Source organism: Mesorhizobium sp. LEGMi-168a (assembly GCF_058312955.1).
Window position 1 is genome coordinate 1 of the sequence record NZ_JBZEGV010000002.1, and the last position, 53,841, is coordinate 53,841.

Annotated in this window: 60 protein-coding genes and 1 riboswitch (1 of these 61 only partly in view); of the genes, 24 read left to right on the top strand and 36 right to left on the bottom strand. The window is 64.1% G+C overall.

The genetic code is table 11. The features are described from left to right. Both AC4FWB_RS03305 and crcB read right to left on the bottom strand, forming a co-directional pair. Positions 1–275 (bottom strand): CrcB family protein (locus AC4FWB_RS03305; protein WP_491024343.1); only part of this gene is annotated, 275 nt, incomplete at its 3' end. Between the two features lie 5 nt (positions 276–280). Beyond that, positions 281–673 (bottom strand): fluoride efflux transporter CrcB, encoded by a 393-nt coding sequence (gene crcB, locus AC4FWB_RS03310; protein WP_491024344.1) that lies wholly within the window; start codon positions 671–673, stop codon positions 281–283. Positions 674–772: 99 nt separating this feature from the next. Continuing rightward, a riboswitch (Fluoride riboswitch) is annotated at positions 773–835 on the bottom strand. Positions 836–1,492: 657 nt separating this feature from the next. Here crcB and AC4FWB_RS03315 point away from each other — a divergent pair. Next, positions 1,493–2,197 (top strand): helix-turn-helix transcriptional regulator, encoded by a 705-nt coding sequence (locus AC4FWB_RS03315; RefSeq protein ID WP_491024345.1) that lies wholly within the window; start codon positions 1,493–1,495, stop codon positions 2,195–2,197. Between the two features lie 172 nt (positions 2,198–2,369). Further along, positions 2,370–3,152: a DUF1194 domain-containing protein gene (locus AC4FWB_RS03320; protein ID WP_491024346.1), complete on the top strand. Its 783-nt coding sequence runs from the start codon at positions 2,370–2,372 to the stop codon at positions 3,150–3,152. 10 nt (positions 3,153–3,162) lie between these two features. Here AC4FWB_RS03320 and AC4FWB_RS03325 read toward each other — a convergent pair whose 3' ends face one another. Then, a complete protein-coding gene (locus AC4FWB_RS03325; RefSeq protein WP_491024347.1) occupies positions 3,163–3,579 on the bottom strand; it encodes a MarR family winged helix-turn-helix transcriptional regulator in 417 nt (138 codons plus the stop codon). 102 nt (positions 3,580–3,681) lie between these two features. Here AC4FWB_RS03325 and AC4FWB_RS03330 point away from each other — a divergent pair, with 102 nt between their 5' ends. Beyond that, positions 3,682–4,158, top strand: coding sequence for a cupin domain-containing protein (locus AC4FWB_RS03330; protein WP_491024348.1), 477 nt, complete (start codon positions 3,682–3,684; stop codon positions 4,156–4,158). Positions 4,159–4,221: 63 nt separating this feature from the next. Here AC4FWB_RS03330 and AC4FWB_RS03335 read toward each other — a convergent pair whose 3' ends face one another. The 7 genes from AC4FWB_RS03335 to AC4FWB_RS03365 form a co-directional block, all read right to left on the bottom strand. Then, the gene (locus tag AC4FWB_RS03335) at positions 4,222–4,491 is read right to left on the bottom strand and encodes a hypothetical protein (RefSeq protein ID WP_491024349.1); all 270 of its coding nucleotides are present in this window, start codon (positions 4,489–4,491) and stop codon (positions 4,222–4,224) included. A 234-nt stretch (positions 4,492–4,725) separates the two neighbouring features. Then, entirely contained in the window at positions 4,726–5,493 is a 768-nt protein-coding gene (locus AC4FWB_RS03340) for a YbaY family lipoprotein (protein ID WP_491024350.1), read from the bottom strand. An 80-nt stretch (positions 5,494–5,573) separates the two neighbouring features. After that, positions 5,574–6,053, bottom strand: a complete 480-nt coding sequence (locus AC4FWB_RS03345) for a molybdenum cofactor biosynthesis protein MoaE (protein ID WP_491024351.1) — start codon at positions 6,051–6,053, stop codon at positions 5,574–5,576. A gap of 1 nt (position 6,054) precedes the next feature. Continuing rightward, on the bottom strand, positions 6,055–6,312 hold the full coding sequence (moaD, locus tag AC4FWB_RS03350; protein WP_127861528.1) for a molybdopterin converting factor subunit 1: 258 nt from the start codon (positions 6,310–6,312) through the stop codon (positions 6,055–6,057). A 1-nt stretch (position 6,313) separates the two neighbouring features. Further along, positions 6,314–6,910, bottom strand: coding sequence for a CDP-diacylglycerol--glycerol-3-phosphate 3-phosphatidyltransferase (gene pgsA / locus AC4FWB_RS03355; RefSeq protein WP_059186210.1), 597 nt, complete (start codon positions 6,908–6,910; stop codon positions 6,314–6,316). Between the two features lie 104 nt (positions 6,911–7,014). After that, complete coding sequence (uvrC, locus tag AC4FWB_RS03360) at positions 7,015–9,105, bottom strand: excinuclease ABC subunit UvrC (RefSeq protein WP_491024352.1); 2,091 nt, start codon at positions 9,103–9,105, stop codon at positions 7,015–7,017. After that, on the bottom strand, positions 9,102–9,866 hold the full coding sequence (locus AC4FWB_RS03365; protein ID WP_491024353.1) for an SDR family oxidoreductase: 765 nt from the start codon (positions 9,864–9,866) through the stop codon (positions 9,102–9,104). The genes uvrC and AC4FWB_RS03365 overlap by 4 nt, the downstream gene beginning before the upstream one ends. A gap of 411 nt (positions 9,867–10,277) precedes the next feature. Here AC4FWB_RS03365 and AC4FWB_RS03370 point away from each other — a divergent pair, with 411 nt between their 5' ends. Further along, entirely contained in the window at positions 10,278–10,934 is a 657-nt protein-coding gene (locus AC4FWB_RS03370) for an outer membrane protein (RefSeq protein WP_491024354.1), read from the top strand. A 212-nt stretch (positions 10,935–11,146) separates the two neighbouring features. On the opposite strand, the gene AC4FWB_RS03375 is transcribed toward AC4FWB_RS03370, so the two are convergent. The 6 genes from AC4FWB_RS03375 to AC4FWB_RS03400 all read right to left on the bottom strand — a co-directional run bounded on the left by AC4FWB_RS03375 (position 11,147) and on the right by AC4FWB_RS03400 (position 14,884). Continuing rightward, on the bottom strand, positions 11,147–11,551 hold the full coding sequence (locus AC4FWB_RS03375; RefSeq protein ID WP_491024355.1) for a GFA family protein: 405 nt from the start codon (positions 11,549–11,551) through the stop codon (positions 11,147–11,149). A gap of 87 nt (positions 11,552–11,638) precedes the next feature. Further along, a complete protein-coding gene (locus AC4FWB_RS03380; RefSeq protein ID WP_491024356.1) occupies positions 11,639–12,019 on the bottom strand; it encodes a TfoX/Sxy family protein in 381 nt (126 codons plus the stop codon). Positions 12,020–12,136: 117 nt separating this feature from the next. Continuing rightward, on the bottom strand, positions 12,137–12,733 hold the full coding sequence (locus AC4FWB_RS03385) for a glutathione S-transferase family protein (protein WP_491024357.1): 597 nt from the start codon (positions 12,731–12,733) through the stop codon (positions 12,137–12,139). Positions 12,734–12,833: 100 nt separating this feature from the next. Further along, entirely contained in the window at positions 12,834–13,292 is a 459-nt protein-coding gene (locus AC4FWB_RS03390) for a GNAT family N-acetyltransferase (protein WP_491024358.1), read from the bottom strand. A gap of 262 nt (positions 13,293–13,554) precedes the next feature. Beyond that, the gene (locus tag AC4FWB_RS03395; RefSeq protein ID WP_491024359.1) at positions 13,555–13,929 is read right to left on the bottom strand and encodes a hypothetical protein; all 375 of its coding nucleotides are present in this window, start codon (positions 13,927–13,929) and stop codon (positions 13,555–13,557) included. A gap of 424 nt (positions 13,930–14,353) precedes the next feature. Continuing rightward, the gene (locus AC4FWB_RS03400; protein WP_491024360.1) at positions 14,354–14,884 is read right to left on the bottom strand and encodes a DinB family protein; all 531 of its coding nucleotides are present in this window, start codon (positions 14,882–14,884) and stop codon (positions 14,354–14,356) included. Positions 14,885–14,985: 101 nt separating this feature from the next. Between AC4FWB_RS03400 and AC4FWB_RS03405 the strand changes: the two genes are divergently transcribed. Next, the gene (locus AC4FWB_RS03405) at positions 14,986–15,579 is read left to right on the top strand and encodes a TetR/AcrR family transcriptional regulator (RefSeq protein WP_491024833.1); all 594 of its coding nucleotides are present in this window, start codon (positions 14,986–14,988) and stop codon (positions 15,577–15,579) included. A gap of 98 nt (positions 15,580–15,677) precedes the next feature. Here the strand turns inward: AC4FWB_RS03405 and AC4FWB_RS03410 are convergent, their stop codons facing one another. Beyond that, positions 15,678–16,292 (bottom strand): LysE family translocator, encoded by a 615-nt coding sequence (locus AC4FWB_RS03410; protein WP_491024361.1) that lies wholly within the window; start codon positions 16,290–16,292, stop codon positions 15,678–15,680. 334 nt (positions 16,293–16,626) lie between these two features. On the opposite strand from AC4FWB_RS03410, the gene AC4FWB_RS03415 reads away from it, so the two are divergent. Both AC4FWB_RS03415 and AC4FWB_RS03420 read left to right on the top strand, forming a co-directional pair. Next, complete coding sequence (locus tag AC4FWB_RS03415) at positions 16,627–17,031, top strand: YciI family protein (protein WP_491024362.1); 405 nt, start codon at positions 16,627–16,629, stop codon at positions 17,029–17,031. Then, positions 17,028–18,293 (top strand): RNA polymerase sigma factor, encoded by a 1,266-nt coding sequence (locus AC4FWB_RS03420; RefSeq protein WP_491024363.1) that lies wholly within the window; start codon positions 17,028–17,030, stop codon positions 18,291–18,293. Before AC4FWB_RS03415 ends, AC4FWB_RS03420 begins: the two co-directional genes overlap by 4 nt. 220 nt (positions 18,294–18,513) lie before the next feature. Here the strand turns inward: AC4FWB_RS03420 and AC4FWB_RS03425 are convergent, their stop codons facing one another. From AC4FWB_RS03425 to AC4FWB_RS03435, 3 genes are all read right to left on the bottom strand, one after another. Then, positions 18,514–18,966 carry a hypothetical protein gene (locus AC4FWB_RS03425; protein ID WP_491024364.1) on the bottom strand — a complete coding sequence of 151 codons (453 nt, stop codon included), beginning with the start codon at positions 18,964–18,966 and terminating at the stop codon, positions 18,514–18,516. Between the two features lie 110 nt (positions 18,967–19,076). Continuing rightward, a complete protein-coding gene (locus AC4FWB_RS03430) occupies positions 19,077–19,439 on the bottom strand; it encodes a DoxX family protein (protein ID WP_491024365.1) in 363 nt (120 codons plus the stop codon). Positions 19,440–19,462: 23 nt separating this feature from the next. Then, positions 19,463–19,885 (bottom strand): VOC family protein, encoded by a 423-nt coding sequence (locus tag AC4FWB_RS03435; protein WP_491024366.1) that lies wholly within the window; start codon positions 19,883–19,885, stop codon positions 19,463–19,465. Between the two features lie 196 nt (positions 19,886–20,081). Here AC4FWB_RS03435 and AC4FWB_RS03440 point away from each other — a divergent pair, with 196 nt between their 5' ends. Then, positions 20,082–20,837, top strand: a complete 756-nt coding sequence (locus AC4FWB_RS03440; protein ID WP_491024367.1) for an AraC family transcriptional regulator — start codon at positions 20,082–20,084, stop codon at positions 20,835–20,837. Between the two features lie 15 nt (positions 20,838–20,852). Here AC4FWB_RS03440 and AC4FWB_RS03445 read toward each other — a convergent pair whose 3' ends face one another. From AC4FWB_RS03445 to AC4FWB_RS03455, 3 genes are read right to left on the bottom strand one after another with little or no spacing between them, the layout of a single operon-like run. Continuing rightward, entirely contained in the window at positions 20,853–21,701 is an 849-nt protein-coding gene (locus AC4FWB_RS03445) for a 23S rRNA (adenine(2030)-N(6))-methyltransferase RlmJ (RefSeq protein WP_491024368.1), read from the bottom strand. A 7-nt stretch (positions 21,702–21,708) separates the two neighbouring features. Then, a complete protein-coding gene (locus AC4FWB_RS03450) occupies positions 21,709–22,332 on the bottom strand; it encodes a hypothetical protein (protein ID WP_491024369.1) in 624 nt (207 codons plus the stop codon). Positions 22,333–22,344: 12 nt separating this feature from the next. Then, entirely contained in the window at positions 22,345–22,992 is a 648-nt protein-coding gene (locus tag AC4FWB_RS03455) for a TetR/AcrR family transcriptional regulator (protein WP_491024370.1), read from the bottom strand. A gap of 137 nt (positions 22,993–23,129) precedes the next feature. Here AC4FWB_RS03455 and AC4FWB_RS03460 point away from each other — a divergent pair, with 137 nt between their 5' ends. The 4 genes from AC4FWB_RS03460 to galE all read left to right on the top strand — a co-directional run bounded on the left by AC4FWB_RS03460 (position 23,130) and on the right by galE (position 26,965). Next, the gene (locus AC4FWB_RS03460) at positions 23,130–23,600 is read left to right on the top strand and encodes a carboxymuconolactone decarboxylase family protein (RefSeq protein WP_491024371.1); all 471 of its coding nucleotides are present in this window, start codon (positions 23,130–23,132) and stop codon (positions 23,598–23,600) included. Positions 23,601–23,885: 285 nt separating this feature from the next. After that, a complete protein-coding gene (locus AC4FWB_RS03465) occupies positions 23,886–24,236 on the top strand; it encodes a hypothetical protein (RefSeq protein ID WP_491024372.1) in 351 nt (116 codons plus the stop codon). A gap of 534 nt (positions 24,237–24,770) precedes the next feature. Beyond that, positions 24,771–25,832, top strand: a complete 1,062-nt coding sequence (locus AC4FWB_RS03470; protein WP_491024373.1) for a UDP-glucuronic acid decarboxylase family protein — start codon at positions 24,771–24,773, stop codon at positions 25,830–25,832. Further along, positions 25,829–26,965, top strand: a complete 1,137-nt coding sequence (gene galE, locus AC4FWB_RS03475; RefSeq protein WP_491024374.1) for a UDP-glucose 4-epimerase GalE — start codon at positions 25,829–25,831, stop codon at positions 26,963–26,965. The genes AC4FWB_RS03470 and galE overlap by 4 nt, the downstream gene beginning before the upstream one ends. 151 nt (positions 26,966–27,116) lie before the next feature. On the opposite strand, the gene AC4FWB_RS03480 is transcribed toward galE, so the two are convergent. Beyond that, positions 27,117–27,659, bottom strand: a complete 543-nt coding sequence (locus tag AC4FWB_RS03480; protein WP_491024375.1) for a DUF995 domain-containing protein — start codon at positions 27,657–27,659, stop codon at positions 27,117–27,119. A 344-nt stretch (positions 27,660–28,003) separates the two neighbouring features. Here AC4FWB_RS03480 and AC4FWB_RS03485 point away from each other — a divergent pair, with 344 nt between their 5' ends. From AC4FWB_RS03485 to AC4FWB_RS03500, 4 genes are all read left to right on the top strand, one after another. Beyond that, a complete protein-coding gene (locus tag AC4FWB_RS03485; protein ID WP_491024376.1) occupies positions 28,004–29,617 on the top strand; it encodes an ArnT family glycosyltransferase in 1,614 nt (537 codons plus the stop codon). 127 nt (positions 29,618–29,744) lie between these two features. Further along, positions 29,745–30,662 (top strand): lysylphosphatidylglycerol synthase transmembrane domain-containing protein, encoded by a 918-nt coding sequence (locus AC4FWB_RS03490; RefSeq protein ID WP_491024377.1) that lies wholly within the window; start codon positions 29,745–29,747, stop codon positions 30,660–30,662. 5 nt (positions 30,663–30,667) lie between these two features. Next, a complete protein-coding gene (locus AC4FWB_RS03495) occupies positions 30,668–31,744 on the top strand; it encodes a glycosyltransferase family 2 protein (protein WP_491024378.1) in 1,077 nt (358 codons plus the stop codon). Positions 31,745–31,778: 34 nt separating this feature from the next. Then, positions 31,779–32,762: an NAD-dependent epimerase/dehydratase family protein gene (locus AC4FWB_RS03500; protein ID WP_491024379.1), complete on the top strand. Its 984-nt coding sequence runs from the start codon at positions 31,779–31,781 to the stop codon at positions 32,760–32,762. A 122-nt stretch (positions 32,763–32,884) separates the two neighbouring features. On the opposite strand, the gene AC4FWB_RS03505 is transcribed toward AC4FWB_RS03500, so the two are convergent. Beyond that, on the bottom strand, positions 32,885–33,292 hold the full coding sequence (locus AC4FWB_RS03505; RefSeq protein ID WP_491024380.1) for a hypothetical protein: 408 nt from the start codon (positions 33,290–33,292) through the stop codon (positions 32,885–32,887). A 264-nt stretch (positions 33,293–33,556) separates the two neighbouring features. After that, positions 33,557–35,437 (bottom strand): glycosyltransferase family 2 protein, encoded by a 1,881-nt coding sequence (locus tag AC4FWB_RS03510; protein ID WP_491024381.1) that lies wholly within the window; start codon positions 35,435–35,437, stop codon positions 33,557–33,559. Between the two features lie 560 nt (positions 35,438–35,997). Between AC4FWB_RS03510 and AC4FWB_RS03515 the strand changes: the two genes are divergently transcribed. Both AC4FWB_RS03515 and AC4FWB_RS03520 read left to right on the top strand, forming a co-directional pair. Continuing rightward, positions 35,998–36,909 carry a glycoside hydrolase family 26 protein gene (locus tag AC4FWB_RS03515; RefSeq protein WP_491024383.1) on the top strand — a complete coding sequence of 304 codons (912 nt, stop codon included), beginning with the start codon at positions 35,998–36,000 and terminating at the stop codon, positions 36,907–36,909. A gap of 129 nt (positions 36,910–37,038) precedes the next feature. Next, positions 37,039–37,542: a DUF995 domain-containing protein gene (locus AC4FWB_RS03520; RefSeq protein ID WP_491024384.1), complete on the top strand. Its 504-nt coding sequence runs from the start codon at positions 37,039–37,041 to the stop codon at positions 37,540–37,542. Between the two features lie 18 nt (positions 37,543–37,560). Here AC4FWB_RS03520 and AC4FWB_RS03525 read toward each other — a convergent pair whose 3' ends face one another. Next, a complete protein-coding gene (locus tag AC4FWB_RS03525; protein WP_491024385.1) occupies positions 37,561–38,388 on the bottom strand; it encodes an AraC family transcriptional regulator in 828 nt (275 codons plus the stop codon). 100 nt (positions 38,389–38,488) lie between these two features. Between AC4FWB_RS03525 and AC4FWB_RS03530 the strand changes: the two genes are divergently transcribed. The 3 genes from AC4FWB_RS03530 (at position 38,489) to AC4FWB_RS03540 (ending at position 41,363) form a co-directional block, all read left to right on the top strand. After that, positions 38,489–39,664 (top strand): amidohydrolase, encoded by a 1,176-nt coding sequence (locus AC4FWB_RS03530; protein ID WP_491024386.1) that lies wholly within the window; start codon positions 38,489–38,491, stop codon positions 39,662–39,664. A 99-nt stretch (positions 39,665–39,763) separates the two neighbouring features. Next, complete coding sequence (locus tag AC4FWB_RS03535) at positions 39,764–40,201, top strand: hypothetical protein (protein WP_491024387.1); 438 nt, start codon at positions 39,764–39,766, stop codon at positions 40,199–40,201. Between the two features lie 4 nt (positions 40,202–40,205). Beyond that, positions 40,206–41,363, top strand: coding sequence for an ATP-grasp domain-containing protein (locus AC4FWB_RS03540; RefSeq protein WP_491024388.1), 1,158 nt, complete (start codon positions 40,206–40,208; stop codon positions 41,361–41,363). Positions 41,364–41,451: 88 nt separating this feature from the next. Here AC4FWB_RS03540 and AC4FWB_RS03545 read toward each other — a convergent pair whose 3' ends face one another. From AC4FWB_RS03545 to AC4FWB_RS03575, 7 genes are all read right to left on the bottom strand, one after another. Further along, positions 41,452–42,453: a Rieske 2Fe-2S domain-containing protein gene (locus AC4FWB_RS03545; RefSeq protein WP_491024389.1), complete on the bottom strand. Its 1,002-nt coding sequence runs from the start codon at positions 42,451–42,453 to the stop codon at positions 41,452–41,454. Further along, a complete protein-coding gene (locus tag AC4FWB_RS03550) occupies positions 42,450–43,598 on the bottom strand; it encodes a GNAT family N-acetyltransferase (RefSeq protein ID WP_491024390.1) in 1,149 nt (382 codons plus the stop codon). The genes AC4FWB_RS03545 and AC4FWB_RS03550 overlap by 4 nt, the downstream gene beginning before the upstream one ends. Then, positions 43,595–44,851, bottom strand: a complete 1,257-nt coding sequence (locus tag AC4FWB_RS03555) for a F390 synthetase-related protein (protein WP_491024392.1) — start codon at positions 44,849–44,851, stop codon at positions 43,595–43,597. Before AC4FWB_RS03555 ends, AC4FWB_RS03550 begins: the two co-directional genes overlap by 4 nt. After that, positions 44,848–45,681: an MBL fold metallo-hydrolase gene (locus tag AC4FWB_RS03560; protein WP_491024393.1), complete on the bottom strand. Its 834-nt coding sequence runs from the start codon at positions 45,679–45,681 to the stop codon at positions 44,848–44,850. The genes AC4FWB_RS03555 and AC4FWB_RS03560 overlap by 4 nt, the downstream gene beginning before the upstream one ends. Continuing rightward, positions 45,678–46,661: an NAD-dependent epimerase/dehydratase family protein gene (locus AC4FWB_RS03565; protein ID WP_491024394.1), complete on the bottom strand. Its 984-nt coding sequence runs from the start codon at positions 46,659–46,661 to the stop codon at positions 45,678–45,680. The genes AC4FWB_RS03560 and AC4FWB_RS03565 overlap by 4 nt, the downstream gene beginning before the upstream one ends. Positions 46,662–46,663: 2 nt before the next feature. After that, positions 46,664–47,653 (bottom strand): 3-oxoacyl-ACP synthase III family protein, encoded by a 990-nt coding sequence (locus AC4FWB_RS03570; protein ID WP_491024395.1) that lies wholly within the window; start codon positions 47,651–47,653, stop codon positions 46,664–46,666. 84 nt (positions 47,654–47,737) lie between these two features. Beyond that, on the bottom strand, positions 47,738–48,541 hold the full coding sequence (locus AC4FWB_RS03575) for an alpha/beta fold hydrolase (RefSeq protein WP_491024396.1): 804 nt from the start codon (positions 48,539–48,541) through the stop codon (positions 47,738–47,740). Positions 48,542–48,661: 120 nt separating this feature from the next. Here AC4FWB_RS03575 and AC4FWB_RS03580 point away from each other — a divergent pair, with 120 nt between their 5' ends. After that, on the top strand, positions 48,662–49,558 hold the full coding sequence (locus tag AC4FWB_RS03580; RefSeq protein ID WP_491024397.1) for a LysR family transcriptional regulator: 897 nt from the start codon (positions 48,662–48,664) through the stop codon (positions 49,556–49,558). Between the two features lie 19 nt (positions 49,559–49,577). Here AC4FWB_RS03580 and AC4FWB_RS03585 read toward each other — a convergent pair whose 3' ends face one another. Both AC4FWB_RS03585 and AC4FWB_RS03590 read right to left on the bottom strand, forming a co-directional pair. After that, on the bottom strand, positions 49,578–50,027 hold the full coding sequence (locus AC4FWB_RS03585) for a DNA polymerase III subunit chi (RefSeq protein WP_491024398.1): 450 nt from the start codon (positions 50,025–50,027) through the stop codon (positions 49,578–49,580). 158 nt (positions 50,028–50,185) lie between these two features. Continuing rightward, on the bottom strand, positions 50,186–51,712 hold the full coding sequence (locus AC4FWB_RS03590; protein WP_491024399.1) for a leucyl aminopeptidase: 1,527 nt from the start codon (positions 51,710–51,712) through the stop codon (positions 50,186–50,188). Between the two features lie 350 nt (positions 51,713–52,062). Between AC4FWB_RS03590 and lptF the strand changes: the two genes are divergently transcribed. Both lptF and lptG read left to right on the top strand, forming a co-directional pair. Further along, positions 52,063–53,262, top strand: a complete 1,200-nt coding sequence (lptF, locus tag AC4FWB_RS03595) for an LPS export ABC transporter permease LptF (protein ID WP_491024400.1) — start codon at positions 52,063–52,065, stop codon at positions 53,260–53,262. Between the two features lie 2 nt (positions 53,263–53,264). Then, positions 53,265–53,841: the 5' portion of an LPS export ABC transporter permease LptG gene (gene lptG, locus AC4FWB_RS03600; RefSeq protein ID WP_491024401.1), read on the top strand. 506 nt of this gene lie beyond the right edge of the window; only the first 577 of its 1,083 coding nucleotides appear in the window; its start codon is at positions 53,265–53,267; its stop codon lies off the right edge, out of view.

Sequence of the window (53,841 nt, forward strand, 5' to 3'; positions counted from 1 at the left end):
GCGCGGGCGCGCCCCCCCCCCCCCCCCCCCCCCGCCCCCCGCGGGCCCCCGGCCGGGCCGACCATCAGGCGCCCGTCCGGCCGGGTCAGCGTAGCGAAGAACATGATGACCCAGGAGCCGACGATGTTGACGAAAGCGGTGGCGTAAAGCGCGCTCAGGCCCAGCAGCGACACGATGACATAGCCGGACAGGAAGCGCGCCAGCGAACCGATGGCCGCGCCGCAGCCGACTGCCAGATAAAGCCGCAGGGCCGTCTGTCTGTCGTTTCCGGACATGACGCCTACCCTACCATCCGCACGACGACCCAAAAGCCGAGCGCGACGGCAAGCACGCAGAGCGCCGCCGAGGCGACGGCGTTGAAGACGGCGAGCCGCCTTTCGCCATCCAGCGCCAGGTTCAGCGTCTGCAGGCAGAAGGACGAAACCGTGGTGTAGCCGCCGAACAGGCCGACCACGATCAGGTCACGCACGAGTTCGGCGGAAAAGACTCCGCCGACCGCGCGCGCGGCGCCGGCGAACGCGCCGATAGCCAGCGCGCCGGTGACGTTGACCACCAGCGTTCCCCACGGAAAGGTCTCGCCGACGCTGCGGCCGACGATGCCCGACAGGAAGAAGCGGGAAATGCCGCCGCAAAATCCGCCGATCAGGACCAGGGCGCAAGCCGCGAGGGTCATCGCTTCAATGCCTTTCCAAAGGCGACCCCGTCGCGGGAATCGCGTGATCAAAGGAGGCATGATGCGAGCGGAAAAAACAAATCCTGCCGCGCGAAAGCACGCCTGGCAGGAGTCATCAGCCCAAAAGAGCGGTTTCGGGGGAACCCCATCCCCATTTTGTACGGGTGAAACTAGGTGCTTCCGAGATTCGGGTCAATCGATCGGATGGAATTGCCAGGTCGATCAAAACCGTGACGGCACAAGGCCCGCTTCACAGCCCCTCTTGCAAAAAGCCTCGCGATTTGAATCCGGCCGCGGCCACGCATCCTGTTTGCTTCCATTTTTCGTGCCCGCAAGCCCGTGCTAATATGATCCATTGGTGGCCCGTCCACAACGAAGGGCAACTCGAATGGCTGCCAGCCGGGACGTCGCATGCGCGATTGATGATTGCTACGACGCCGCCTTCGAATTCGGGCGGTGGCCGCGGGCACTGCAGAACCTGGCCGATTCCCTGGGCGCCACGAGTTGCGTTATCCGAACCTGCGACAGCACGCATCCGTTCCGCACCGATCAAAGCAAGCGAACCAAACCGACGCCGGACTCGCTGGAACACGCTGAATTCACGGAGATCTGGGTCGCGAACGCCCAAGACGCGCCCGACCCGCATCCCGGGAGCCCCTGCTGCCGAAACCGGCGACCTGCTTCACGGTCGAAGACGAAATCTCCACGCCAGAGGAAAGAAGGCTCCTGCCCTACTACCAGGAGGTAGCCCGTCGAGGGCATCGCGAGTGGTGGGCCGTCGTGGCTTTCCTGGTCAAGCGACGCAGATGGGTCCTGTCAATGTACCGTGCTGCCTCAAAGGGACCGTTTGACACGTCCGAGGCCGATCATTTCCTGCGAGTGGCGCCGGACCTGGCCTGCATCGTGAGCCTGGCCGAAAAGATCTGGGAGGTCTCACTCGACCCCACCCTGGCTATGCTCGACCAGTTCAATTGCGCCGCAGTGCTGCTCGATAGCCGCGGCTGTCTGAGACGTTGCAACGAGCACGCGGACAGCTTGTTTGGTTCCGGCCTCGTGGTCCGGCATGGCCGCATCCACGCGACAGATCGCGAGAGCGATTCACGCCTTCAAAGAATTATTCACGCTGCCGTCGCGAGTGCGCGGGATGGAACTTTTCTGGCAGAACCGGAAGTCGTCGCACGGGACGGATCGTTCTGGCTTCTGGCCGAGGTCGTGCCGATGACGTCTTTCGTGCGCGATCTGTTCAATGGAGGCGATTTTCTGCTTTGCTTCACCGATCTTGTCAGCAAACAGTCGCCATCGGCGCGGCTGCTGCGCCAGGCTTTCCATCTGACGGCGGCCGAGGCGCGGCTGGCGTCCAGCCTTACCACCGGCGACGGCATCGAAGCAGCAAGCGTGCGACTGGAGATTGGCCGTGAAACGGCCCGAACCCAGCTCAGGGCGATCCTCGCCAAAACTGGAACGCACCGCCAAGCCGAGCTCGCGGCGTTGCTCGCGCGCTTGCGGGTGCCTTCAAGACTCTAACTGATGCCCTCACCCGTTCGGGTGAAGTGCGCATCCGTCTGTCAGCGCAGATTTCCTCACTGGATTGCCGAAACCGCAAGGCGCCGCGCCACGTCGGATGGCAGCAATGCTTGGCTGGAAGAATAGACCCGCCCCGCCCAAGAGATCGGGGCCGGCACGACCATCATGTCTCTTGGCACTGGCACTCCTCGCCAGCAGCCCCTGCTCGCCAATAGCGGCCGGTGGGCTCCGAAAGCCGGGCGTCGACCTCGAACTGGTCCTCGCCGTCGACGTCTCTTCCTCGATGAGTCTCGCCGAGCAGCGGGTTCAACGCGACGGTTATGTCAGCGCATTTCGCCATCCCGACATCGCAAGGGCGATTGGATCGGGCGCGAATGGTGCGATCGCGGTCTCTTATCTGGAGTGGGCCGGGCCGGGGCATCAGACCGTCCTCCTGCCATGGACAATCGTCGGCAGTCCGGAGGAAGCGAAGCACTTCGCTGACGCCCTCGCCACGAAGCCGATCGTCGCGGAGGCCGGCACGTCGATTTCCGGCGGGCTGCTGGCGGCGGCCGGCCTGTTGGCGCACAGCCGAGCGGCGGGAGGGCGCCGGGTGATCGATATATCCGGCGATGGCCCGAACAATGCCGGTCCGCCGGTCGGGCCGATGCGGGATATGCTGACAGGACTGGGTATCACCATCAACGGCCTGCCGGTATCGCTGCCGCACGGCGGCGCCAACGGCTTTCAATCCTTCACCGGGCAGTATCTCTCGCTCTATTACGAGCATTGCGTGATAGGCGGGCCGGACGCATTCGTGATCGCAATCAACGATCTCGCCATGTTCGAAGTCGCGATCCGCCGAAAGCTGCTTCTCGAGATCGCCGGCGCGCCCATACGATCCAGACTCGCTGCCTATGCCAGACCGGGGACCCTGACGTTCGACTGTTCGACGCCCGGAACGGCCCCGCGCTAGCGCTGCGGTTTCAGCGGATGAGCGGTGTGTCCCAAAGCGATCCGAGCAATGTCTTCAGGTCGTGAAAGCGCTTCTCGCCAAGCTCCTCGGCCCATTCGCGCTCGATGTCCAACAGGACGTCAGCCATCTTCTGATAAGCCGCGCGGCCGCGGTCGGTGAAATTGACGACCGTCCCGCCGCCGTCGTCGGGCGCGACGGACCGCGTAATGTAGCCCATGCCCTCCAGTGTCTTCAGCAGTTGGTTCATGGCCTGCTTGCTCATGGCGGCCCGCTCGGCAAGCGCGCTCGGCCGCATGCCGTCGGGGCCGGGGTACTGGATCACCGCCATATGCGGCGGGCTGAGGTCCTCGAAACCGGACGCCCTGAGTTCCCGGATCAGCTTGCGATGGATGGCCATGGCCGGCACACGCAGCAACGCGCCGATCAAAGGAGGCTTCTTTGGCGGTTCATCAGAGGATTGTGCCATTGACAGTTCGGTAAATTGAGTTTACTCAATCGGTAAATTGGATTTACCATATGGGAGGATGAAATGCTAGAGAAAGCCAGCCGGGTCCGTGTCAATCCAGCGGACGAGACGATCAGCCATGGCGGCCTCGCCGTGCGCTTCCTGCTCACCGGCGAGCAGTCCAACGGCAGCATCGCGGCGTTCGAGCTGACGGTACCCGGGTCGCAACGCCTGCTCGCCCCGGCGCACAGCCACGACCACTATGAGGAAACCATGTACGGGATCGAGGGCACACTCACGCTCACGGTTGACGGCCAAAAGCACGATGTCGGGCCGGGCCAAGCGCTCTGCATCCCGCGCGGCGCAGTCCATCGCTTCGACAACAATACCGCCGAAACCGCCAAGGTGCTCTGCATGGTGAGCCCGGCGGCGATCGGGCCGGAGTATTTTCGCGAGGCATTCGCCATCTTCAGCACCGGTGGTCCGCCCGACCGCGCCAGGATCATGGACCTGATGCGCCGTTTCGGCCTGACGCCGGCACCGCAGCCACCGCAGGGTTGATCGACCTGGGCGAAGCAGGTCCGACAAACAGGAAAACCCGCCGCCCCTTGCGGCGGGCCGACGTCACTTCGGCTGGCGATCCTTCACATTCGCATGATCGTTCGCCGTTTCGTTGTCGGTGGCCGGCGTCTGGGTGTCGGCACCTGTGAACGGGCTGCCCTGCCCCGCCGCGAGGTCGCCGCTATGGCCGGCCTTGTTGGTCTGGTAAGGCTGGCTGTCGAGGCTGAGGCCATGCTCGGTGGCATTGAACAGATGGTCGTCCGCCCTGGCAAAGCCGGCGAAGGCAATCAGCGATACGCCGGCGGCGGCAAGAATGAGCGCATGCTTTTTCATATCTGGTCTCCTTTGAGTGGCCAGATCGAGCCGCGCATTCGGTCTGGCGGCTTCAGTGAAGGGACATGTCCCTTTTGCCTGCCCGCCGTGTAGGAAGGTTAACGCTTCGCGCGCCCGGATTATTCCGGCGGTCGTGAGATATTGTCGTTGCATGCAAGGAAAAGACGCAGCATCGTGTTCCTTCGCGCCCCCTCCGTCCCCCAGGCATCAAAGATTTCTCCGCCAAAACTACGCTCAGCTCGCGGCGTTGAAGCGCAGGATCACGCGGTCGTCCTTGTCGGCGATGACGAGCTTGCCGGCGTCGACATGGTATGACGCAGCCTTGCCGAGCGCGTCGAACAGCGCCTTCTCCTGCGCCATCACGTCCGGCGCGCAGGCCATCTTGGTCGAACCGATGTCGCCGATGGCGATCTTCTCGCCATCGACCTTGGCGGTGGCAAAGTAACTGTTGCAAGGTCCCTTGCCGCCCGCCTTGCCGGCTTCGCTGACGCGGAACGTCGCCTGCGGGTCGGCGATGACGCCGATGCCGTCGATATATTCTATGAGCCAGCTCTGGCCATAGAACGCCTCTGCGTCCGGCGCGGTGGCCGGCGCCACCATCTTCAGCACGAGGATTTGCGGCTTGCCATCCAGCGGATCGACCTGGTGGCGGGTATCGGTAATGAACAGCAGCCGGCCGTCGACGGTGATGCGGGTCTCCAGCGCATAGGTCCTGCCGGGCAGAATCGCCTTGGGATCGAAGCTGATCTCGAATTTGATCGGCACCTGGCCGGCCGGCACGATCTTGCGCTGGCCGATGATCGTCGCCGGCGCGTCGGCCAGCGAGACGTCGGCGAGCTCGACCGAAAGCTCGGCATTGGGCGGCAGCGCGATGCGCTCGCGATAGGTCACCTCGCCCGTCAGCGTCTGTTCGGCGGCGCAGGTGAGCTCCGGCACGGCAAGCACGCCGACCACCAGCGGCACGAGACCGAAGATGAAGAATTCCGCAATCTTGTCCAGCATGACCCTGCTCCGCCAAGCAAATCAAACCGATTTGCAAGGTCGGGAAGGATTGCGGTCAATCAATGACCGCGGCCGGAATTTTACCGGTCTGACGCCTTCCAGCGGCCGGCGGCTTCGTCGTCGGCCTCCTTGGCCTCGACCCAGCCGCCTTCGGAGCCGTCGGCACGATGCTGCTTCTTCCAGAAGGGGGCGCGCGACTTCAGATAGTCCATCAGGAAATTCGCTGCCTCGAAGGCCGCCTGCCGGTGCGCGGAGGCCGCAACCACCAGCACGATGTTCTCGCCCGGCGCGATCTTGCCGTGACGGTGAATGACGGTGAGCCCCTGCAATGGCCAGCGCGCAATTGCCTCTGCGGCGATGCGGCCGATCTCGGCCTCGGCCATGCCGGGATAGTGCTCGAGCTCGAGCGCCGTGAGCGCGCCCTCTTCGTCGCGGCACAACCCTGAGAAGGTGACCACGGCGCCGATGTCGGCGCGGCCCTTCGTCAGGGCGGCGATCTCGGCGGCGACGTCGAAATCCTCGCGCTGGACGCGAATGGTCGGCACTATCGTGCTCGCCATCTCAGCCCCCGGTCATCGGCGGAAACAGCGCGATCTCGCGCGCGCCCGCGATTTTCTCGCGATGGCCGACATGTTCCTGGTTGATGGCGACGCGGATGACGTCCGGATATTGCAGCGCGTTTTCGTATTCCTCGCCGCGCGACTTCAGCCAGCGCAAAAGGTCAGCGACAGTCTCGATACCGGCCGGCAGCTCGACATCCTCCTCCGGCTTGCCGATCCGCTCGCGCACCCAGGCGAAATAGATGAGCTTCGTCGACATCTCACTCGTCCATGATGTGCTTGAGGCCGGCGCGGAAATAGTCGTAGCCGGTATAGAGGGTGACGAGCGCCGCGATCCACAGCAGCACCAGGCCGATCTGGGTGGTGAGCGGGAAGATCTTGTCGCCGGCAGGGCCGACGAGCAGGAAGGCGATGGCGACCATCTGGATGGTCGTCTTCCACTTGGCGAGCTGCGTCACCGGCACCGACACTTTCAGCGCCGCCAGATATTCGCGCAGGCCCGAGACCAGGATCTCGCGGCACAGGATGATGATCGCCGCCCATAGCGACCAGCCGGCGATGCCGGCATGACGGTCGGTGTCGGCGGCAAGCAGCAGCAGGCAGGTCGCGACCAGCAGCTTGTCGGCGATCGGGTCCAGCATCTTGCCGATGTTGGAGGTCTGCTGCCAGGCGCGCGCGAAGTAGCCGTCGAAATAGTCGGTGATGGAGGCGAGCAGGAAAATGACCAGCGCCGACCAGCGGGCGAAGTCGGAGGATTTCAGATGGCCTTCGAGGAAAAAGCACAGCACCACCAGCGGCACCGCGATGATGCGGGCGTAGGTGAGGATATTCGGCAGGTTGAAAGCGCGCTGGGCCATATCGATCGGGAACTCTTCTCCGCCTGCCTACTCAAATCAGAAGCCAATGTGGGGGGTCAACAGGCGAGATTCGATTGGTCAGCCGAAAATAGGCGCAAGAATGGTCAGCTGTCATGAAAATGGTTGTAGACCAGCTTCGCCACATGCTCGGAAATGCCGTCGACCTTGACCAGGTCCTCGACCGCGGCGCGGCTGACCGCCTTGGCGGTGCCGAAAGCAAGCAGCAGCGCCCGTTTGCGGCCAGGGCCGATGCCGGCGATCTCGTCAAGCGGGCTTTTGACCATCTCCTTCTTGCGGCGGGCGCGGTGCGAGCCGATGGCGAAGCGATGCACCTCGTCGCGCAGGCGCTGAACGAAATAGAGCACCGGGTCGCGCACCGGCAGCATGAAAGAGTCCCTGCCCTTGACGAAGAAGCGCTCGCGCCCGGCGTCGCGGTCCGGCCCCTTGGCGATGCCTATTGCCACGACACGGTCCTCGATGCCGAGATCGGACAGGATCTTGCGCACCGCCGTCATTTGGCCCTGGCCGCCGTCGATCAGGATGACGTCGGGCCAGGCCGGGAAGCTGCCGTTTCCGCCGACAAGGTCCTCGCCCGCTTCGTCCTCGGCTTCCGCGCCCGCCGCGTCCGAAGATTTGGCGTCGCCATGCTCCCTGAGCAGCCGCGAGAAGCGCCGTTCCATCACCTCGCGCATCATGCCGAAATCATCGCCCGGCGTGATCTCGGTCGAGCGGATGTTGAATTTCCGGTACTGGTTCTTCACGAAACCTTCCGGCCCGGCGACGACCATGGCGCCGACGGCATTGGTGCCCATGATGTGCGAGTTGTCGTAGACCTCGATGCGCACCGGCGGCTTTTGCAGGCCGAAGGTCTCTGCAAAACCCTGCAGCAGCCGCGCCTGCGTCGAGGTTTCGGCCAGCCTGCGGCCGAGCGCCTCGCGGGCGTTCTGCAGCGCATGGTCGGTCAGATCCTTCTTCTCGCCGCGTTGCGGCACCGAAATCGCTACCTTACGCCCGGCGCGGGTCGACAGCGCGTCGGCAAGCAGTTCCTGCTCCTGTACCGTCTGGGAAAGGAGGAGCGTCCGCGCGGGCAGCTTGTCGTCATAGAACTGCGCCAGGAACGAGCCCAGCACCTCGGCCGGCTCCAGCGCCGGATCCGCCTTGGGGAAATAGGCTCGGTTGCCCCAGTTTTGGCCGGTGCGGAAGAAGAAGACCTGGATGCAGGTCTGGCCGCCTTCCTGGTGGATGGCGAAGACATCCGCCTCCTCGACCGTCTGCGGGTTGATGCCCTGATGCGCCTGCACATGCGAGAGCGCCGCAAGGCGATCGCGATAGATGGCGGCGCGCTCGAAATCGAGTTCTTGGGAGGCCTGCTGCATGGCGGCCGAAATCTCGGTCTTCACCTTCTGGCTGCGGCCGGAGAGAAAATCCTTCGCCTCGGCGACCAGCTCGGCATAGCCCTGGTGCGAGATCTCGCCGGTGCAAGGGCCGGCGCAGCGCTTGATCTGGTAGAGCAGGCAGGGCCGCGTGCGGTTCTCGTAGAAGGAATCCGTGCAGCTCCGCAGCAGGAAGGCGCGCTGCAGCGAGTTGATGGTGCGCCCGACCGCGCCGGCCGACGCGAACGGGCCGAAATAGTCGCCCTTGCGCGAGCGCGCGCCGCGATGCTTGTAGATGCCGGGCGAAACGTGGTCGCCGGTGAGCAGGATGTAAGGGAACGACTTGTCGTCGCGCATCAAGACGTTGAAGCGAGGCCTCAGCCGCTTGATGAGGTTCGCCTCGAGCAGCAGCGCCTCGATCTCGGTGCGGGTGACGACGAACTCCATCGTCGCCGTCTCGCGCACCATGCGGCCGATGCGGGCGGTGTGGAAGCGCCCCTGCGCATAGTTGGTGACGCGCTTCTTCAGGCTGCGCGCCTTGCCGACATAGAGCACGTCGCCGGCAGCGTTCATCATGCGGTAGACGCCCGGCTGGTTGGGCAGCCGCTTGACGAAAGTCTGGATCACCTCGGCGCCGACCATGCCGTCCGCATCGCCGGCATGCGGCGTCCAGTCTATCGCGGTGAAGGCGACATCGGGACCGGCGGGAACCGCTTCCGGCTCGACGATCTCCTCCGCCGCCTCATCCTCAATGTCGATATCGGGGTCGACATCGGGCGGCAAATCGTCGGCGGCGCCGTTTCTTTTGGCTGTGGGACTCATTCCACCATGCCTGTCACATCGGGCGTCTGCCATGCAAGATGCTGGCCGCCATCAAGCGCGATCATCTGGCCGGTGACGGAGCGCGCTTCCCAGAGATAGCGGATGGTGGCGCCGAATTCCGGCAATTGCGGGCCGCGCTTGAGGATCAGGCCCTCGACCTGTTTGCCGAAATCATCTTCGTCCTGGCGTTTGTTCTTCAGCGTCGGGCCGGGGCCGATGGCGTTGACGCGGATGCGCGGCCCCAGCGCCTGCGCCAGCATCTGGGTTTGCGTCCACAGAGCCGACTTCGACAGCGCATAGGAGAAATAGCGCGGCGTCGGCCGCCAGACACGCTGGTCGATGATGTTGACGATCAGTCCGTCGGCACCTTCCGGCAAGGCGCGGGCAAAATTCTGCGCAAGCAGCGCCGGCGTCTTCACATGGATGGCGAAGTGACGGTCCCAGGCCTGCCAGTCGAAATCCTCGACACGGTCGTCGACAAATAAGGAGGCATTGTTGACGAGCAGCGTGACCGGGCCAAGGGCGGCCTCGGAACGGCCGACGAGATCGCCGACCGCGTCCATGTCGGTGAGGTCGGCAACAACCACGGCGGCGCGGCCGCCCTTCTCCCTGATGCGGCTGGCCAGGGTCTCGGCCTCGGCTCCGGAACGGTTGGCGTGGATGGCGACGGCAAAGCCATGCGCGGCCAGATCCTCGACGATCGCCTTGCCGATCCTTCTCGCCCCACCCGTCACCAGCGCCACGCCGGCGGCTTCATTCATGTTGTCAATCCTCAATCGGCTTCACGATTCCGGGAAGCCGGCACAATATGACGGGCCAAGCGTTAAATGCCATTTCCACCTGGGGCAGGAATGTGGCGAAGCGGCCCGCGCACACGCTTGCCGGCCCGGATTCGGGCGTTCTCATGGCGCAATATATGCCGCCGGACCCGTTGAACCAAGCGGTGTGCAGCGCAACATGATTAGCCTGCTGACATTCGCTGTTGCGAAGATGCAACGTCACCTTTCGGCCTCATTCGCGCCGGGGAATGACCCAAGTTCAGGTTCGGTTCAGCCGCATTTCAGCACGACATTTGGAACCGTTGAGCGCCAGGCCCGTTTATCCCCCCGGACGGGCCGGGGCATTCATGAACATAAAAGCCTAGTGTCTTGTGGCTTAAGGAGTAAACAAAAATGCAAGCCAATCTCAAGTTTGCGCGGCCGCTGGCGGTTGCGCTCGGGCTCTTCGCCCTCGGCGGTACCGCCTATGCCGCAGACGTCGTTTCCGAGGAGCCGCCGGCCCCCGCCCCGGTCGCCGAACTCCCCGTCGCTTCCTGGGCCGGCCCCTATGCCGGTATCAGCCTCGGCTACGGCTTCAGCGGCCATGCCGATGCACGCGACGCCGGCGTCAACGTGAAGACCAAGGGCTTCATCGGCGGCGTCTTCGGCGGCTATCAGTGGCAGCAGGAGAACTTCGTCTACGGCGCTGAAGCCGATCTCGGCTACAACGGCGTCAAGGGCGACAGCGCCGGCATCAACGCCAAGGGCGGCCTCGAAGGCTCGCTGCGCGCTCGTCTCGGCTATTCCGTGACCCCGGAAATCCTGCTCTATGGCACCGGCGGTCTCGCCGCCAAGAACCAGAAGATCACGGATAGCGTCACCGCCACCGACGAAAGCAAGGCGATGCTCGGCTGGACGGCCGGCGTCGGCACCGACATCAAGATCACGGACAACGTGTTCGGCCGCGTCGAGTACCGCTACACCGACTACGGCGACAAGGATTTTGGTGCCCTCGGCAACGTCAAGTCGAAGGACAACCGCGTCACCTTCGGCGTCGGTATGAAGTTCTAAGTCGTCCAAGCCACGACACGGAAAAGCCGGGCCTTGCACCCGGCTTTTTTTGTGTCCGGCGTCTGGACGACTACAGCTGGCGACCAGCCGGAGCCTCTCAACAGAGGGCCAATGGATGTCGCCCAAAAGTGTGCAGCGGTTTTGGGCGAACGACATGCATCAAAACAAAACTAAAAGCGCGTCGCCTGAATTCACTTCAGCGCGACGCGCTTTTAGTCCGCCGGATCCCGCTGGAAACCTTCATGGACCGGGATCGACTGTAACTGGTCGAGCCATTTCGCCCGGGAGCGCATGACGACCTGCGCGTGCGGCTGGTATTCGCCCGGGCCGATCAGCGTGGCCGCATGAACATGGACCTCGTCGCGCCATTTGTCCGAGCGGAAATAGAGGCGCGAGCCACAGGATGGGCAGAACCCACGGAACGTTCCAGGGCTGCTTTCATAGTGCCTGATGTCGCCGCTCCAGCTCAGCTGCTGCGGCCGCATTCCCAGGAAGGCTGTGAAGGGAGAGGACGTTGCGCGTTGGCAATCGGCGCAGTGGCAGACCAGATTGCGCGTGACACTGCCGGAGTATGTCCAGGTCACGGCCCCACACATGCAATGTCCGCTCAACGCCATCGCTCCCTCCCTTTGGTTGTGCGTTCCTCAAAGCCAGCTCAACAACACTGACACATCACAGTACAGAAGGTGGTGAGAGACAGCGGCTTACGTGCGCTTCTTTGCGACCTTTGCGGGTTTGACCTTCGGCGGCAAAGTTTCGACGAAGGCCAGCGCGCGGTCGAGCCAGCCCCGGAGATCGGCATCCGTCGCGGTGCCTTCCGGTGCGACATGGACATAGCCTTCCATCGAGCGCCCGCCCATTTCCATCGGCCGCGCGTGCGGACGGGCGGCGGCGGCCGCATGCGCGGCCTTGCCGACGCGGACCAGCAAGCCTCGCTTCGAGGTGCCGATCAGCATGTTGCCGTTGAGCATGAAGCAGGTGCCGCCGAACATTTTTTGTTCGGTGAAGGCGCGCGAGCCAAGCGCCGCGCGCAGGCGTTCCACCATGGGGTCGACGGCGCTGGTTTGGGTGACTGACTTCGCCATGCTCACCACCTCCGCTATTTGCGGCCTATGCAATCATGAATCCAGGCGACAATTCAATATGGGGGCGCTGCCGGCGAAGCTGCCGATCTCCCCCCTTGCGGGAGAGATTGGCTGTATTTACCCCGGCACGCATCCCTTCAGCCCCGGAAACTTCTCGTCGAAGCGGGCGGCCCAGCGCGTCAGCCGGCCGCGGCCCTTCTCCCACTGCCCGCCGAAGCGCAGCGCGAGATAGCCGAGGGCGGCGCGCAACGCCATCTGGCCGGCGGTGATCTTCTTCGGCAGTTTCGGCGGATTGGCGTTGAGAAGGTCGAGCGCGGCGATGATCTTCGCCCACTGACGGTCGAGCCAGGGCTGATAGACCATGGTGTCAGGACGCGTGCGCCGCTCATAGACCATCGACAGCGCGCAGTCGCAGATGCCGTCGGCCAGCGCCTCCAGCACTTCGGCCTCGAGCCGCTTGTCCGGATTGCGTGGGAAGAGCGCGTTCTTCGACAGCCGGTTGAGATGCTGGGTGATGGCGCGGCTGTCGTGGATCGAGCGGCCGTCCTCCAGCACCAGCACCGGGATCTTGCCCAGCGGATTGGCCGATATCAGCTCCGCCGGCTTGTCCTCGGTCCTGACCGGCACAAGGTCTATGACGATGCCGGCATAGGCGGCCGCCATGCGGACCTTCGAGCTGTAGGGTGACGTGGAGGCGTAGAGCAGCTTCGGCATGATAGGGTTCCTGATTGTCCGGGCGCACTGTTGACCGAGTGAACGCATCAGGGCAACGGCCAGCACCGCCAAATCCTGCCGCCCAGAGCTGTTGCTGATGCTATTTCACGGATCGCTCCATGATGATGGTTCGTTCGTCGCCGTGGAAACTGTCCCGGACCGAGCGGAAGCCAAGCTTCGAATAGAATGGCTCCGCCGTGACCGAGGAAGGCACCGTCAGCACCGTCACGCCGTTCTCCCGCGCCGCTTCCTCAATCTTCAACATCAGCAGCCTGCCGACGCCACGCCCCTGAAATTCAGGATCGACGAACACGGTTCGAACCATCGCTCCATCCAGACTTGCGGTTCCCACGATTCTGTCGCCGACGATGGCCACCAGTACCTCGCGCTTCTTGAAGAACTGCAGCATCGCCGACGGGCTGAAGCTTTGTTCCACACGGGCAATGATGTCCGGCGCGTAGTCCCTGGCGTTGGTTTCCCGCAGGGCGGCCACGATCACCCGGCTCACCGCGTCCGCCTCGTCGTCGCTGGCCCGACGAACGGTAAGCTCCAAAACCATGAGCAGTCGCCTCTTCCTTTGGTTGTCGCGGATTCGACGTGGCGCAGCGAAAACAGGAACCCTCGCCCGGCATATCGGAACGATCGTGTCGATCTGCTCTTGCCGCCGCAACAAAAAAGCTCCCGGAAGTTTGCCGGATGGCAAAATTCCAGGAGCTTCAGGAGCGTGCGCCCCAACCTCGCCCGCTATCACGCCGAACTGGCGAGAGGGGCACCTTAATGCGCCCGCCCTCACCTGTCGGTTCGCGCGCGAAGCTACGCGATTACTTCTTGGCAGGCGCCTTCTTTGCCGGCGCCTTCTTCACCGCTGCCGTCGACTTGGCGGCGGCGGCTTTCATCGGAGCCTTGGCGGCAGGCTTTGCCGCTGCCTTCGCGGCAGGCTTTGCCGCTGCCTTCGCGGCAGGCTTGGCGGCCGGCTTCTTGGCCGGAGCCTTGGCTGCTGCCTTGGCGGCGGGCTTCGCCGCGACCTTGGCGACCGGCTTCTTGGCGGCGGCGGGTTTCGCCGCGGCCTTGGCCGGAGCCTTGGCGGCTGCCTTCGGTGCTGCTGCCTTCTTCACTGCAGGTTTCGCGGCAGCCTTAGCTGCCGGCTTCTTTGCCGGCGCTTTCGCCGCCGGCGCCTTGGTTGTCGTCTTTGCCATGCGATGCCCCTTGCGTTTTGCCGACGGTCGTGAGTGACCCGGCGTGCTCATGCATATCTGACTCGCGGCTATCTAGCCAGCGAAGCAACACAATGATTTTCAGTTATTGAATTTTGGTTACGCAAGACGCGCTGACAAGGGTAATGACGCAAAAAACGACAGCGAATCTTTGTCTGTCGAAGTGAAACTGCATCTGCGAGCATTCCCGACGCTCTCTATCTCACGATTATCCAGACATGTTCGCGCCGGGCAGAGAGCTGAATGTGAGCGCATTGCTCATAATGTAGAAGAAGCTGCGCGAGGACGGCTTCATCTTGTCCAGCACAAAGATCTACAGGTCAGGTTGCAACAGAACCGAGCCAGAGCCGCGACAAATTTTGTCGGCTCGAAAATGAGCTTATTGCTCGCATTCTTGTAACCACCATCAGGCATCGAGCGGCTCTGGCTCGCCGTGCAGGCGACGCGACGGCTCAGCCCGGTGCAGATGGACGGCATAGGTGTCCCAGGGCGGCGAGACCGCGATAGAGGCCAGCATGCGGCCGATCTCACCGCGATGATAGCTGCCGTGCAGGACGACATGGGTCAGCATCTCCTGCCTGGTCATGCAGCCCTTGTCGCCGTCGGTGAAGGCGAAGGCAACGGGTTCCGCAAGCTGCTGCTCCGAAACGGTTTCGAGATAGTCGAGATACCAGCGGTCGCTTTCCGCCATGACGGCGCGCAGTTCCACGGGCTCCGGTGTTTGCTCAGTGTTGTCGCTCGCATAGCCGTGGGCGACGCCGGTGAGATGCGCGGCAAAGATCCCCGACACGACATGGATATGGTTCATCAGCCTCAACGCGGCGCGGCGTTCCACTCCATTGCGACGCGGCTCGAGACCGGCGAGTTTTTCCAAGAGCTCGCCATTGGCCCAGGCCTGGTAGGCGAGCAGGCTGCGCAGCAGCGTCGCGGCACTCATCTTTGGGCTCCGTTTGCAGTCGAGATAAATGTGAGTATCTTGCTTATATTCTCGGGAGACCTGGCAGGATGTCTACTCGCATTGCAAAGCCAGCTCAGCGCATGCGCAAGGAGCCGCGCCAGGCGCGCTCGGTCGCCACCGTCGAGGCGATCATTGAAGCAGGTGCTCGCGTTCTGAGCGAGATCGGCTGGGCGGGCTTCAGCACCAACAAGGTCGCCGAGGCCGCGGGCGTGAGCATCGGCTCGCTCTATCAGTACTTTCCCGACAAGCTCGCTCTGGTCGATGCGATCCGGCGTCGCCACTTCGACCATGTGCTGTCGGTCATCCGCGAAGCCGCGGCCGAAGAGAAGCCGCTCAGGCAGTTCGCGCGCGAGCTGGTGCGCGGCATGATCGCCGCGCACAGCATCCATCCGACGCTGCATCAGGTGCTGCTCGACGAGGCGCCGGGTGACCGCGGTTCGCGCGCCGCGCATGCCTCGTTCCAGGCCCGCTACCTCGAGCACTATGCGGCGGCCGTGGCGCAATACCGCCGGCGCAGGAAAGATACCGCGACGATGGCGCGCGTGCTCTCCTCCGCCGTCGAGGGCGTGATCCACAATGCGGCGCGCCGCAACATGCTCGATGCGCCGGAGCTGCAGAAGCAGCTCGGCGAGCTGATCTGCGCCTATCTTTCCGGCCAGGGCGCGCGGACTTGATGATGGCGCGATCCCGCAGCCGACGCCGTCACGGCTGATAGCCGAGGCAAATCGCGCCGACGATAGCTCAGAATTTGGTCAAGGCGGGATCGCCGGCGTCAGCGGACGGCGACGACCGCGACGCCGGCGCCGATCATCACGCCGCCCGCCGCGCGGTTCACCCGGCGTACGATCTTCGGTGTGCGCAGCAGTCTGCGGGCGCGGCCGGCCAACACGACGTGACCGCCGATCACCACGACCTCGACAGCCACGATCACGGCCATCAGCACGCCGACGCGACCAGCGTCGAGCGAGGCGCCGACGACATTCGGCAGCAAAGCCAGGTAGAACAGCGGCATCTTCGGATTGCCCAGATTGAGCGCGACCCCCGTAGCGAAAATCGCAAGCAACCCGCGCCGCTCGGATACGGGCTTCAGTTCCGGCACGACGGGCGCGGCACTCCATAGCCTGATGCCCATCCAGATCAGGTAGGCTGCGCCGGCATAGCGAAGCGCCGTCATGAGGATCGTCATTTTGGCGGCGACAATAGACAGGCCGAAGGCCGCGAGGATCAGGAAGATGAGGATGCCGAACACCGTGCCGATCCCGTAGGCGATGCCCGATGCGGGGCCGTTGGAGATCGTGCGGGCGACGATCGTCATATTGTCGGGCCCTGGGCTGGCCGCGAACACGAAGAAGGTTGCCGCGAAGGCAAGTATGGTCGCAAAATCCATGAAAACCCCCGAAAGTGATTTGTGCTCTCGGGCGATCAGATTAGCCGATTTGCCTTGCCGCGATAGCCGGCAGGCTCACAATATTCGCGACCGGGCGAAGAGCGGGCCCCAGTTGCCACGGATACGGTCGGGCTTCTGAAAGGGCCGAACTTACCTGCGTGGCAGCGAGAGGTCGGGCGATCCTGCCCTTGGCAATTGGCAGGCGTGCGGACTGAGGAGCAAACCAGACAGAAGCGCGCTTAGCGTCGGCGCCTTAATTTTTCGCGCCGCCGTCGATTCCGCCCGGCCTCGTTCGTCATAGGATCGAAGCAACCCAACCGAAAGGAAGACATCCATGCGCTTCATGATGCTGATGATCCCCGGCGGCTATGCAACCGCGGCGCCCGACGTAAGGCCAGATGCCAAGGCGGTGGAGGAGATGATGAAATACAATGAGGAGCTGAAGCGGGCCGGCGTGCTGCTGGCGCTCGACGGGCTGCATCCACCGTCGGTGGGCGCGCGGGTCTCCTTCAAGGGCGGCAAGCCGACCGTCACCGACGGTCCCTTCGCGGAGGTCAAGGAAGTGCTTGGCGGCTACTGGGTGATCGACGTGCGCTCGCGCGAGGAGGCTATCGAATGGGCCCGCCGCTGCCCTGCTGGAGACAATGACGTCATCGAGGTCCGCCGCGTCCTGGAGATGAGCGATTTTCCCGAGGACGTGCAGAAGGCGGCCGAAGGCTTCAGCGGGCTGAAAGGTTGACCGCAACCGTCGAAGCGGTCTGGCGGATCGAGCAGCCGAAGCTCGCCGCCAGGCTAACCCGCTATCTGCGCGATGTCGGGCTGGCCGAGGAGGTCGTGCAGGATGCCTTCCTGCAAGCGCTGGAGCGCTGGCCCCGGGACGGCATCCCGCGCAACCCGGCCGCCTGGCTGACGCGGGTCGCCACCAACCGGGCGCTCGACCGGCTGCGCCGCACCGTGATGCTCGACGGCAAGCACCGCGAGCTCGCGATCGACCTCGCCGAGCTGGAGCGCGAGATGCCCGACATCGAGGCGGCGCTCGACGAGGACATCGACGACGACCTGTTGCGGCTGATCTTCACCGCCTGCCATCCGGTGCTGCCGGCCGAGCAGCGGGCGGCGCTCGCCCTGCGGATGTTGGGCGGGCTGTCGACGCCGGAGATCGCCCGCGCCTTCCTGGTGCCCGAGACCACCGTCGCCCAGCGCATCGTGCGCGCCAAGCGGGCGCTGCGCGATGCCGGCATTGCGTTCGAGACACCGCGCGGAGAAGACCGGCGCGAGCGTCTCGCCGCCGTACTGGAGGTGGTCTACCTGATCTTCAACGAAGGCTATGTGGCCTCGGCGGGCTCGGACTGGCTGCGAGCCGATCTCTGCGGCGAGGCGTTGCGCCTCGGCCGATCGCTGGCGGCGTTGATGCCGGAAGAGCCGGAGGCGCTCGGGCTGGTCGCCTTGATGGAGTTCAACGCCTCGCGCTTTGCCGCCCGCACCGACAGAGCGGGCAATCCGATCCTTTTGCTCGACCAGGACCGCAGCCGCTGGGACTGGTCGGCGATCCGACACGGTCTTGAAGGCCTCAATCGAGCGATGGCGCTCACGCCGACGCCGGGCCCCTATCTGCTGCAGGCGATGATCGCCGCCTGCCATGCCCGCGCGCTGCGCGCCGCCGACACCGACTGGATCGCCATCGCCGCCTATTACCAGGCGCTTGCACTTGCGGCGCCTTCGCCCATCGTCGAAGTCAACCGCGCGGTGGCGGTCGGCATGGCGTTCGGAGCGGCCCAGGGCCTTGCGATCGCCGTCACGCTGCAAGACGAGCCGCGGCTCAAGGACTCGCATCTATTGCCCACGGTGCGCGGCGATCTCTTGGAAAAGCTCGGACGAACAGAGGAAGCGCGCGCCGAATTCCGTCGCGCCGCCGAACTGACAGGCAATGAGAGGGAACGCGCCCTGCTGCTCGGCCGGGCCGATGCGTGCGGCGTCCGGGAGGATATCAAGAGCAGGTAAAGGACGATAGGCTGGAGGGACAGCGCCCCCCTCTGTCCTGCCGGACATCTCCCCCACAAGGGGGGAGATCGGATGTCGTGTCGGCTTTCGCCAATCTCCAACGCTGCAGAAATGAGCAAGGCGGCAAAGCTGCCAATCTCCCCCTTGTGGGGGAGATGTCCGACAGGACAGAGGGGGGCGCCGTGGAGCGCCGACCTCAGCGACTAGTAACTAGTGGGCTTTACCGCAGCACGCGGCAGCGGCCGTTATAGACCATCCAGCGGTCGAAGCCCGAGACGCAGAACTCGACATTGTCACCGATCGAGGCAAAGCCCTGGCCTTCCTCAATCAGGTACCAGATGGTGCGGTCGCGGCCATCCGACAGGCTGACGGTGGCGCCGCAATAGCGGCGGCCGATCGGCCATTCGTCGCTCGCCGGCAGGTAGCGGTGCTGGTGGATGTTGTGAAAATCGGTGATCGCGACATCGGGAAGGTGCGGAACGTGATGCACCTGGTAGGTGAAGCGGTCCGTGATCTTGCTCAGCACCCAGCTTTCGCCGCAGACGCTGCCGTCATCCTCGGTATAGACCGAAAGGTCGGCGGCGTGCGCTGCCTGGCTGAAACCAAACGACGTGCCAAGCGGCGTCAGAAGCGAAATCAGCGCGGCAAGGGCGGAATGAGCGAAGCGAGTCATGACAGCCTCTCGAGGTCGGTTGCGCGCACTGTGCGGATTCGCCCGGCGGCGGTCAAGCGGTTGTGAGGACAATGGTTTCCCAAAAGATCGCTGCAGATGCCGCCTGGTTGTCAGACCGTTCCAGACACCAGAAGTCCGCCGATGACGGCCAGGTTGATCAGGAAGGCATTGCGCAGCACCTGCCGCTCCGGCTCCTCGGAGGCCCAGAAGCGCAGCAGCATGACGTTCGCCGCCAGCGTGAAGACGACGAGCGCGCCGGCGGCGAAAGGCACCGCGAAGCCGAGCGCCAGCATCAGGCCGGCGACGATCTCGAGCGCCGAGCCGGCGGCCAGCATAGGCGCGGGAGCCGGGAATTTCCGGCTCGCCAGATAGTCGCGCATCGCGTTGAATTTCAGGAAGTGCTCAATGCCGGCGAAGACGAACACGCCGCCGATGAGAAGCGTGCCTATCGCCTGGATGGCATCAATGGGCATGTCGCCCTCCTGTGAGCTTTTGCTCAATCCTTGGGGACAAAAGCGGGGTTGTAGACGACCTCCCAGAGGTGATCGTCCGGGTCCTGGAAATAGCCGGCATAGCCGCCCCAGAAGGTTTTTTGCGCCGGCTTGACCACGCGCGCGCCGGCCTTGACGGCCTCAGCCATCGCCGCGTCGACCTCGGCTTCGCTCGCCACATTGTGGCCGATGGTGAATTCGGTCGGGCTGCGCCCGCTCTGCGGCACCGTGGCGTCGTGGGCGATGCTCGAGCGTTCGAAGATGGCGAACTTCAAACCGCCGGCGAGCTCGAAGAAGGCGACGGCGCCATGCTCGAACTCGCGGCCGATGATGCCTTCGGTCGGCAGGCCGAGACCGTCGCGATAGAATTTGAGCGATGCTTCGAGATCGTCGACGCCAAGGGTGAAGACGGTGATGCGAGCTTTCATTTCTCTCACTCCTTTCTATATTCGTGACCACGTCCGGGGAACGAATGCGGTCTGATGGAAGCGCCTGAAGCGCCGTGACGTTGCACTCGTTTTGCCATGGATGAAGCGGCCGGCATTGAAGATTTCGGCCAAAATGGCCCCCAAAACGACCAGTGTGTCGATCCGCCGGGGAATGCCGGACCAGATCGGAGAAGACATGGAAGCGGTATTGGCCCAGTCCACCGGCTTCTTTCGGGAACGGCCCGCCGCCGCGGGCCTGACCAGCGCCTTTTCCGCCGTCTGGGTCCATCGCATGCAGGATGAGGACGTTCCGCCGATCGTCATCACGCCGGACGCGACCATCGACCTGCAGTGGATCGACGGCCGGTTCCGCATCGCCGGGCCGGACAAGGAACCGCAGATCGAGCGACCGCTGGCCGGGTCGGTGATCGTCGGCTTCCGCTTCCGGCCGGGAGCCGCCGCCGGCTGGCTCGGCGTGCCGGCCGGCGAGATCGTCGGCGGGCGGCTCGACCTCCGCGAACTCTGGGGCACGCGCTCCCGTGAGTTGTCAGACCGTATCAAGGCCGCGCCGGACCTCGCCGCCATGGTGCGGCAATTGGAAGAGGCGATCGGCATGCGTACGGAAGGGCGCGATGCGCTCGACCCGCTGATGGGCAGAGCCTTCGACGTCATCGATGGGGGCTTGCCGCCGGAAACGCCGCTGGTTCCGTTCCTGCAACGCCACCTGCATTTGAGCGAACGGACGCTGCGGCGCCGCTTCGAGGACGCTTTCGGCTACGGCCCGAAAACGCTCGACCGCATCCTGCGCTTCCATCGCTTCCGGCGCCTGCGCGACAAAACGGGAGAGGCCTCGACCGCCCTGCTCGCCGTCGAGGCCGGCTATGCCGACCAGGCGCATCTGATCCGCGAGAGCCGGCGGTTGACCGGTGTGACGCCGTCCGCGCTGGCGTAAGAGAACGCGGGCGCTCTACTCGCCAGCCAGCCAATCAGTCGTCCAACGCGACGGCTGCTCCACCGCGAGCAGCCGGTGCAGAGCCGGGAGCATGATCCGCAATTCGCCCTCGAGCGCATAGGGGGGATTGACCACCACCAGGCCACTGCCGTCGAGGCTGGGTTCGTTCGAGGCCGGCCGGATCTCGAAGCCGATGTCGAGCAGTTTTGGAATGCCCGTCTCCTGCAGCGCCGCGCGGAAGGCGGCGACCGCCTTGCGGTCCTTGATCGGGTACCAGAGCGCGTAGATGCCACCCGGCCAACGCCGGTGCGCCCGGAGCAGGTTCTCGACGAGACGCGGGAACTCGCCTTCTTCCTCGAAGGGCGGGTCGACGAGCACCAGGCCGCGCTTTTCCTTCGGCGGCAGATGGGCACCAAGCGCCAGCCAGCCGTCGAGCTCGATCACCCGCGTCTGGAAATCGCCGGCGAAGACGGCTTTTAGCCGAGCCGCGTCCTCGGGATGCAATTCGATCGCCGTGAGTCGGTCCTGCTTGCGCAGGAGGTGGCGCACGATCAGCGGCGAGCCGGGATAGCAGCGAAGGCTGCCGTCGGGATTTTCGGCACGCACCGCTTGCAGATAGGGCTCAAGGAGCGTCGCCGCCTTCGGCTCGAGCGTGGCCTCGAACAGCCGGCCGACGCCGCCCTGCCATTCTCCGGTCTTGCCGGCCTCGACCGAGGCGAGATCGTAGCGGCCGATACCGGCGTGGGTATCGATGACGCGGAAGGCCTTGTCCTTCTGCTTGAGATAGTCGACCAGTCGGCTGAGCACGGCGTGCTTGACGACGTCGGCGAAATTGCCGGCGTGATAGGCGTGGCGATAATTCATGCCGCCCTCACCTTTGCGAACCGCCGCGGCCCCAGCGCGGCGGAGGCGGCTGCGAGTTGGGATTCTGCGGCGGCTTGCCATCACGCCCGAAGACCAGCGAGAGCACCAGCCCGACCAGGCCGATGCCCATCAGCGCATAGCCGGCCGGCCGCGCCCGTTCGTCGATCGAACCGGTTCCGGCGCGCAAGACCAGATCGACGGCGCGCATGTCGATGCCGTCGGCATCGCCCGGACCGACGGTGAAGACGTAAGGTCCCGGCGTGACCTTCTCGATCACGCCCGCCTCGTCGCGAAACATCTTGTCGGGCAGTTGCGGGCTCACCTGGCGCGGGTTGTCGGTGTGGTTGAAGGACAGCGTCGAGGCGAGCGCGGTGCGGCCGCCGCTTGCCGCGGTCAGCGTCAGCACCGTGCGCTGCTGCGAGGCGACGCGCTCGGCCCGCGCGGTGAGGTCGACCAGCACACGGACAGGCGCATCGCTGGCCGCGAGCTGAATAGTGGCCGGCCGGAAGCGGCCGCCCTCATAAACGCGGTATGTGCCGATCGCGTGGCCGGAGAAGTTGCTCATCGCCCAAGGGTAGAAGACGCCGATGGCGGCACCGGCGATGAGAACAAGAACCGAGAGGAAGCGCATCGAAAGTCCTGGTTATTTCTTCATCCGGCCGCGATCGCCGCTACCTTGCGCGGATTCGCTTCGGGCAACTTCGCGAACCCGCTCCATCTCGTCCAGAAGCATCTCCAGGCCAAGCTCGAAGGTTTTGTCGAAGCCGGCTGCGCCAAAATAGGCGCCGGCGGCCATGACGCTGGGATAGTCGCGCGCAACTTCCTCGTCGCTGACCGTGGTGACCGCCGACGGGCCTTTGGCGTAGCCAGCGGTCTCATCGAGGATCGCGCCCATCAGATAGTAACCGGCGGCGCGGAACAGGCGGGCGCTGAGCTCGGGCCCGAAACCGCCATCCTCGAACAGGCCGATGATGGCATTCAGCTTGGCAAGGCAGGGCGGCGAGTTCATCCGGTAGACCACGATGAACGGCGCGAATGCCGGATGCTCGGTCGCCACACGCCGGAACTCCTGCATGCCGATGCGCGCACGGTCGCGCCAGGGCAGACTGTTGTCGGGGATCACGAGCCCGCTCATCTGGCGGTCGACCAGCGCCTCGAAGAGATGCGCCTGCGAGGGGAAGTGATGGTAGATGCTCATCGCCTCGCAGCCGAGCGCGGCGGCTAGCTTGCGCATCGAAAAGCCGGATAGCCCTTCCCTTTCGATCACCTCGAAGGCGGCGTCCTCAATCATCTCGCGGGACAGTTTTCCGCGGGTTCGTATTTTTTTGCTTGGTGAGTCCATTGGCGCCGCTTGACAACTTACACTGTAAGGTTCATTTTCCACTCCACCTTACATCGTAAGGCTAGCAAAAACCAGAGGAGAACATCGTGTCAGTCATTCGCATCCTCGCAAATGTGCATTCCTGCCTACGTTCCGCATCGCTGCTCGCCGCTATCGCGCTCACCGCGACCTTGACCGCAGTGCCGGCCAGAGCCGACGACTACGACGCCGCCGTCAAGGACATCCAATCGACCATGGGCGGCGTGCCCGGCTTCCTGAAACAGTTCCCGAAAGCCGGTCTGCCCGGCGCGTGGGCGGAGGTCAAGGCCATCGAGCTCAGCGACAAGACGGCGCTGTCGCCTAAGGTGAAGTCGCTGATCTCGCTCGCTGTCGCAGCGCAAATCCCCTGCAGCTACTGCATCTGGTCGGACACCGAGAACGCCAAACGCGCCGGCGCCACCGACGAGGAGATCCAGGAGGCCGTCGCCATGGCCGCCTTAACCCGCCACTGGAGCACCATATTCAACGGCATGCAGGTCGATCTCGCCCAGTTCAAGAAAGAGATGGGCGGGGAGTGAACTCCGCCGCCGCATATGCCTGAAAGCAAACGCATGGCCTGCTGCTTCGCAGGCCATGCGTTTATCGCGAGCGCGACAATCTTCAGCCATTCGTCCTGACAACCGGCGGATGTGAAGGGCCCACCCGCGCCCCTTCGGCACTCCGGCCGAGCAATTAAGATCCAGCCACACGTCAAACAGCTATCGCTAAATTAACCAAGTTTGCCATAATGTGCACGGGGTGGGTTGCTAGCCAATGATTCGGGTACAGGGGGCCCCATACGCCTAAGAGGATTTTTGATACTCATGGCTCACGATAAACAAAACGCGCAATCACCTGGAAAATTTTTTTTCGTTCCAAGCAAAATTTTTTATAGTTCCTTGATTTTCAGCACAGTTCTAGCGGTTTCTGGCTGCCAATATTTCAATTTCGGACAACCGACCGCATTCAGCGCGTCGCAGAGCGGCAGCGCCGCCTTGGTCAACTTGAAACCAAGTCGAGTTGCGCAGACAAGAACAGTTCCTGCCTCGATTACCAGCGTGAGCGTCAATCCCTATTTTGGAAATGCCGCGCATATCTGCAGCCCGAGCGGCTTCGGACAGCAGTCCCATTGCTTCGCCAGAGGCCCGGTACCGCTTTCAGCACAAAATATCTAATATCCGATCCGCTGTCACAATAAAGACAAACGCGCCGAGCGCCGGCGTGTAATCCTATTTTCGTGCATCTCTTTCAATATTCTTGGCCGCACGGCAGGCTTTTTCGCGCGCAAGCTCCGGTGAGCTAGGCTGGCACAGTAAGCTTTTGCCGACACACGAGCAGCATGGCCGCGATACTTTCTGCTACCGACTCATCCAATCCGTACCAGTTATGATTAACCGCTCACAAACAAGCAAGGTTAACGAAACGCTAATTTAGTTGACTACGCTGTCCACAGGTATATTTTTATATGCGTTGGGTGTGCAATTTGGGCGAGCAGTCCGCGGTGGTGGCAACCATATTCGTGGATCGCGACTTAGGGGCGAAGGGACGCTGAGCGGCAGCAAATAAGCCGCACGGCAAGAGCTCCGCGAACTCAGACAAACACTTCGGTCGATGGCGGTTCCGCGCATGCGGAACGCCGCCATGGTTTCACCTGGTCGGGCAACGCTGTTGTCCTGGCCGGAGCGATAGTGTGTGTGCGTGAGGGAGCCATGAGTAAGGTTGCCAAGGTCTTGAAGCTGAAAGGCGGACCAGGTCGCAGGGGTTTCGATCGTGGTCGCGCTCTGGTCGCCGGCGGAGCGGGTTTCCTGGGCTCGCATTTGTGCGAAAGGCTGCTCGCCGACGGCTATGAAGTTATCGCGCTGGACAATTTCCACACCGGCAAGAGATACAATCTCGCCAGTATAGCCCACGATGCCTCGTTCACCTGCATCAAGCACGACATCATCGACGACCTGCCGGCGGACTTCACTGTCGACGAGATCTACAACCTCGCCTGCCCCGCCTCTCCGCCTCACTACCAGGCCGATCCGATCCACACCTTCAAGACGAGCGTGTTCGGCTCCATCAATCTTCTGGAGCTCGCCAGGCGCCATAACGCCGAGATCTTCCAGGCCTCGACCTCGGAGGTCTATGGCGATCCGCTGGTGCATCCGCAGCCGGAAGGCTACTTCGGCAACGTCAACACGCACGGCCCGCGCTCGTGCTACGACGAGGGCAAGCGCTCGGCCGAGACGCTGTTCTTCGATTACTCGCGGACATACGGCATCGATGTCCGCGTCGCGCGCATCTTCAACACCTATGGTCCGCGCATGCAGCCCGACGACGGCCGCGTGGTGTCGAACTTCATCGTCCAGGCACTGCGCGGCGACGACATCACCGTTTATGGCAGCGGCACGCAGACGCGCTCCTTCTGCTTCGTCAATGACCTGATCGAAGGCTTCGTGCGGCTGATGAACGCCGCGGCGGTGCCGCAGCACCCGGTCAATCTCGGCAACCCCGTCGAGTTCACCATCATGGAACTGGCCGAACTGGTCATCGACTATACGAATTCACGCTCGCGCATCGTGCACCGGCCGCTACCGGTCGATGACCCCAGGCAGCGCAGGCCCGATATCTCCTTTGCCAGGCAGCATCTCGGCTGGGAACCGAAGGTTGCGCTGAGCGAAGGGCTCGCCCATACCACGGCCTATTTCGACGCGTTGCTGGGCTGCCGCCGGTTCGTCGTCCCGCAAGCCGTCCAGGCGTCCTCTGTCAGGGAGGCAACGGCATGACGACCCGCCGCCCCGTTCTGGTGACGGGTGGCGCCGGCTTCATCGGCAGCCATACTTGCAAGCTGCTCGCGGCGGCGGGCTACCTGCCCGTGGTCTACGACAATTTGAGCCGCGGCAACCAGAAGGCCGTCGCCTGGGGTCCGCTGGCCGTCGGCGACATCCGCGACCGCGAAGCATTGCAGCGGGCGATCGACACCTACAAGCCGCTGGCGGTCATCCATTTCGCCGCCCTTGCCTATGTCGGCGAGTCGGTCAGCGAGCCGGCGGACTATTACGCGACCAATGTCGGCGGCACGATCGCGGTGCTGGATGCCGCGCGGACAAACGGCATCGACAAGGTGATCTTTTCCTCGAGCTGCGCAACCTACGGCGTGCCGGAGGCGCTGCCGGTCAGCGAGACTTCGCCGCAGAGGCCGATCAGCCCCTATGGCCGCAGCAAGCTGATGGGCGAAGAGATCATCAGGGACTATGCCGCAGCCTATGGCATGAAATATGCGATCCTCCGCTACTTCAACGCCTGTGGCGCCGATCCCGAAGGCGAGCTTGGCGAGTGGCATACGCCCGAAACCCATCTCATTCCGCGTGTGCTGATGGCGGCGTCCGGCATGATCGAGGCGATAGAGGTCTTCGGCACCGACTACGAAACGGCGGACGGCACCTGCGTTCGCGACTACATCCATGTCAGCGACCTTGCCCGCGCGCATCTCAAGGCGCTGATGCATCTCGAGGCCGGCGGCGACAGCCTGTCCGTCAATCTCGGCACCGGCAAAGGCATCTCGATCAAGGAAATCCTCGAGGCGGTCGGGCGCATCACGTCGCGCCCGGTGCCGGTTGCCTACAAGCCGCGCCGGCCCGGCGACCCGGCTGGGCTTTTTGCCGATCCCAGCCTGGCGCGCGAGCGACTGGGCTTCATAGCGGAGAATTCCGACATCGACACCATCGTCAGGACGGCAGCGCCCTTTTTCGGGCTTGCTCCGATCCCGGCGCCAAAAGCTTTCAATGGGTCCGCCGCCGTTTCGCGCGCGAAACGCGCGCCGCACGGCGCGGGCGCAACGAAAAAACGCCAGCCCGCAAGGCTGGCAGTCGTCCCTGTGAGTACTGTGTCGGGGCGCGGGCTCGCTGAGCTGGGTTGAGGGCTTGTCTCAGCGAGCCTCTTCATTTCGGGCGGGGGACTGCTGGAGCGGTTCAGCTTTCAACGGAATGGCTGACCCGCTCCAGCTATCTGTCTCTAGGCAGAGAAACGTCACAGGGCTTTCCGTCCGGAATTGCCCAAGCCCGTCCAGCCTAGCTCTTGCTGTCGACCAGCTTGCGGGTCTCGTCGAACTGCGTGCCCTTGGTGTTGCCGGCCTCGAATTTCTTATGCTCGTCGGCGGGATCATCCTTGGCGTGCTTGAAATCGTACCACTCGCCGTCAGGATCCTTGCGCTGCTCGATGTTGCCGCTCTCGATGCGGTGGCTGTAGCAGGTGCGGTGCGGCTTGGTGGTGTAGGTCTTGGACCTCCAGGCAAGCTCCATGCACATCTTGCCGGTGTCGGTCACCAGCCACCGCCCCTCGGCGACGGCGGGCTTGTCCTGTCCGGCCGTCCAGGCCTGCAGGCGCCTGTCCAGTCCGAAATAGGCGGCGCCGTTCTTCCAGTTCCAGGTGCGGTCGGCATAGAGAAGCTGCAGCTCGAACGCCGTCGGCGCGGCTTCGGGCTTGGCAGCGGCCTCGACAGCCGCGCTGTTTTTCGCGGCGGCGGCATCGGCGGCGCCTGCAAACGCGAGCTGGCCGCAGGCAATGAGGAGCGGCACCAGCCAGCCGCGCGCCGCAAGCCGGCGGACGCTCATGCCCGGTTTAGATGGAAAAGCAGTTTGTCCTGTCGTGTCGATGAGCAAGCGCATGTCGATAGCCCCCACCTCGACCCTGTCACGGTCGGGTCGAGTAACCATGGTTTGGAAGATTTTCTTCAGGGCTTTTCGCGTTTCGTCGCAAGCCCGGGCCCGTCAGCCCGGGGCGGCGCGATCAGCGCCCTTGAAACCATTAACAGCCGCGCGAGGCGCCATGTCAACCGAGTCCAAGTCTAAGCATCGCTACAAGCTGTTATTTAACCACGGGTATTACAATCTTGTGATACTCTGATGGTGTTTTGCGATCATACTACGCTAGCTTGGGTGGGATGGGGCGGCTCCAGATGACGGGCAACACGGAAACGGCCGACGTCCAGGGCGTGGCGTTGCCCGGCCGGCGGGCCGGGGCTCGCATCCGTATCGATTTCAATACTCTGATCTTGCTGGCCATCCTGCTGGTGGCGGCAATCGTCCGGTTTCACAACATCACCCAGCCGCTTGTCGACGCTTTCAGCTGGCGCGAGACAAGCACTGCCATGATGGCCGACAATTTCCAGCAGCGCAGCTGGAACATCTTCTTTCCCGAAGTGAGCTGGACCGGCCCCGGGCCGAGCTATCAGGGGCGGGAATTCCAGATCGTCAGCTATCTCACCGCCCTGCTCTATCAGCTCTTCGGCTGGCACGACTGGTTCGGCCGGATGATCGCGGCAGCGTTCGGCATGGTGACGGTATTTTCCCTGCATCGGTTGACCGCGCTCTGCTGGGACGAGGCGCATGCCCACGCGGCGGCGCTCGCCTATGCGCTGATGCCCGGCCCGGCGATGATCGACAGCTCGTTCCTGCCCGACCCCTCGATGCTGGCACTGGTGACGCTTGGCGTGTGGCTGTTCGCGAAATACTGGGCCGGCGGGAAGGCATGGCTGCTGCCGCTGGCGACGCTCAGCTTCACGCTGGGCGCGCTCGCGAAGCCGCCCGGACTCGCCGCCGGCGCGGTCATCTTCTACCTGATGGTTTGCTGGATCGTTGCCGGGAAAAGAAGGCACGCGGCCGGGGTGTTCGCGGCCGGGCTGCTGAGCCTCGTCATCATCGCCGCCTATTTCAGCTGGGCGATCTATCTCGGCCGCTCCTACCCGCCGTATCATGTGGCGGGCAGCGGCTATATCTGGGATTCCGGCTTCTCGACATTCTTCAAGAACAGTTTTTACCTGAAATCCGTCTGGAACACGTCGGTCTGGTGGTTCTACGGCTATCCGTTCATGGCGCTGATCGCCGTCGGATTCTGGATGCCGCCAAAACCTGCCGAGACCAGCGAGCGAGCCCTTTCGGCCATTCCGTATGTATGGCTTGCGGCGGCAGCGGTCGTCTATGTCGCCGCGGCGCGCGAGATCACCAGCAATCCATGGAACTACCACATCTTCAATGTGCCGCTGGCGATGTTCTGCGGCCGCGGCGCGCTGGTGCTGGCGACGCTCGGCACCGGAACAGCACTCACCCCCGCCGTCATGTTGCGCTCGGCCTTCATCGCGGCGCTGGCCCTGGCGCTGTCGACCGTTCCTCTGCTCAAGACGATGAAGGCGCCGATCGCCATGAACGGCAAGCTGCTCGGCGAGGAGCTGGCGCGCCTCGTCCAGCCCGGCGAGCTTGTCGTGGCCATCGCGCCGGAGGCCGGTGACCCCGTCGCGATCTACTACAGCCGGGTCCGCGGCTGGGTATTCCCGCCCGGCGGCGGCGATGTCGAATGGTCGAAATTCGCCGAGGACGACGCCACCGCGATCGCCCAGCTCGAGGATCTGCGCACCCAAGGCGCGGATTATTTCGGCACCGCCAAGAACGCCGCCGACAAACGGGACCGTCTGTTCGTAGAACATCATGACGGGGTGGTCGACTACCTCAACAAGACCGCAACCAAGCTTGTGGATTCGGACAAGCTGCTGGTCTATAGGATCACCCGCCCGTGAGGGAGCGGCGCCTGTTGAGGCCGGGCCATGGCCTTTCGGCGGCAAACGGCTGTCGGCGGACGGCCGCGTACCGATGAACGTTGCGCCGCAGCCGCTGACGCGGCAACGGAAGCCGGCGGAGAACTGGTTGAAAAAAGCATTCTCGATAATCGTCACCCTGGCGCTGCTGGCATGGCTTGCCAGCGACTCGCGCTGGAAGATGGTGGGCGACGCCTTCGCCAGCATCAGGCCGGGCGCCTTCGCGGCGGTGACCCTGGCTCTGTTCGTCACCTATGTGCTGCGCGCGCTGCGCGTCTGCGACGAGTTCCGCGACGAGGTGAACGGCCGCTTCGGCGCCTGCCTGCGCGTCATCCTGATCCACAACGCCATGATCAACGTGGTGCCGTTCCGCGGCGGCGAGACCGCCTTCCCGCTGCTTTTGCGCCAAGTGTTCGGCATTTCGATCGTGCGCGCCAGCGCTTCGCTTTTGTGGTTCAGGCTGCAGGACGCCTTCGTCGTCGGCGTGCTTGCCTGCCTGGTGTGGCCGGGCCTGCATCCGGCGCTCAGGGCCGCGGGCATCGCGGCGCTGATTGCCGTCGCCTGGTATCTGCCGCGCTGGGCGCGCGCGCCGCACGACTGGGCCGGACGCGGCAAGATCGTTTCGAAGCTCGGCAAGCTGCGCGACATCTTCACCGAGGCGACCGGGCGCTCCCGCTACGGCTGGTGGTGGACGGTCGCCAACTGGACGCTGAAGCTTGCCGTGCAAGGATGGCTGCTCGCCATGCTGCTCGGCACCACCTTCCAGACCGCCTTTCCCGGCGCTGTCGGCGCGGAAGCCGCCGCGATCCTGCCGGTGCAGGGCGTCGCCGGTTTCGGCACCTATGAGGCGGGCGCCGCCGCGGCGCTGCTCTATTCCGGCATCGCCGTGAAGGACGGCCTGCAGGCGGCGCTGGCGCTTCATCTCTTCATCCTCTGCTCGGCCGTCGCCACCGGTGCGATCGCCTGGCTGTTTCCCTCGAAATCGAAGCTGCCGGAGACCCCGGCCGCGGGGCCCGCAAGGAAATGACCGCCATGGATCTGCTTCCCATCCCCCAAACGGGACTGCCCGCCGGCGCCGTCATGCCCGAGCACAAGCTGTCCATCGTCATTCCGATGTACAACGAGGCCGACAATGTCGAGCCGCTGGTTGTGCGCATCCACCAGGCGATGGAGAACTACAGCCAGCCCTGGGAAGTCGTGCTTGTGGACGACGGCAGCACCGACGCCACGCCGAACGAAATCCGCAGGCTCGCGGCCGAATATGGTCCGCATGTGCATGGCGTGGAGCTGGTGCGCAACTTCAAGCAGACCGCGGCCATGCAGGCCGGCCTCGATGCCGCCCGCGGCGACGTCATCGCGACGCTCGACGGCGACCTGCAGAACGATCCGTTCGACATTCCGCGTATGGTCTATCGCCTGCTGACCGAGGACCTCGACCTCGTCGCCGGCTGGCGCAAGAACCGCCAGGAAGGTTTCTGGATGCGCCGGCTGCCGTCACGCATCGCCAACTCGCTGATCGCGCGTGTCACCGGCGTCAAGCTGAAGGACTATGGCTGTAGCCTGAAAGTCTTCCGCGGCAGCGTCATCCGCAGCGTCCGGCTATACGGCGAAATGCACCGCTTCATCCCGGCCTGGCTGGCGACGGTGACGACGCCGCGCCGCATCGCCCAGGAAGTGGTGACGCACCACGCCCGCATCCACGGCCAGTCCAAATACGGCATCTCCCGCACCTTCCGCGTGGTGCTCGACCTCGTCTTCATGTTCTTCTTCATGCGCTATCGCACGAGGCCCGGCCATTTCTTCGGCGGCATCGGCATCGTGCTCGGCGTGCTGGGCTCGCTGGTGCTCACCTATCTGTTCAGCCTGAAGGTGTTTTTCGGACAGGACATCGGAACGCGCCCGATGCTGTTCACCGGCTTCTTCCTGGTGATCGCCGGCCTGCAGATGGTGACGTCGGGCGTGCTCGCAGAGATGCTGTCGCGCGTCTATCTCGAGGCAAATGTCTCCCTCGCCTATGTGGCACGGCCGCAGCCCGCGCATGGCGAAGGCGATGGCTGGCACTTACCGAGCCCGCCGCCGGGCAACAAGACCAGGTCACGCCGGAAATGATCCAGAACGCCCTGTTTTCGCTCGAGGTCCGCGCATGACCATCCTGGTGACCGGAGCCGCAGGCTTCATCGGCAGCCATGTCTGCCAGCGCCTGCTCGCGCGCGGCGACGACGTTGTCGGCGTCGACAGCATGAACGCCTATTACGATCCGGCGCTGAAGGCGGCGCGGCTCGCCAGGCTTTCCGGCAACAAGCGATTTTCGTTCCATCAGCTCGACATCGCCGAGCCCGGCGCGCTGGCAGCGAAGCTGAAGGGCCAAAAGGTGAGCGGCATCGCTCATCTCGGCGCCCAGGCGGGCGTGCGCTACTCGCTCGAAAATCCGCGCGCTTATATCCACGCCAACATCGCCGGTCATCTGGAGGTGCTGGAGCTGTGCCGCGCGTCGCCCGAGATCAAGCATCTCGTCTATGCCTCGTCGAGCTCGGTCTATGGCGGCAACACCAAGGTGCCGTTCGCGGAAACCGACCGCGTCGACAATCCGGTGTCGATCTACGCGGCGACCAAGAAGGCCGACGAGCTGATCAGCTCGACCTATTCGCATCTCTACGGCCTGCCGCAGACCGGCCTGCGCTTCTTCACCGTTTATGGTCCCTGGGGGCGCCCGGACATGGCCGCCTGGATCTTCACCGAGGCGATGCTGGCCGGCAAGCCGATCCGCGTCTTCAACCATGGCGAGATGTGGCGCGATTTCACCTATGTCGACGACATCGTCGACGGCGTGCTTGCGGTGCTCGATCGGCCGCCGCCAGCCGACGGCCCCAGGCATCTGATCTACAACATCGGCAACAGCCAGCCGGTGCATCTCGGCCGCTTTATCGAGACGCTGGAAAAGCTGCTCGGCGTCAAGGCGATCCGCGACAACCTGCCCATGCAGCCCGGCGAGGTCGAGAAGACCTATGCCGACACCAGCGCGCTGGAGCGCGACTTCGGCTTCAAGCCGAAAGTGTCGATCGAGGAAGGGCTGGCGAAATTCGTCGACTGGTACCGGCAGGAATGGCGGCCGGAGGGCAAGAGGTAGCGCGCGGTCCGGCGCAATCCTCTCGCCCCCGGCTCTCGCCCCCCCGGCGACGGTTCAGCGCGCGGCAGGCCGAGCGCAGATGTTGGTTCAACGCGCCCGGCAAGCCGAGCGCAGATGTTGGTTCAACGCGCCCGGCAAGCCGAGCGCTGGCCAAAGCCGCTCGGGCCGCAAATCCAGGGCGAATGGCCAAGCAGCGGGCCCGCGCTGCCCAAGCTGTAGGAAACCCTGGTCGGCGCCGGCGTGCGGATGCGCTGCGGCCGCACGAAGGCGGCATAGGCTTCTTCCCTCACACGCGTCACGCTGGTCATCTGCGTCAGCGGCTGGCGATGGACCCGATAGAGTTGCTTCTTCTTGACGTAATGGATCTTGTTGCCGAGCGCGTTCACTGCGGGCTTGTTGCCGCCGATCGAGCTGGTCTTGGCCGTATCCATGGTCTGGCAACCAGATACCATCGATACCAATGCAATAGCGGCAAAGGCCTGGGCATATTTTCTGCCGACCGCCGCCGCGCTTTCCATGAATTTCTTCATTGCCGTCCCCTGCCGTGAAATATAGTTCACCAAGGCGCGAAGATATATTTCGCACTGCTTTCTTTCGCGCCCGGCGTGAGCGGCCTTTCGCAGCTCACATCATGGCTTAATATTAGAGGAGACTTATTAAAATTTGCGCAAACGACATGATGAGCGCCATCTTTCGGCGCTCGATCGACTCTTATTAAAATTTGAGCTTTTGATGGAGGACGACAATCCAAGGGAACCGGTCAGCCGAGCAATCCCAACGCGGTAGCCAAGGCGTCAGCGCGACGAATCCCAACCGGGGTCGAAGAAGAAAGTCTGAGTTCCGGAACCGCCTTGCCCCGCGCCAGAAATGGAAGAGGCGATCTTGACGATGTGCAAACCGCCGGCTCCCTGCTGGAGCCCGTACACGGCTTCCAATCCTCGATGATAGAAGCCGGCAATAGGGAAAGACAACGCGATGCTGGCAAGGCACGCTTGCATAGTTATTTTGGCGAGATTGGTCCGAAGCGATACTTTGTTCTCGGAAAGATGCTTACCAACAATAACAACGACGAGCAGCCCATAGATGGCCGCGCTAAGCGAAGCGAACCAATAAAAGCCCGTGGCGCTTTGCGGCTGATCCACAAACAGAACCGGCATGGAAGCGACGGCGGACAACAGCACGTATGGAACGATGACGCGGCCTGGCAAAGGTGTTTTTGGGCTGCTTCCCTTTGGCGTCACACGAAAATCGACGAACGATTTGGTCATATGATCGCGAACCGCAGCCAGAGTTCCGGCCAGTATCCACGGCCAGCGTGCGAAAAGGTGGAAGAGCGTTCCTTCCCAGCTGATCGCCTTAGCGCCCATCGGGCGTGACAGGCCAAACTTCTTCAGCAAAATCACCAGAGCGACCGGGGTAACCGCACTCGGCGTATAAAAAAGAAGGAACTCTGGATAAGTAACGTTGGCAAAATTTTGCGCCGACAGCAGAGCATATATCGGCATTAAGTAGACAGTTAGAGCATATATGGCAAACAGGGGATACCAGAGCTGGCAAAAAATAAACTGAACCCTCAATCTTGGATTGAGCTTGGACATATATGCTGGCGAATATTGCAGCAAGATGGTCATCAAGCTTCGCGACCACTGAAATTCCTGGGTGATAAGATCGGCAAAGGTCTGGGGACCATCTCCACTGGCTATGGCGTCGATGGCGTGAACACCTCGCCAGCCGGCCGCGTTGATCATCATCGAGGTAGAATGGTCCTCGGCGAGTTCCGGTCCGAGCCCTCCGGCCTGACGCAACGCTTTTGTCCTCACGGCATAGTGCGATCCTATGCAGAGGGGCGCACCGCTCCTCGTGTAGCCGGATTGCAGCGGTCCGTGAAGCATTCCTTCGACAAACAGCCGGCCTCGCGCCGCCCAGCTGTCGCCGGCGTTGTTGTCGCATATGCTGGGCGCAGACACATAGCCGACGGAAGGATCGGCGAAGGGATAGAGGATCTCCCTGAGATAGGTCGGCGACGGCACGTGGTCGGCATCCATCTGAGCGACGAAGTCGTAGCGCTCATAGCCGTAGTGGTCATAGAAGAAGGCGAGGTTGCCTTCCTTGCAACGCGTCCTGCGCGGCCAGGTCTTGCGGTGATAGTCCTCGCGGCCGCGCCGTGTCGAAATCAGAACGCCATGCGCATCGCACCAGCGGACCGTCTCTTCCGACGGATCCTCGTCGGCCAGCCAGGTGTCGTGCGGATAATCCTGCGCCAGCATCGCCTCCAGCGTGCGCTGCACGACGGCGAACGGCTCGGACGGCGCCTTGGTGACCACCATGGCGACGCGCGAGCGCTTGGCGACGACATGCAGCTTCGAGGATTTCCGCGAGGCGTGGACGTTGAGCAGGAAGTACATCGGCATCAGCGTCAGCCAGGCCAGCACGATGGTGGCGAAGGCATATGGCCCGATATGCTCGATGTGTTCCGGCCGCAACCACCAGGACCAGAAGAAGACGAGCGTGACAAACCAGAAGGCGAGGCCAAGCCGAAGGATCAATTGCTGCCGGGACGACAGAACCGGCACGAGATAAGGGCCCTTGGGGCCAAGGCCGGCACGAGCCCTGCCGCGCCGGCTCGCACGCACCTCTTTGCCGCCGACAACGCCGGCATCCAACGAAACGCTCATACTACCCGCCGCCACTTCCGCCCTCGCCCTTGCGGCCGAAAGCGTTCACATCCCCAAGGTAGAATCAGCATCTCCTAATGGAGAGTCAACAGAATTAAGCTTGCGTTGACCAAGCTTCTTGAGAACTGGTTAACCTCATCTCTTGGCCGGACAGCTCTCTGCGGCCGTGGCGCGCCGGTCCGAGGGATTTCCGACGAACACGACGTCCGGCCGACCGCCTTTTTTGCAACCGTCGCGTTAACCATGCCGGCCCGATATGGTTAAGTAACGGTTAATTGCGCTTGACTCCGGCCAAGCATAGGCTCTTATATCAGGAAGGGTTAATATCGTAATGTTGACGCGAATTTGTGAGTATCGCGGCGACAGTCTCCCGGGGATTCCAAGGTATAGGCACCCGAGGGATTACTCTGATGGACGGCCTCGCGCCAAAGCTGTGCCCGTCCCAGTCGCTCAGAAAACCCGCAGTTCACGTCGGCGGACCGATTGGGTTTGCGTGCCGATCCTTATCGGCACGCTGTGGCGAGCTTCAACATCCTCTGTTGAGGCTATGGAGGTTGGGCATGAAATACCCCACAGCAACGGCACTTGTGTCGGCGTTTATCGTCGGCCTTGTCCTGCCGGCATCGGCGGGATCACCTTTAGGGACGGATCCGGTGCAGACGAGTTCGGCGGCGTCGGCATTCGGCTCCTATGATCCCTATGGCGACTTCAGCAATGACAAATCGGCCACCATCGAGGAGCTCTTCCTGCCTTGGGAAGACGTCGATCTCTCGACGCTGCCGCTGGCTGACGCCTACGCTCTGCAGCGCGGCCGCTCGCTGCTGATCACCATCGAGCCCTGGACCTGGTCGAAGGACTGGCGCATCACGCCGCCGGAGCTGCGCAACGGCATCCTGAGCGGCAAATACGACGCCAACATGCAGGCGATCTGCAACCTGGTCGGACAGATGAAAAGCCCGGTTACGATCCGCTGGGCACAGGAAATGGAAGACACCAACGGCCGGTTCACCTGGGCCAACTGGGCGCCGAAGGACTGGATCGCCGCCTACAAGCGCGAGGTCGATGTCTGCCGCAAGGCGGCGCCCGCGACCAAATACATGTGGTCTCCCAAAGGATTGGACGGCCTCGAGAAATACTATCCGGGCGACGACTATGTCGATGTCATCGGCCTGTCGGTGTTCGGCCTGCAAAAGAAGGACAATGACGAAACCGGTCGCGACCGGACATTCGCCGAGACGCTGAAGCCCGGCTATGACCGTGTCGCGAAATTCAACAAGCCGGTGGTCGTGGCCGAGCTCGGCTATGTCGGAACGCAGGACTATGTGACGAAATGGGCGGAAGAAACCCGCAAGTCCTATGCGGAGTTTCCGGCCCTGACCTCGGTGGTCTACTTCAACCAGAAGGAAACCTGGCCGTGGCTGAACGGCTATGGGCTGCCCGACTGGCGGGTGACCCAGCACGTGCTGCCGTAAGACCGCAGAGACTAGCCCGTCCCGCAACCGGGACGGGCTCCAGCTTCAAGTTCGAAAGTGACAAGCTCCAAAGCCCGGCTTTGGAGATGGGTGTAGGCGTGGCGTAAATCAGTAGGGGGGAATAAAATCGTGAAAAGAGCGTTGGGGAATTTTGTTGGAGCAGCGCTTGCCTGCTCCGTTTTTGTTGTCGGCTCGCAGGCCACTGCGACAGCCAAGGCCGCGAACAAGGTCGACAACCAGGCGTCAAGGGCCGCGCTCGTCTCCGACGAGGGCGTCTACCAGCTTTACCAAAACCATTCGTGGCTGTGGGGCAAGAACGGTACCGCCTTCTTCGCGGTGAAGCAGCGGCAGTTCGACGCCTGGACCTCGGACAAGGGCAAGCCCGGCTACGGCGACGGCATGTGGTTCATTCCCGGCGGCGGCAAGCTCTGCTACCGGGCGACATGGCACGGCGGCTGGGGGTCAAAGAAGTCCATGACCTGCTTTGAGCACCGTCAGGCGGGCCAGGTCGTCTACCAACGCAAATTGCCGGATGGCGAGTGGTACGCATTCAAGGACCGGCACGGCAAGTCGAAGCTGCGCTATGGCGACTATGCCAACAGCAAGATGAAGCGCATCAAGGCGAAGCTGTAGTCCACAAACGGGCAGCCTTCACGCCGCGGCGCGCCAAGCGCCGGGCGACAGGCCTTTGATCGTCTTGAACACCCGGGTGAGATGGCTCTGGTCGGCGAAGCCGGTCGCAACAGCGATCTCGGCCAGCGGCATGTCGGTCTTGATCAGCGCCGAGGCGGCGCGGATGCGGCGGTCGCGCAGATATTGGCCGGGCGTCATGCCGGCGGCACGATGGAAGTCGCGGATGACCTGGAAGCGGGTGACCCCGGCCGCCGCCGCCAGATGCGCAAGGTCGAAGCCGGCCGAAAGATCTTCGGCGATCAGCTCGCCATAGAGGCGGAAGCGCCTTGCTGTCTCGCCGGCTTCCGAAGCACGGTCGCGGACCTTGCCATCGCCGAAGCGCTTGGCGAGTTGGCTGAGCACCACCAACATCGCCGCTTCCTGATCGAGCTTTCCGGCGAGGCGATGCGCACGCACGAAGGCTCGCGCCAGTTCCGGCGCCCGCACGATGCCCTCGCTGAACATCGGCAGTGCAGTCAGTTCCAGATCCTCGGCGATCTCGGCCATCAACGTGGCGTCCGGATAGCAGGTGCGATAGGCCCAGCCGGTGGGAGCGCCCTTCTCGCCGTCATGCGGCTCTTCCGGATTGACGATGATGATCGAGCCCACCGGCGCCAGATGCTGGCGGCGGCCGATTCTGAGCTTCTCGACGCCGGCCACCACGACGCCGAACACCCAGGTCGGGTGGGTGTGCAGCGCGTAGGCATGGTCGCGATAGCGGGCGGCGAGCATTTCGAGGCCGCCGAGGCCCTCATGCCGTGTCAGCCTTGCTGCTTCGCGTTCCTTTTGCTCGCTGGCATCGCTCATCACGGCAAGCCTTCTTCAAACCGCCCTGCCCGTCAATCCCGTTCAAGACGCGAGCCTGAAACATCGGCAACATCGCTGCAAACGAAGCGGAGATAAGACGATGCGGGAAAACGACAGGATAGCGGCCATCGTGTCCGAGGTGATCGGCTGGCGGCAGGCGATCCACGCCCACCCGGAGCTCGGCTTTGCCGAGCATGAGACGGCGGCTTTCGTCGCGGCGAAGCTCAAAGAGTTCGGCCTCGCCGTCCACACCGATGTCGGCGCCACGGCGGTGGTCGCGACGCTGGCCAAGGGCACAAGCGGCAAGGCGATCGCCTTGCGGGCGGAACTCGATGCGCTGCCGATCAAGGAAGCCGCCGATGTCGCCTACGCCTCGCGCAAGGATGGCGTGATGCATGCCTGCGGCCATGACGGCCACACTGCGATGCTGCTCGGCGCTGCAAAACTGCTCGCCGAAAGCGAGAGTTTCGAAGGCACCGTGGTGTTCGTCTTCCAGCCGGCCGAGGAAGTGCTGGGCGGCGGCAAAAAGATGATCGAGGACGGACTGTTGAAGCGCTTTCCGGTCGGGCAGGTGTTTGCCGTCCACAACTGGCCGGGTTTTCCGGAAGGCCATATCGGCGTGCGCGCCGGGCCGCAAATGGCGGCGGTCGACGATTTCGAGATCGTCTTTCGCGGCAGTGGCTGCCACGCGGCGATGCCGCATCTGGGCGACGATCCGCTGTTGGCCGCCGCAAACTTTGTCACCGCTATCCAGCGGCTGGTTTCCCGCAGCATCGACCCGCTGTCACCGGTCGTGCTGTCGGTGACGCAGATCCATGGCGGCCGCTTCAACAATTTCGTACCGGGCGAGGTGAAGGTCGAAGGCACCTGCCGCTTCTACGACCGCGCGCTCTCCGACCATTGCGCGGCCGAGATCGAGCGCGTGGCGACATCATGCGCCGCCATGCACGGCGCCAGCGCGGAACTGACCTACAAGCGCGGCTATCCGCCGGTGATGAACCCGGCGATCGGGGCGGCGCTGGCGGCGCAGGCCGGCGCGGATACGGTGGGCACGGAACGCGTCGCAACCGAGTTCCAGCCCAGCATGGGCTGCGAGGATTTTGCCTTCCTGCTGCAGGGCGTCGGCGACGGCGCCTATGTCTGGATCGGCGCCGGCGATGTCGGTCCGGGGGCCGGACTGCATGGCGACCGCTTCGTCTTCAACGACGCCATCATCCCGATCGGCATCCACTTCTTCCTCAATGTCGTGCGGCGCGCCCTGCCGGTCGGCGGGTAGCGCGGCTGTAAGCGTTGTTTGACTTCGCGAAACAATCGCAAGATGGTCATCGCCGACGTCCGCTAGCCGCTCCGAAGTGATGCCCGTGAGCTTCCGACCATGACGAAAATTTCCGGCGTGGCTCCGAGCTTGACCGCTTTGCTTTTCGCAACGTGCTGCAGTTCGGCATCCCTAGCCGATAGCGACTTCCTCAGAGTTTCAATCAAATGCCCAGATCAACCTGGCAACGGCGTCCTGGAAACGATCAACGAGAACCCCAAAGGCAATCAATCGAGAATTTCGTTATTCTACAACAACGGTCGGATGGAAAGGGTCGTAGTCGCGCATTCGGAAGACGGCACATTTTTCAAGGAACTGTTCGCGCTCGATCGAGCCACAAGCGAGGCAACGAAGGAAGCTCCGGCCTTCCATGGCTTCGAAAACGGTGGCAACGAGCTGTTTCGTTTCTACTGCGACGCGGAGCCCGAAGCGAAGGCGCGCTATCTGGGGCTCCTACGGTCCAATCGAGACATACTTCGACAGTTGAAGGGCGGATGACAGGGTGGCAGCGCCTGACAAGACCGTGCTCATCACCGGAGCGCGCGCGCCGGTGGCGCTGCATCTGGCGCGCCTGCTCCATGGCGCCGGCCGCCGGGTGGTCCTGGCCGACACGCCGGCGCGTCCGATCGCCGCCGCGAGCAAGGCCTGCGCGCGCTACCACCGCCTGCCGCCGCCGCGCTTCGAGCCGGAGGCCTATGCCGAGGCGGTGGAAGCGCTGGTTCGGGCCGAACGCGTAGAACTGGTCATCCCGACCTGCGAGGAGGTGTTTTACCTTGCGCTGGCCTGGCACGAGCGACCGATACCGGCACAGTTATTTGCGCCGGGTATCGAACTGTTAGCGCAGGTGCATAACAAGCATGCCTTCATGCGGCTGGTTGAAGGCCTCGGCTTGGCTGTGCCGGAGACCACGCTGCTCAGTTCTCGCGACGATCTGGAAGCGATACGCGGCCGCTCGCGCGAGCTGGTGTTCAAGCCGGTCTGGTCGCGCTTCGCCAGCCATGTGCTGCTGCGTCCGACACCGGATTTTCTCGATGCCATCGCCCCCTCGCCCGCCATGCCGTGGGTAGCGCAGCGCTTTGTCGACGGCGACGAGATCAGCGCCTATGCGGTGGCGCGCGAGGGCAAGCTGAAGGCGCTGGCGCTCTATCGTTCGCTCTATCGCGCCGGCAAGGGAGCCGGCATCTTCTTCGAACGAGTGGAGGATGAGGCGGCGCGCGAGCTGGTCGAACGAATCGTCGCCGGCACCGGATGGACCGGGCAGATCTCCTTCGACCTGATGCGCGAGGCGGACGGAAAGGTGCTGCCGCTGGAATGCAATCCGCGCGCCGTGAGCGGCCTGCATTTCTTCCGCGCTCCGACGCGTTTCGCCAACGCAGTGTTGGAAGACGGGCCGGAAGTCATCACCGACGTCATCGCACCGCAAACGGTGCGGCTCGCCATGTGGATTTATGGATTACCGGCGGCGTTGCGCAATGGCGGCCTCGACCGCTTTCGGAAGGCGATGCGCCAAGGCCAGGAATTGCTCGACTGGCCGGGCGACCCGGCGCCGGTGAAGGCGCAATGGACGGCGCTGGCCGAGATGGCCAGCGTGGCTTGGCGCCAACGCATCAACCTGCAGGCGGCGTCGACGCGGGATATCGAGTGGAATGGGCCGGGCTAGCGTTCTTGAGGTGTGAAACTTCGAGATCTCGGCAGGACAGAGGGGGGGCGCGAAGGATCGCGACGTAACCTTCCTCAGCCGCCGACCATCACAATTCGATCTGATACACCCTCGCCTCGGCGGCCGCAGGCGGCACCTTTTCTTCCATGATCGCGGCAATGTCGCGGCGCAGGAAATCGAGCGGGCCGATCACAGGCAGCGCCTGTGGGGCGAAACGGGCGTTGTCGCTGGCCGATTTCAGCACGCGACGGTCCTGGTGCAGCGCGATATTGAACAGCGGCTTGAAGGCGAGCGCCTTCAGCTCACCAAGCAAGCCCTGGCGCCGCCCGATCAGCCAGCCTACGCCCTCGACGGTGCGTTCGTCGGCCTGACGCAGATGAAAGGTCGTGGCGAGCACCAGCCCGTCCCTGCCCCAATATTCGAGCTCGGCGACGCCGGGATGGCGGAAGCGGCCTATGGTCCTGGTCCGCTCGCCTTCGAGCAGCCGGCTGATCAGCCCTTGCTGGCGCTCTTCGCCGGTGTAGGTCGCCTCGACCCAGCCATCGCCGCCGGTGACCTCGACCCGCACCAGATGACGCTTCGAGGTCAGGCCGCGCAGCAGGCCCTTGTGGGTGAAATGGGTGTGGGTGGCGTCGAGGATGTTTTCGGCCGCATCGATGACCGTCGACTGCGTCGAGCTGCGCACGCGCCGCGCGATGACGTCCTTGCCCTGCATGCAGTGGAGATAGGGCTCGCCCTGCGGGGTGCCGGAGGAGACGAAGACGACGCCGTCGCGCTCGATCGCGGCGAACCGGCGCACCCGGTAATGCGGCATCTCGCCGACATGGCCGGGAATGGCGGTGCAGCGGCCTTTGCCGTCATAGCGCCAGCCATGGTAGGGGCATTCGATCTCGCCGCCGACGACCTTGCCGGTCGAAAGTTCCACCAGACGGTGCGGGCAGCGGTCGAACAGCGCGGCAATGCCTTGCGCCGAGCGGAACAGCACCAGCGGCGCGCCATCGAACAGGATGCGCTTCGGCCGCTTGCCGATGTCGGCCGAGAGCGCCACCGCTTGCCAGTGATCTTTGCCGTGGTCGCGGCGCTCGCTCACAGTTCGAGCCTCCTGAGCAAGGGGATGCCGACCAGCGCCAGCACGGTTTCCATGGCGCGGATCGCCATTCGCCGGCGGCGCGGAAGATGGCCGGCGTAGACGGCGTTGTATTCGATCGCGGCAATAGCGCCGCGCCGGCGCTTGAAGCCGGCGGCACCGGCGCTCATGTTGAAGAACAGGCCGCGCGCCGTGGCATGGTCCTGCGCAAGCGCCATCACCATGCGGTAGAGCCCCTCGCCGACCGGCCGGCTGGTGTCATAGCCGACGATCGGCTGGGTGAGCGTGCCGCCATTCTCGAACAGGCCGGTGACGGCGACGAGCTCGCCGCCCGGGCGGCGCAGGCCGGCAAGGCTGATGATGCCGCGCCGGTGCATCTCGGCGATGTAGCGGGCGGTATAGTGCGGATTGAGCGGGGTGTATTTTTCCAGATAGAGCATGTTGTAGAGAACTTCGGCGCGCGCATAGTCGGCCTCGGTGAAATCGGCATCGCCGACCCGCTCGAAATGCGTGGCGCCGAGCTGCTTGCGGTCGAGCTTCATGTTTTTGGTCATGGCGGGTGCGGCGCTGCGATCGGCGAAGATGTAGATCTGCCGCGCCGCCAGCATCCGAAAACCTTCCTCCTTCAAGGCGGCGATGGTTGCCGGATCGGCGACCTCATTCAGCGAGCGGATGAGGATGGCACGATCGGGAAAGCGCGCGACCAGCGCTGTCCGAAGCGCGGCAACCGTTGGCCGGTCGAGCAGCGGCACCGGATTGGTCGAATAGAGCCAGTTGTTGACCTGCACCTGATGGTCGAGGCCGCTTGCCCTGACCAGCGGCGCGCAGGCGCCGATCAGGGCCTGAAGCGCGCGGCGCAGCAAAGGATGGGCGGCGAAGTTGCGCGTCTCGTCTATCGCATAGTCGATATAGGCGCTGGAGGGGCAACAGATGTAGCAGTTCGGCGCCTCACTCGCATCGTTGAGCGTCAGCGGGAAGGTCCGGCCTGTGACTTCAAAAGTTTCGACTTTGGTCGTCAGGTTAGCGACGAGCTCGCTTACCGGTATCTCTCTGAAAAGCCCTACAAAAGCCTCGACCGTGGCCGGTGTGTTTTCTACGCAGCCAGCCTGTTGCACCGGCCTTTGCATGACGCCCGCCGCCCCGGTCATGGCGCCCGCTCCAGCCGGCATTCGACGCGGCGCAACTTGCGGCCGGTCTCCAGCGGCAGCGGCGCGCGGACCAGCAAGGCGATTGCGGTCGTACCTCGTCCCTCAAGCAGCGCGCGCACCGCCTGCAGTGCGGCTGTCGCGGCATCGTCGGCAAGGCTGGGTGAGAATCTCAGCTCGATCGCGTCCGGCGCGATCTGGACGAGCCGAAAGTCGTCGACGCGTCGGTCGGCCTTGAGCACGGCATTGCGCAGCACATCCGGCGTGACAAGGATTGGACCGCTTGCGGAAGCGAGCCGGAAGACATCGTCCATCCGCCCGACGATCTCGTCGACGCGGCGCAGCGGCGAACCACAGCGGCAAGGCTGCTCGGAGAGCCGCAGCAGGTCGTTCATGCGGTAGCGCGCCATGATCTGCGTCTGGCGGCGGAAGGCGGTGACCAGCGGCGTCACCAGCCCCTCGCCCGCCGGCTCGAACTCGAAAAGGACGGAGTCCTCGGCAAGATGCAGGCCGCCCTGCCGGCAGGTCACGGCGAACAGGCCCTCGGTCGCCATGTAGATCTGATCGAGCGGCAGGCGGAAGAACGCCTCGATCAGCGGCCGGTCGACCGGATCGAGCGTCTCGGCGGCCGAGAAGATGCGTTTTGGCGCAAGCCGAAAGCCTTCGGTGGCGAAATACCTGAGCATCTTCGGCGGCGCGATGATCACCGTCGGGTCGAAGGTTTCGAGCGCGTCGCGCCAGCGCTCCGGCCCGAGCGTGAGATCGAAGAAGGCGAGCTCGATCAGCCTCGACTTGCGGGCACTGTCGTAAAGCCCGGTGCTCTGCGGCAGGATGACGGCGACACGCATGCCGCGCCACAAAAGATCGGCAGCGGCTTTGGCGAGGATCGTGCCCAGCCAGCGGTATTTCTCCGCCTCCGAAATCACGAACAGGCCGCGATTACCCGATGTGCCGGTGCTTGCGCCGACGGTGAGACTGCCTACGCGCCCGTCGCGGGCCAAGGCTGCCCAGGCTTCGGCCGTGGTGATGCCATGAACGTTGAAATCCCCGAAGCGGCCCATCAGCAGCGCCTTGTCGGTGACCGGCAGGTCGGAGAGACGGACTGGCGCCTTGCCGTAAAAAGGCGCGCGCGGCAGGTCGCGATCGAGGAAGCGCCGCAATGCGGCCGCCTGCCAGCGCTCGAAGTCCGCGCGGCTCTTGCGCGAGACCCAGCGCGTGAGTGCGAAAGAACCTAACGCTTCGCCGAGGCCGTTCATCCGGCCTCCGGATCGCTCAAGGCCAGATCGTAGGCTGTCGGCGCAGGATCGTGGCAGAGCATCACCTCGCCACCGGTAGCGAGGAAGCGGCGAAGCACGGCGCTGGTGGGCTCGATTGCCCCGACATCCTCGGCGATCAGCGTCGCCGGGAAGCCGGGTGTGCGGTTTTCGGTCAAGGCTTTGAGCATCCATTGCACGTCGACGGCATAGAGCAGCGGCCGCTTGAGCCCGGTGAACAGCAAGCCGAACTGGCCGTCGGCATGTCCAGGAAGATCGACCGCGATCACGCTGCCGTCGCCGAAGAGGTCGGCGCCGCCGGAAATGGTACCGTGCGCCTCGACGCGCGGCTTGGAGGATAGGCCGTCCAAACGCGTTTCGAAGTCAGCCGGAAAGAGTTCGGCGAAGACGGCGTGGCGAAGGTTCTGCCTCGGCGTGCGTGCCTTGACTCGCGCCCAGGCGGCGTCGTTGGCGATGAAGCGCGCCTTCGAAAACAGCGACAGGCCGGAAATGTGGTCGGCATGAAAATGGGTGACGATGACTGTGCGAATGTCATCCGGCGACAAGCCGAATTGCTTCAGCACCGGCAAGATCTGTTCGGCGGCATTGAGCTCGGGTTTCAGCAGCGCGCCGTAGAGGCGCAGCATGCGGCCGCGTCGCTCTCCGGAAAGCGCTTCCGGCGTATAGCCGGTATCGACCAGCACTGGCCCGGCAGCGGGATGGAAGATCAACCCATAGCGGACGCGCAGCCTGACACTTTGCCAGCCGCCGCCGCGCAGGATCAGCCGCTCGGCGGCGCTTACCCAGGCGCTGTTGGCGAAGACGATCTTCATGATATGGCCCCGCCGGCGAAGGTGCGGTCGAGCCCTTCCTCGAAAGAGATTTTCGGCGCCCAGCCAAGAACGCGCTTCGCCTTGGAGAGATCGAGGCTTTGGGCGTAGGCGAAGAGGCCGAGCCCGTAGCGGGTGACTGGCGGCTCGGGCCGGCCGGGCAGCCTGAGCGCCACCGCTTCCATCACGCCCGCGGCGAGCATCGCCGGCAGCAGCGGCATCGGTCGCCAGCGCGCCTGGAGGCCGGCGCGGGCACAGGCCTCGTCGGCGATGCGGCGCACCGGCAGCACCTCGCCGCCGGAGATGTTGAAGATCTGGCCCTCGGCCTGCTTGGGCGCCGCGAGCGCCACCATCACCGCATCGACCACGTCATCGACATGGGTGAGATCGATTGCCGCCCTGCCGCCGCGGAACAGCGGCAGCGGCCGGCTCTTCGCCGCCTTGATCAGGCGCGGCAGCAAAGCGCGGTCACCGGCGCCGTAGATGCCGCGCGGCCGCAGCACCACCGGATGGCTGGCCGGCTGGCCAAGCACGATGCGCTCCGCCTCGCGCTTGGTGCGCGCATAGTGGGTGACGGGGTCGGGCAAGGCCATGTCTTCGGTCAGGCCGAGCTGGTCGCGAAAAGCAAAGCAGACCGACGGGCTGGAGATGTGGACGAAGCGGCTGACGCCCTGGCGCTTGGCGAAATCGATGAGGCTCTGCGTCGCGGTCACATTCGCGGTCACAAAATCCCGCAGCCGGCCGAAAGGCGCCGAGAGCGCGGCGCAATGGATGATCCGCTCGACCCTGCCAAGCCTCGGGTCGAGCGCGCCATCGAGCGGCTGCGCAAGATCATGGCGGATGATGCGGTGGCCGGCGGCCTCAAGTGCTGTGCAGCGTGCCGAATCGCGGCCGAGTCCTAACGCCAGCGTGCCCGAAGCCGCCAGCCGATCGAGCACGTGGGAGCCGAGAAAACCGCTGGCGCCGGTGACGAGCACGACCATCGTCAGGTTTCCAGCGCCATGCCGCCGAAAGAGACGCCGGCCGAAGTACCGAGAAAGAGCAGCTTCATGCCCGGCACCACGCGGCCGTCGCGGCGCGCGATGTCCAGCGCGAAGGGCATGGATGCCGCGATCTGGTTGCCGAAACTGGCCGCGATGTCGACCAGCTTTTCCGGCGCGAAGCCGGTCTGGCGCGCCATGTGTGCCAGCGCGAAGGGGCTTGCCTGATGCGGCACGACAAGGTCGACATCCTGTTGCCGCCAACCGGCGCGCTCCAGCAAGGCGGCGACGAAACCGTTGAAATAGCGCGAGGTCAGGCGGAACAGTTCCTTGCCGTCCATGTGGAACAGGCTGTGGCGGGCGAACTCCTCCGGCTCCTTGCTGAAATCGAAACGTGTGCCGCCTGCGCCGATGCCGCAGGCCTCCCACGCCGATGGATAGGTGCGCATCAGGCTCGCCGCCATCCTGCCCTCGCCGGGCCCCGCCCTGCGCAGCACGGCCGCCGCCGCACCGTCGCCGAACAGTGCCGCCACCTCCGGCGCGTCCCGCCACGGCAGCGCACGCGAAGCGACTTCGGCAGAAAACACCAGCGCCGTCTCGCACTGCCCGGCCTCGATCATGCGGCCGGCGGTCTCGAATGCGGTGAGGAAGCCAAGGCAGGTGCTGTTGACGTCGAAAGCGGCGGCCGAACCGTCGGCAAGGCCAAGGCGCTGCATGACCAGAGGCGCCGTCGCGGGCAGCGGCTGGTAAGGCACGCCGCAGCCGCCGATGATCAGATCGAGGGCCTTGGCTTCAAGCCCTGCGTCCTCAAGCGCAAGGCGCGCCGCCGCGCAGGCAATATCGACCTGCGATTCGGCCGCGCAGACATAGCGTTGGACGACACCGGTAGCTGCCTCAAGCGCACCCTGGCCGAGGCCCAGCCTCTCCTCCAGCGCGTGCGTGGTGATGCACTCTGCCGGCACCGCCCTGCCGGTTCCGACGATCCTGATCCGCATCCTCCCCCCGCGGCGTGAGCTTGCATCTATCAAACCAAAAAACGGCGATGTTCGCAAAGCTCACGCGGAGGCAGTTGCCCGGCTCTAAGCTCGAGATTTCCGGAGAAACCGCATCACGGCGTCCATGAACTCTGCTGGACGCTCGATATTGAGCAGATGAACGCCGGGCAGCAACACAAGCTCGGCGCCGGGGATTGCCGCCGCGATCGCCTCGCTGTGGCTGGCGAGCGTGACCTTGTCGTCGACACCACCGATGACCAGCGTCGGCGCGGTGATCAGCGAAATCGGGCGGCGCAGGTCGGCGTCGCGTACTGCGGCGAAGCATCCCGCCAGCCCTTGTTGCGACATGGCCAGGATCGCGGCATGGAATTCCTCGACGGTTTTGTTCCGGCCGGTAAGCATCGAAGCCGGGAACCAGTTGCGCATGAACATGTCCGCCGTTGCCGACAGGTCGCTTGCCGCAAGCACGTTGCGGATCTGTTCGTCGAAATAGGACGCCGGACCAAGATGCGGCGAGGTGTTGGACAGGATCAGGCGCTCGATGCGCTCCGGCGCATGGATACCCAGCCACTGGCCGACAAAGCCGCCGAGCGACAGGCCGAGGAAATGCACACGGGCAAGCCCGAGGAAATCGAGCAGTTCGAGCACGTCGCCGCCCAGCCGGTCGAGCGAATAGGCGCCGGCCGGCGTATCGGAACCGCCGTGGCCGCGAAAATCATAGCGCAGCACGCGGAAGGATTTGGCGAGCTCAGGAACCTGCCCGTCCCACATGCGCAGCGTCGTGGCGATCGAATTGGAAAGCACAAGCACCGGCCGGTCTTCCGGGCCGTCGAGCCTATAGGCGATGCGGGCGCCGTCGCCCGCCGTGAAATGAAGCGTTTCCGTCATTTTGGTCCTCATCCTGTTTGGCGGGAAGTCGTCCCGCCGCTTTTTCCATGAGGAAGCTAGGCCTGGAGATTATCGGAATAAATTACTATGATTTGAAAGTCTCTGTAGGGTACAGCAACAATGCATGGTCTGAAGCTCCACGATCTCAGGTGTTTCGACGCCGTCGTCGCCGAGGGCAGCTTCCAGGCCGCGGCCGTCGCCCTGAACCGAACGCATCCCTCCGTCTTCGCGGCCGTCGCGCGGCTGGAGGTGCAGCTCGGCCTCACCCTGCTCGACCGCAGCGGATATCGGGTGAGCCTCACGGATGAAGGCCGGCAGTTCCATGCCCGCGCCCGCCTGGCGCTGCGCGAGCTCGAACATCTCCAGAGCTACGCAGGCCAATTGGCAAGCGGCGAGGAGACCGTGCTGCACGTGGTGATGGGTGATGTCTGCCCGAGGCCGCGAATCCTCGGCCTGCTCAGCCGCTTCTTCGTCGAACGGATCCGCACGCGCCTGCATCTTGAATACGAGGCGATCAGCGGGCCGGTCGAACGGCTGATGGACGCCGAAGCCGATCTCGTCTTCCATCGCGCCAATCCGTCCGATCCGCGTCTCGAAAGGATCGACCTCTGCGAGGTGGCCTTCGTGCCGGTGGTGGCGCCCGGGTTCCTGCCCGTTCAAGACATCCGCGAGATCACGCCGGAGGCGATGCGCCCGTTCACCCAGTGCGTGATCCGAGACACTGCGAGGCGTCCGTCGACGGAAAACTTCTTCGTCCTCGACGGCGCGCATTCCTGCTCGGTGCCGGACCACATGATGAAGAAGGAACTGATCCTGCACGGGCTGGCATGGGGCCATCTGCCCAAATGGCTGATCGAGGACGAGCTCCGCGACGGACGGCTGATCTCCATCGCCGGCAGGCACATTCCCGGCCGCACCGAGACGGTCGCCGCTGTGCGACGACGCGACCGGCCGCATGGGCCGGTGGCCGAGGCGTTGTGGCTTTATTTGCAAGCGCAGGGACGCGACGCATCCTGAAGGATCGAGCCAACGACCATCAGGCCTTTCGCTCCCACCGCCGGTCGGGCGTCTGCTGCCAGTAGGTGACGGCGTGGCCGGCTTCCTTCATCGTCTTCCAGTGGCCGCGCGCGCCTTCGAGCTGTGCCGCGTCATGACCGTCGAACAGGAAGACGGCACGCTCGTAGCCGGAAAGCTCGGGCGGATTGGCGCCATCGACCAGAAAGCGGATCTGCGCGGCGTTGGGGTTGCCCTCGCCCGTCGTGAGCAGGATCGGCTGCTCGGCCGGATAGGCTTCGCGGTCGGTGGCATGAGCGAGGAAAGAATCGTCGCGAAACGTCCACAGATGCTGGTCGAGCGCATCGCGCCGTTCCTCGGCGCCGGTCTGCACGACTGCGCGCCAGCCGCGCTCGACGCTGCGCTCAAGCAGCCCCGGCAGCGCCTCCTCGAGCGTCGATTCCGTCAGGTGGTAGAATAGGATGTCGGCCATCGCTACACCGCTCGCCAGGTAAGGCTTCGAGAAATTTCGTTCCGCCGAGTCGTATGGCGTGGTTTTCGAGAACCGGAGCGGAGCGGACTTTTAGGTCCGTGAGCACTGGAAGCAGAGAAAACCGCGGCAGACGGCCGGCGGAGCGAATTTATCAAGCCTTACCCCTCGTAGTGGTCGCGCACCAGCCTATCGAGCAGCCTGACGCCGAAGCCGGAACCCCAGGACTGGTTGATCTCGCTCGCCGGCCCGCCCATCGCGGTGCCGGCGATGTCGAGATGCGCCCAGGGCGTGTCCTTGACGAAACGCTGCAGGAACTGAGCGGCAATGATGGCGCCGCCGTAGCGGCCGCCGATGTTCTTCATGTCGGCATTCTTGGAATCGATCAGCTTGTCGTATTCGGCGCCGAGCGGCATGCGCCACAGCCGCTCCTGCGTCGCCTGACCGGCGCCGGTCAGCTGGCCGGCCAGTTCGTCATTGTTGGAGAACAGGCCGGCATAATGCTGGCCGAGCGCGACCATGATAGCGCCGGTCAGGGTCGCCAGATTGACCATGAATTTCGGCTTGAAGCGGTCGTTGGTGTACCAGAGCGCATCGGCGAGCACGAGGCGCCCTTCCGCGTCGGTGTTGAGCACCTCTATGGTCTGTCCGGACATCGAGGTGACGATATCGCCCGGCCGCTGCGCGTGGCCGTCGACCGCGTTCTCGACCAGGCCGATGACGCCGACGACATTGGCCTTGGCCTTGCGGGCGGCCAGCGCGCTGATCAACCCGGTGACGGCGGCCGCACCTCCCATGTCGCCCTTCATGTCCTCCATGCCGGAGGCCGGCTTCATCGAATTGCCGCCGGTATCGAAGGTGACGCCCTTGCCGACGAAGGCGATCGGCGCGTCCTTGGCCTTGCCGCCCTTCCATTGCATGACGGCCATGCGGGCGCCGCGCGGCGAGCCTTGCGCAACACCAAGCAGCGAACCCATGCCGAGCTTCTTCATTTCCTTCTCGGTGAGGATCTCGACCTCGACGCCGAGAGCCGCCAGTTCCTTCGCCCTCGCGGCGAACTCGACCGGCCCAAGCGCGTTGGCCGGCTCGTTGACGAGGTCGCGCGCCAAAAGCACGCCGTCGATCACCGCCTCTTCCTCCACGAAGGCTTTTTTCGCGGCGGACGGGTCGGCGCAGTGGATGGTTATCTTGGCCGGCTTCGCTGCTTCGGCCTTCTTGGCCTCCGTCCCCTTGGCGTCTGATTGGCCCTCTTCCTTGTCCTTGCGGGTCTTGTATTTGTCGAAGCCATAGCTGCGCAGGAGGATGCCGGCGGCAAGGTGCGCCGCCTGCCTGCCGTCCGGCTGGAGCTCCGGCAAGTCGAGGATCACGGCGACTTCGGTCGCCTTGCGCAGCGAGGCGGCGACGGCGCCGCCGAGCTTCAGCCAGGCATAGTCGTCGAGGCTTGCGACCTTACCGGCGCCGATCGCCACCAGCCGGTCGACGGACGTGCCTTCCGGCGCCAACACCTCCACGGAGCTGGCGAACTTGCCGGAGAAATCGGCGACCGGGAACGCGCGAGCCAGGGTGCCGACAGGGTCGCAGGCCTTCGCGGCATCGCCGAGCCCGCCGCCGTCGGCAGCAAGCACGAAGACGCTGCCTTTTTTCGGCGCGGCGAATTTGGCGAAGGCAATCGAAGGTCTCGAAGTCATCAGATCCTGCTTTCGGGGTGAGGCGCCGCGAACCGGCTTTCAAGCGTGCGCGACATTTGGTCGTTTTCAGGCATTTGGCAAGACTTTGGCCGAAATCACCGTCTATATCGGCGCTGAAACCAACGAAGGATTCGTCGCGGCAAGACGCAAGCTTCCTGCCGCAACCTGTTGTTAACCATCAATGTTTTGCATTTCTTATCCATTGACGCGGACACTCCGCCGCGCCGGGGCGCGTGGCGTGAGGGCGACAAACCAGATGAGCCGCCCATGGACCCGGTTGTGCGGGCGTCACCGGATGACTACCTTGTCGGCGGGCATGATGCCGTTCGGCACAATCGAGAAAAGCCTTCATGAAGGTCGTTGAACGCTACATCATGCGTCGCACCGCTGCGATGTTCCTGGCGGCGCTGGTCTGGACGCTGGCGATCGTTTGGACGACTCAGGTGCTCGCCAAGATCGACCTCGTCACCGACAGCGGCCAGTCGTCGCTGACCTTCTTCGAAGTCGCGGCGCTGATCATCCCTTCGATCATTCCAATCGTGGTGCCGTTCGCGCTGGTGGTCGCGGTGGCGCAGACGCTAAGCGCCATGAATACGGATTCGGAACTGGCGGTGATCAACGCCGCCGGCGCCTCGCGCTGGACGATCGCGCGGCCGATCCTCCTGCTGGCGCTGGCGGCAAGCGTCTTTTCCTTCGCCGTCGACAACGGCGTCGACCCCTATGCCAGGCAGAAGAACCGCCAACTGGTGGCGGCCTCGCGCGCCGACCTCTTGTCGCTGATCATCCAGGAAGGCACGTTCCGCAAGATCGACGACGGCCTGTTCCTGCAGATCGGCGAACGGCTCCCGGACAACAAGCTCGGCGGCATCTTCGTCGCCGATTCGCGCGAGGAAGGCGCCAATCTCACCTACTACGCCAAGACCGGCAGCATCGTCGAAAAAGGCGACGAGAAGGTGCTGATGATGAATGACGGCGTCATCAACCGCAAATCGGTGACTGGCGACCTCTCCGTCATCCGCTTCACCTCCTACGCCTTCGACCTGTCGGCCTTCATGTCGGCGGCGAACGAGATCACGCTGCTGCCCAAGGACCGGACGACGCAATATCTGCTCAATCCGGATCCCAACGACAGGATGTACCAGCGCCAACCCGGCAGCTACAGGGCCGAGCTCGACCAGCGTTTCTCCGAGTGGTCCTATTCGCTGGTGTTCGCGCTGATTGCACTCGCCGTGGCCGTCGACGCGCGCTCGCACCGCGAGGCGCGCATCCATCCGCTGATCACGGCGATCGCCATCGCCCTTTTCGTACGCTGGCTGGGTTTCTTCGCCGCGGGCAAGGCCGACAAGGTCTGGTACTACGCCTATATGGTCTATGCCGTGCCGATCGTGGCATCGGCGATCTCCGTCTGGTTCATCGTCTCCTCGCGGAGCATGGAACTGCCGTCCGCCTGGGCCGACTGGATGACGAATCTCGCCGGCCGCGCCAGTGAGGGCTGGACCGCGCTCAAGCTGTGGTTCGCCCGGCGCGGCACCTCCGGCCAGGGAGCCTGACGATGGGCTGGACGCTGGGCCGCTATTTCTTCTTTCGCTATGTGACGATCACCGTCTGGTTCTTTCTCGGCCTTTTGGCGCTGGTGTTCCTGATCGATTTCACCGAGCTTTCGGGCCGCACGACCGGGCTGCCGGGCTTCACCTACGGCACCGCCTTCGCCATTTCGGCGCTGAGGATGCCGATGATCATGCTGCAGACGGTGCCTTTCGTCGGGCTGTTCTCGGCGATGGCGACGCTGGTGTCGCTCAACCGCCGCTACGAACTGGTCATCGCGCGCTCGGCCGGCGTTTCGGCCTGGCAGTTCCTGTTCCCGTGCTGCGTCGGGGCGCTGATGTTCGGCGTGCTGTCGGTCGGCGTGCTCAATCCGATCGCCGCGCATGGCTTTTCATGGTCCGAGCAGATGGAAAACCAGCTGCGGGCCGGCAAGTCGAACGCCGTCCCGCAGGACACGACGCCGTGGCTGAGGCAAAAGACCAGCTCCGGCGACACCATCATCGGCGCCCGCGCCATCCTCAACCAGGGCCTGGAGATGGCCGACGCGGTGTTCTTCGTCCTCGACCAGCAGGGCAACATCGTCG

Bases quoted from the DNA above. Each gene is read 5' to 3' on its own strand.
- pgsA (WP_059186210.1), bottom strand. From the start codon at position 6,910: ATGGCCCAGCGCGCTTTCAACCTGCCGAATATCCTCACCTACGCCCGC.
- AC4FWB_RS03425 (WP_491024364.1), bottom strand. From the start codon at position 18,966: ATGACTCGCTTCGCTCATTCCGCCCTTGCCGCGCTGATTTCGCTTCTG.
- AC4FWB_RS03375 (WP_491024355.1), bottom strand. From the start codon at position 11,551: ATGGCGTTGAGCGGACATTGCATGTGTGGGGCCGTGACCTGGACATAC.
- AC4FWB_RS03585 (WP_491024398.1), bottom strand. From the start codon at position 50,027: ATGGCCGACATCCTATTCTACCACCTGACGGAATCGACGCTCGAGGAG.
- AC4FWB_RS03335 (WP_491024349.1), bottom strand. From the start codon at position 4,491: ATGAAAAAGCATGCGCTCATTCTTGCCGCCGCCGGCGTATCGCTGATT.
- AC4FWB_RS03330 (WP_491024348.1), top strand. From the start codon at position 3,682: ATGCTAGAGAAAGCCAGCCGGGTCCGTGTCAATCCAGCGGACGAGACG.
- AC4FWB_RS03380 (WP_491024356.1), bottom strand. From the start codon at position 12,019: ATGGCGAAGTCAGTCACCCAAACCAGCGCCGTCGACCCCATGGTGGAA.
- AC4FWB_RS03400 (WP_491024360.1), bottom strand. From the start codon at position 14,884: ATGAGTGCCGCGACGCTGCTGCGCAGCCTGCTCGCCTACCAGGCCTGG.
- AC4FWB_RS03480 (WP_491024375.1), bottom strand. From the start codon at position 27,659: ATGAGCGTCCGCCGGCTTGCGGCGCGCGGCTGGCTGGTGCCGCTCCTC.
- AC4FWB_RS03450 (WP_491024369.1), bottom strand. From the start codon at position 22,332: ATGCGCTTCCTCTCGGTTCTTGTTCTCATCGCCGGTGCCGCCATCGGC.
- AC4FWB_RS03365 (WP_491024353.1), bottom strand. From the start codon at position 9,866: ATGAATGAAGCCGCCGGCGTGGCGCTGGTGACGGGTGGGGCGAGAAGG.
- lptF (WP_491024400.1), top strand. From the start codon at position 52,063: ATGAAGGTCGTTGAACGCTACATCATGCGTCGCACCGCTGCGATGTTC.
- AC4FWB_RS03405 (WP_491024833.1), top strand. From the start codon at position 14,986: ATGCGCAAGGAGCCGCGCCAGGCGCGCTCGGTCGCCACCGTCGAGGCG.
- AC4FWB_RS03415 (WP_491024362.1), top strand. From the start codon at position 16,627: ATGCGCTTCATGATGCTGATGATCCCCGGCGGCTATGCAACCGCGGCG.
- AC4FWB_RS03385 (WP_491024357.1), bottom strand. From the start codon at position 12,733: ATGCCGAAGCTGCTCTACGCCTCCACGTCACCCTACAGCTCGAAGGTC.
- AC4FWB_RS03470 (WP_491024373.1), top strand. From the start codon at position 24,771: ATGAGTAAGGTTGCCAAGGTCTTGAAGCTGAAAGGCGGACCAGGTCGC.
- AC4FWB_RS03430 (WP_491024365.1), bottom strand. From the start codon at position 19,439: ATGCCCATTGATGCCATCCAGGCGATAGGCACGCTTCTCATCGGCGGC.
- AC4FWB_RS03315 (WP_491024345.1), top strand. From the start codon at position 1,493: ATGTACCGTGCTGCCTCAAAGGGACCGTTTGACACGTCCGAGGCCGAT.
- moaD (WP_127861528.1), bottom strand. From the start codon at position 6,312: ATGTCGACGAAGCTCATCTATTTCGCCTGGGTGCGCGAGCGGATCGGC.
- AC4FWB_RS03455 (WP_491024370.1), bottom strand. From the start codon at position 22,992: ATGATTGAGGACGCCGCCTTCGAGGTGATCGAAAGGGAAGGGCTATCC.
- AC4FWB_RS03580 (WP_491024397.1), top strand. From the start codon at position 48,662: ATGCATGGTCTGAAGCTCCACGATCTCAGGTGTTTCGACGCCGTCGTC.
- AC4FWB_RS03435 (WP_491024366.1), bottom strand. From the start codon at position 19,885: ATGAAAGCTCGCATCACCGTCTTCACCCTTGGCGTCGACGATCTCGAA.
- AC4FWB_RS03495 (WP_491024378.1), top strand. From the start codon at position 30,668: ATGGATCTGCTTCCCATCCCCCAAACGGGACTGCCCGCCGGCGCCGTC.
- AC4FWB_RS03590 (WP_491024399.1), bottom strand. From the start codon at position 51,712: ATGACTTCGAGACCTTCGATTGCCTTCGCCAAATTCGCCGCGCCGAAA.
- AC4FWB_RS03370 (WP_491024354.1), top strand. From the start codon at position 10,278: ATGCAAGCCAATCTCAAGTTTGCGCGGCCGCTGGCGGTTGCGCTCGGG.
- AC4FWB_RS03550 (WP_491024390.1), bottom strand. From the start codon at position 43,598: ATGACCGGGGCGGCGGGCGTCATGCAAAGGCCGGTGCAACAGGCTGGC.
- AC4FWB_RS03575 (WP_491024396.1), bottom strand. From the start codon at position 48,541: ATGACGGAAACGCTTCATTTCACGGCGGGCGACGGCGCCCGCATCGCC.
- AC4FWB_RS03510 (WP_491024381.1), bottom strand. From the start codon at position 35,437: ATGAGCGTTTCGTTGGATGCCGGCGTTGTCGGCGGCAAAGAGGTGCGT.
- AC4FWB_RS03485 (WP_491024376.1), top strand. From the start codon at position 28,004: ATGACGGGCAACACGGAAACGGCCGACGTCCAGGGCGTGGCGTTGCCC.
- AC4FWB_RS03345 (WP_491024351.1), bottom strand. From the start codon at position 6,053: ATGGCGAGCACGATAGTGCCGACCATTCGCGTCCAGCGCGAGGATTTC.
- AC4FWB_RS03530 (WP_491024386.1), top strand. From the start codon at position 38,489: ATGCGGGAAAACGACAGGATAGCGGCCATCGTGTCCGAGGTGATCGGC.
- AC4FWB_RS03445 (WP_491024368.1), bottom strand. From the start codon at position 21,701: ATGAATTATCGCCACGCCTATCACGCCGGCAATTTCGCCGACGTCGTC.
- AC4FWB_RS03560 (WP_491024393.1), bottom strand. From the start codon at position 45,681: ATGAAGATCGTCTTCGCCAACAGCGCCTGGGTAAGCGCCGCCGAGCGG.
- galE (WP_491024374.1), top strand. From the start codon at position 25,829: ATGACGACCCGCCGCCCCGTTCTGGTGACGGGTGGCGCCGGCTTCATC.
- uvrC (WP_491024352.1), bottom strand. From the start codon at position 9,105: ATGAGTCCCACAGCCAAAAGAAACGGCGCCGCCGACGATTTGCCGCCC.
- AC4FWB_RS03440 (WP_491024367.1), top strand. From the start codon at position 20,082: ATGGAAGCGGTATTGGCCCAGTCCACCGGCTTCTTTCGGGAACGGCCC.
- crcB (WP_491024344.1), bottom strand. From the start codon at position 673: ATGACCCTCGCGGCTTGCGCCCTGGTCCTGATCGGCGGATTTTGCGGC.
- AC4FWB_RS03535 (WP_491024387.1), top strand. From the start codon at position 39,764: ATGACGAAAATTTCCGGCGTGGCTCCGAGCTTGACCGCTTTGCTTTTC.
- AC4FWB_RS03500 (WP_491024379.1), top strand. From the start codon at position 31,779: ATGACCATCCTGGTGACCGGAGCCGCAGGCTTCATCGGCAGCCATGTC.
- AC4FWB_RS03340 (WP_491024350.1), bottom strand. From the start codon at position 5,493: ATGCTGGACAAGATTGCGGAATTCTTCATCTTCGGTCTCGTGCCGCTG.
- AC4FWB_RS03525 (WP_491024385.1), bottom strand. From the start codon at position 38,388: ATGAGCGATGCCAGCGAGCAAAAGGAACGCGAAGCAGCAAGGCTGACA.
- AC4FWB_RS03395 (WP_491024359.1), bottom strand. From the start codon at position 13,929: ATGGCAAAGACGACAACCAAGGCGCCGGCGGCGAAAGCGCCGGCAAAG.
- AC4FWB_RS03565 (WP_491024394.1), bottom strand. From the start codon at position 46,661: ATGGTCGTGCTCGTCACCGGCGCCAGCGGTTTTCTCGGCTCCCACGTG.
- AC4FWB_RS03505 (WP_491024380.1), bottom strand. From the start codon at position 33,292: ATGAAGAAATTCATGGAAAGCGCGGCGGCGGTCGGCAGAAAATATGCC.
- AC4FWB_RS03465 (WP_491024372.1), top strand. From the start codon at position 23,886: ATGGCTCACGATAAACAAAACGCGCAATCACCTGGAAAATTTTTTTTC.
- AC4FWB_RS03570 (WP_491024395.1), bottom strand. From the start codon at position 47,653: ATGCGGATCAGGATCGTCGGAACCGGCAGGGCGGTGCCGGCAGAGTGC.
- AC4FWB_RS03410 (WP_491024361.1), bottom strand. From the start codon at position 16,292: ATGGATTTTGCGACCATACTTGCCTTCGCGGCAACCTTCTTCGTGTTC.
- AC4FWB_RS03390 (WP_491024358.1), bottom strand. From the start codon at position 13,292: ATGGTTTTGGAGCTTACCGTTCGTCGGGCCAGCGACGACGAGGCGGAC.
- AC4FWB_RS03515 (WP_491024383.1), top strand. From the start codon at position 35,998: ATGAAATACCCCACAGCAACGGCACTTGTGTCGGCGTTTATCGTCGGC.
- AC4FWB_RS03555 (WP_491024392.1), bottom strand. From the start codon at position 44,851: ATGAACGGCCTCGGCGAAGCGTTAGGTTCTTTCGCACTCACGCGCTGG.